The organism is Microbacterium paraoxydans (assembly GCF_020524545.1).
In the GTDB taxonomy this organism is placed as follows: domain Bacteria; phylum Actinomycetota; class Actinomycetes; order Actinomycetales; family Microbacteriaceae; genus Microbacterium; species Microbacterium paraoxydans_C.
The window spans coordinates 394586-444480 of the sequence record NZ_JAIVLG010000006.1; the positions used below are offsets into that span (position 1 = coordinate 394586).

The 49895-nt window shown below is 69.2% G+C and carries 34 protein-coding genes (1 of these 34 cut by a window edge); 27 read left to right on the forward strand and 7 right to left on the reverse strand.

Features of this window, described 5'->3' with window-relative positions:
- From lsrF to LC041_RS14515, 6 genes are all read left to right on the forward strand, one after another.
- A protein-coding gene (lsrF, locus tag LC041_RS14490) for a 3-hydroxy-5-phosphonooxypentane-2,4-dione thiolase (RefSeq protein ID WP_226533799.1) crosses the window boundary here: on the forward strand, window positions 1-107 show its 3' portion. The gene continues 784 nt to the left of window position 1, outside the view; only the last 107 of its 891 coding nucleotides appear in the window; its start codon lies beyond the left edge, outside the window; the stop codon is at window positions 105-107.
- Entirely contained in the window at window positions 104-478 is a 375-nt protein-coding gene (locus tag LC041_RS14495) for a cupin domain-containing protein (RefSeq protein WP_226533800.1), read from the forward strand. The genes lsrF and LC041_RS14495 overlap by 4 nt, the downstream gene beginning before the upstream one ends.
- A gap of 45 nt (window positions 479-523) precedes the next feature.
- Window positions 524-1846, forward strand: coding sequence for an ABC transporter substrate-binding protein (locus tag LC041_RS14500; RefSeq protein WP_226533801.1), 1323 nt, complete (start codon window positions 524-526; stop codon window positions 1844-1846).
- A 28-nt stretch (window positions 1847-1874) separates the two neighbouring features.
- A complete protein-coding gene (locus LC041_RS14505) occupies window positions 1875-2780 on the forward strand; it encodes a carbohydrate ABC transporter permease (RefSeq protein WP_226533802.1) in 906 nt (301 codons plus the stop codon).
- 2 nt (window positions 2781-2782) lie between these two features.
- Entirely contained in the window at window positions 2783-3721 is a 939-nt protein-coding gene (locus tag LC041_RS14510) for a carbohydrate ABC transporter permease (protein WP_226533803.1), read from the forward strand.
- 153 nt (window positions 3722-3874) lie between these two features.
- Window positions 3875-5023: a serine hydrolase domain-containing protein gene (locus LC041_RS14515; protein WP_226533804.1), complete on the forward strand. Its 1149-nt coding sequence runs from the start codon at window positions 3875-3877 to the stop codon at window positions 5021-5023.
- Window positions 5024-5110: 87 nt separating this feature from the next.
- On the opposite strand, the gene LC041_RS14520 is transcribed toward LC041_RS14515, so the two are convergent.
- The 4 genes from LC041_RS14520 to LC041_RS14535 form a co-directional block, all read right to left on the reverse strand.
- Window positions 5111-5929 (reverse strand): siderophore-interacting protein, encoded by an 819-nt coding sequence (locus LC041_RS14520; RefSeq protein WP_226533805.1) that lies wholly within the window; start codon window positions 5927-5929, stop codon window positions 5111-5113.
- A 9-nt stretch (window positions 5930-5938) separates the two neighbouring features.
- Window positions 5939-6724, reverse strand: a complete 786-nt coding sequence (locus tag LC041_RS14525; RefSeq protein WP_226533838.1) for an energy-coupling factor transporter transmembrane component T — start codon at window positions 6722-6724, stop codon at window positions 5939-5941.
- A 74-nt stretch (window positions 6725-6798) separates the two neighbouring features.
- Window positions 6799-8487 (reverse strand): ABC transporter ATP-binding protein, encoded by a 1689-nt coding sequence (locus LC041_RS14530; RefSeq protein WP_226533839.1) that lies wholly within the window; start codon window positions 8485-8487, stop codon window positions 6799-6801.
- Window positions 8488-8593: 106 nt separating this feature from the next.
- The gene (locus tag LC041_RS14535; protein WP_226533806.1) at window positions 8594-9139 is read right to left on the reverse strand and encodes an ECF transporter S component; all 546 of its coding nucleotides are present in this window, start codon (window positions 9137-9139) and stop codon (window positions 8594-8596) included.
- A gap of 167 nt (window positions 9140-9306) precedes the next feature.
- Between LC041_RS14535 and LC041_RS14540 the strand changes: the two genes are divergently transcribed.
- The 3 genes from LC041_RS14540 to LC041_RS14550 all read left to right on the forward strand — a co-directional run bounded on the left by LC041_RS14540 (window position 9307) and on the right by LC041_RS14550 (window position 14918).
- On the forward strand, window positions 9307-12510 hold the full coding sequence (locus LC041_RS14540) for a S8 family peptidase (RefSeq protein ID WP_226533807.1): 3204 nt from the start codon (window positions 9307-9309) through the stop codon (window positions 12508-12510).
- 177 nt (window positions 12511-12687) lie between these two features.
- Window positions 12688-13305 (forward strand): TetR/AcrR family transcriptional regulator, encoded by a 618-nt coding sequence (locus tag LC041_RS14545; protein WP_226533808.1) that lies wholly within the window; start codon window positions 12688-12690, stop codon window positions 13303-13305.
- Window positions 13302-14918, forward strand: coding sequence for an acyl-CoA dehydrogenase family protein (locus LC041_RS14550; RefSeq protein WP_226533809.1), 1617 nt, complete (start codon window positions 13302-13304; stop codon window positions 14916-14918). The genes LC041_RS14545 and LC041_RS14550 overlap by 4 nt, the downstream gene beginning before the upstream one ends.
- A gap of 16 nt (window positions 14919-14934) precedes the next feature.
- Here LC041_RS14550 and LC041_RS14555 read toward each other — a convergent pair whose 3' ends face one another.
- The gene (locus tag LC041_RS14555; RefSeq protein WP_226533810.1) at window positions 14935-15852 is read right to left on the reverse strand and encodes a pirin family protein; all 918 of its coding nucleotides are present in this window, start codon (window positions 15850-15852) and stop codon (window positions 14935-14937) included.
- Complete coding sequence (locus LC041_RS14560) at window positions 15849-16193, reverse strand: GNAT family N-acetyltransferase (protein ID WP_226533811.1); 345 nt, start codon at window positions 16191-16193, stop codon at window positions 15849-15851. The genes LC041_RS14555 and LC041_RS14560 overlap by 4 nt, the downstream gene beginning before the upstream one ends.
- 209 nt (window positions 16194-16402) lie before the next feature.
- On the opposite strand from LC041_RS14560, the gene recQ reads away from it, so the two are divergent.
- From recQ to LC041_RS14590, 6 genes are all read left to right on the forward strand, one after another.
- Window positions 16403-18448: a DNA helicase RecQ gene (gene recQ / locus LC041_RS14565; protein WP_226533812.1), complete on the forward strand. Its 2046-nt coding sequence runs from the start codon at window positions 16403-16405 to the stop codon at window positions 18446-18448.
- 86 nt (window positions 18449-18534) lie between these two features.
- Window positions 18535-18876 (forward strand): ArsR/SmtB family transcription factor, encoded by a 342-nt coding sequence (locus tag LC041_RS14570; RefSeq protein ID WP_226533813.1) that lies wholly within the window; start codon window positions 18535-18537, stop codon window positions 18874-18876.
- Window positions 18877-18879: 3 nt separating this feature from the next.
- On the forward strand, window positions 18880-19353 hold the full coding sequence (locus tag LC041_RS14575) for an SRPBCC family protein (protein WP_226533814.1): 474 nt from the start codon (window positions 18880-18882) through the stop codon (window positions 19351-19353).
- Window positions 19353-19973, forward strand: coding sequence for a dihydrofolate reductase family protein (locus tag LC041_RS14580; RefSeq protein ID WP_226533815.1), 621 nt, complete (start codon window positions 19353-19355; stop codon window positions 19971-19973). The genes LC041_RS14575 and LC041_RS14580 overlap by 1 nt, the downstream gene beginning before the upstream one ends.
- A gap of 801 nt (window positions 19974-20774) precedes the next feature.
- Window positions 20775-22838 carry an acyl-CoA dehydrogenase family protein gene (locus tag LC041_RS14585; protein ID WP_226533816.1) on the forward strand — a complete coding sequence of 688 codons (2064 nt, stop codon included), beginning with the start codon at window positions 20775-20777 and terminating at the stop codon, window positions 22836-22838.
- Between the two features lie 142 nt (window positions 22839-22980).
- Entirely contained in the window at window positions 22981-23550 is a 570-nt protein-coding gene (locus tag LC041_RS14590; RefSeq protein ID WP_226533817.1) for a DNA-3-methyladenine glycosylase I, read from the forward strand.
- Window positions 23551-23567: 17 nt separating this feature from the next.
- Here LC041_RS14590 and LC041_RS14595 read toward each other — a convergent pair whose 3' ends face one another.
- Window positions 23568-24314, reverse strand: a complete 747-nt coding sequence (locus LC041_RS14595; protein WP_226533818.1) for a GntR family transcriptional regulator — start codon at window positions 24312-24314, stop codon at window positions 23568-23570.
- 207 nt (window positions 24315-24521) lie between these two features.
- Here LC041_RS14595 and LC041_RS14600 point away from each other — a divergent pair, with 207 nt between their 5' ends.
- From LC041_RS14600 to LC041_RS14655, 12 genes are all read left to right on the forward strand, one after another.
- Window positions 24522-27311 (forward strand): metallophosphoesterase, encoded by a 2790-nt coding sequence (locus tag LC041_RS14600; RefSeq protein ID WP_226533819.1) that lies wholly within the window; start codon window positions 24522-24524, stop codon window positions 27309-27311.
- A gap of 202 nt (window positions 27312-27513) precedes the next feature.
- Complete coding sequence (locus LC041_RS14605; protein WP_226533820.1) at window positions 27514-33570, forward strand: Ig-like domain-containing protein; 6057 nt, start codon at window positions 27514-27516, stop codon at window positions 33568-33570.
- 36 nt (window positions 33571-33606) lie between these two features.
- A complete protein-coding gene (locus tag LC041_RS14610; protein WP_226533821.1) occupies window positions 33607-34578 on the forward strand; it encodes an AAA family ATPase in 972 nt (323 codons plus the stop codon).
- Window positions 34578-35840, forward strand: coding sequence for a DUF58 domain-containing protein (locus LC041_RS14615; RefSeq protein WP_226533822.1), 1263 nt, complete (start codon window positions 34578-34580; stop codon window positions 35838-35840). Before LC041_RS14610 ends, LC041_RS14615 begins: the two co-directional genes overlap by 1 nt.
- The gene (locus tag LC041_RS14620) at window positions 35837-38233 is read left to right on the forward strand and encodes a transglutaminase family protein (protein WP_226533823.1); all 2397 of its coding nucleotides are present in this window, start codon (window positions 35837-35839) and stop codon (window positions 38231-38233) included. The genes LC041_RS14615 and LC041_RS14620 overlap by 4 nt, the downstream gene beginning before the upstream one ends.
- Window positions 38230-39513 carry an RDD family protein gene (locus LC041_RS14625; RefSeq protein ID WP_226533824.1) on the forward strand — a complete coding sequence of 428 codons (1284 nt, stop codon included), beginning with the start codon at window positions 38230-38232 and terminating at the stop codon, window positions 39511-39513. Before LC041_RS14620 ends, LC041_RS14625 begins: the two co-directional genes overlap by 4 nt.
- Window positions 39510-40325, forward strand: a complete 816-nt coding sequence (locus LC041_RS14630; RefSeq protein WP_226533825.1) for a PP2C family protein-serine/threonine phosphatase — start codon at window positions 39510-39512, stop codon at window positions 40323-40325. Before LC041_RS14625 ends, LC041_RS14630 begins: the two co-directional genes overlap by 4 nt.
- On the forward strand, window positions 40325-41548 hold the full coding sequence (locus LC041_RS14635; protein WP_226533826.1) for an FHA domain-containing protein: 1224 nt from the start codon (window positions 40325-40327) through the stop codon (window positions 41546-41548). The genes LC041_RS14630 and LC041_RS14635 overlap by 1 nt, the downstream gene beginning before the upstream one ends.
- Window positions 41545-43173, forward strand: coding sequence for a serine/threonine-protein kinase (locus LC041_RS14640; protein WP_226533827.1), 1629 nt, complete (start codon window positions 41545-41547; stop codon window positions 43171-43173). The genes LC041_RS14635 and LC041_RS14640 overlap by 4 nt, the downstream gene beginning before the upstream one ends.
- Window positions 43174-43187: 14 nt before the next feature.
- A complete protein-coding gene (locus LC041_RS14645) occupies window positions 43188-43898 on the forward strand; it encodes a hypothetical protein (RefSeq protein ID WP_374197678.1) in 711 nt (236 codons plus the stop codon).
- On the forward strand, window positions 43895-45235 hold the full coding sequence (locus tag LC041_RS14650; protein ID WP_226533829.1) for an RDD family protein: 1341 nt from the start codon (window positions 43895-43897) through the stop codon (window positions 45233-45235). The genes LC041_RS14645 and LC041_RS14650 overlap by 4 nt, the downstream gene beginning before the upstream one ends.
- Window positions 45236-45278: 43 nt before the next feature.
- Entirely contained in the window at window positions 45279-49778 is a 4500-nt protein-coding gene (locus LC041_RS14655) for an FtsK/SpoIIIE domain-containing protein (protein WP_226533830.1), read from the forward strand.
- Window positions 49779-49895 lie beyond the last annotated feature (117 nt).

Sequence of the window (49895 nt, forward strand, 5' to 3'; positions counted from 1 at the left end):
CTGCGGCCATGATGCGCGCGGTCCGCGCCGTCGTGCACGACGACCTCGATCCCGCGGACGCGTACGAGCTGTTCCGCGACGCCACCGAGACCCGGGTGCTCGCATGAGCGCCGAGGTGCTGCGTGCCGGGGAGGCCGAGCTGCGCTTCGGCGACTGGGGTCCCGGATACCTGGCGCAGGGCGACGATGCGGCGTTCGGCGTCGTGGTCCTCCGTCCCGGTGACGAGTTCGCCAACCACCTCCACGAGCACCACACCGAGTCTTTCGTGGTGATCGAAGGACGCGCGGAGATCTGGCTCGACCGTGACACGCGCCGTGTCGTCGAAGCCGGCGACGTGCTGCGTGCCGAACCCCACGAGGAGCACTTCGTGCGAAACCCGTTCGACCGGACCTTCCGTGCCGTGTTCGTCAAGACCCCCTGGGTCGACGGCGACAAGGTCGACCGCCCCTGGACACCCGGCGCACAGCCGGCCGCCTGATCCCTCCATCCCCCACCCGAAGAAGAACATCGAAAGGACAGCACCATGAGTGTGCAACGACGCTCCTCATCACCCGCACGCCTCGCGCGTCGCGCCCTGCCCGTCATCGCCCTGGCATCCACGATGGGCCTCGTGCTCGCCGGGTGCGCCGGCGACTCCGGCGCTTCCGGCGACGGCGGAGACAAGACCCTCAAGGTCCTGATCGCCGCCCCGCAGGAAGGCGCGGGCAAGATCCTCGAAGCGGACTTCGAAGCAGAAACCGGCGTCGAAGTCGAGGTCGAGGTCGTGCCCTACGACCAGATCCAGACCAAGGCGATCCTCGACGCGCAGTCCGGCACCAACAACTACGACGTGATCCAGTACTGGTACACCTCGGTCGGAGCACTCGCCGACGCCGGTGCGCTCGCCGACATTACCGACTGGGTGGAATCCGACGAGGACATCGACTCCTCCGACTTCATCGAGGCGATCTTCGCTCCGTACACCCAGTTCGAGGGCGCGACGTACGGCCTGCCGATCGACGGTGACACGCACGTGCTCTTCTACAACAAGGCCATCTTCGAGCGCAACGGCGTCGAGGTGCCCACCACCTGGGACGAGTACGTCGAGGTGTCGAAGAAGATCACGGATGCCGAGAAGGCGAACGGCGTGTACGGCAACGCCCTCCTCGGCTCGAAGAGCGCGTTCAACATCGGCTCCACGTTCTTCAACCGCCTCGCGACGATGTCGCCCGATCCGATCGACCCGCAGATGCCGCAGCTCGACACGGAGTACGCGGTGGCCGCCGCGCAGTCGATGCTCGACGCGTCCGGGTCGGCGCTTCCCAGTCCCCTCGAGATCGGCTTCGAGCAGGCCCTCCCGCAGTTCCTCTCGGGATCCGTCGGCATGATCGAGTTCTGGACCGACCTCGGTGTCTTCGCACAGGACCCCGAGCAGTCGAAGATCGTCGACGGCTGGGGCGTCGCCCCCCTCCCGGTCGGGCCCGAGGGCAAGGTCTCCGGAGCGCTGAACGCCGGATGGGCCATGGGCATCAGCCCGAACGCGAGCGATGAGGATCTCGCCAAGCAGTTCGTGGCATTCGCCTCGTCGAAGGAGACCAACGAGAAGCTCATCACCACGACCGGCTCCGGCGTCGACCCGACCCGCACCTCCACCCTGGAGAGTGCGAAGTACATCGAGTTCGCGCCCGAGGTCTCGGCCGTCGCGGCGCAGGTGCTCCCCAACGCGCAGTCATGGCCGACCTCGCCGCAGGCACCGGAGATGATCCAGTCGCTGAGCGACAACCTCGCGCTCATGCTGCAGGGAAGCCTGACCGCGGAACAGGCGATGCAGCAGACCTGGGACTCCTGGCAGTCCCTGGCCGACTGATCCCGCGTCGAACCCGAAAGGACCTCTCATGTCGCAGCCCGTCGCCGATCGACGCGTCGCCCGACGTGCGCCGTGGACGGGGCGCGCCCTGCTCGCGCCCGCCGTCATCGCGATCGTGATCATCGCGATCTACCCGCTCGCGTACATCATCGCCGCCTCCTTCTCGGAGTCGTCGCTGGGTCGGCCCTTCTCGGAGTGGGTCGGGTTCGACAACTTCGCGGCCATGCTGGGGGACGGGGTCACCCTCCCGTCCCTCGGCAGGTCCCTCCTGTTCGCCGTCCCGTCCGCGGTCATCGCGCTCGTCGCGGGACTCGCGGTGGCCCTGTCCCTCGATGCGGCCGTCAAGGGCGGTCGCATCATCCGGGTGCTCCTGCTGCTCCCGCTGATGACGCCGCCCGTCATGGCCGGGGTCATCTGGAAGCTCATGCTCGCTCCCACCGGCGGGCTGCTCAACAACATCGGGCAGTCCTTCGCCCCCGGATCGGATCCGTTCCTGTTCCTCGGATCGAGCCCTGCCGCGATGATCTCCGTCATCTTCGTGGATGCATGGCAGTGGACCCCGTTCTGCGTGCTCCTGGTCTTCGCGGCATTGCAGACGCTGCCGACGGAGGTCTACGAGGCGTCGCAGGTCGACGGTGCCGGTGTGTGGCAGACCTTCTGGCGCATCACGTTCCCGCTGGTGCTGCCGAGTCTGGTCACGGTGCTGCTGCTGAAGCTCGTGGTCTCCTTCAAGGTCTTCGACCTCGTGTTCATCATGACCAGCGGCGGGCCCGGGTTCGACACGACCGTCAGCAGCTTCGAGATCTACCGCACCGGCCTGCAGACGTTCGACGTGGGGGCGGCGGCCGCGCAGACGATCGCCTTCCTCGTGCTGGTCACCATCGTGATACTGCCGCTCAACGCCGTGCGCCAGCGTCTGCAGAAGGAGAGCTGATCATGTCGCTCACACTCCGCGTCCCCGTCCGTTCCGAGGAGAGTGCGACCGAGACCCTCGTGGTCCCCGATGCGCGGCGTCGACGTCGCTCGAAAGTGCGCACCTCCAGCATCTCGCGTCCGGGACGACCTTCCGCCGTGGTCACCGCCGTGAAGTGGGCCGTGATCGTCATCGCGGTCTCCCTCGCCCTGCTCCCCGTGCTGTACATGGTCGGGATGTCGTTCAAGAGCCCGGATGACATCCTCTCCACCCGCATCCTCCCTTCGCGTCTCGCGTTCGAGAACTGGGTCTCCGCGTTCGAGAACTGGCCGATCCTCACGTACCTGCGCAACTCGTTCGGAGCCGCGATCGTCGCCGTGCTGGTGGCGCTGCTGGTGTCGATCCCCGCCAACTACGCGATGGCGCGGCTCCGCGTCGGAGGGAAACAGGCGCTCGGGCTCATCGTCTCGGCCTACGTCGCTCCGCCGGTGGTCGCGATCATCCCACTCTTCGTGCTGGTGCGCTCGGCGGGGCTGATGGACTCCGTGCTGGGCCTCGGCATCGTCGAAGGACTGCTGCTCACCCCGGTGGCCGTCTGGCTGCTCGACGGGTTCTTCCGCGCCATCCCCTTCGAGGTCGACGAGGCGGCGCAGATCGACGGGTGCGGACCGCTCCGCACGCTCTGGTCGGTCATCCTGCCCCTCACGGCACCGGGTATCGTCGCGGTGTCGATCATCGTCTTCATCCTCGCGTACAACGACTTCCTGATCCCGTTGCTGCTGACCCAGAGCATCGACTCGCAGACGCTCCCGGTCGGCATCGCCCTCATGCAGGGAGGTCGCGAGGTGATGTTCGGGCAGATGGCCGCGGCGAGCCTGTCGGGGCTCATCCCGATCTACCTGCTGGCGCTCTTCCTCCAGAAGTGGCTCGTGGGCGGCCTGACCCAGGGCAGCGTGAAGTAGCATCCCGCGGCGTCGTCCTTGCGTGTGTGCGCGCGTGCGCGTGCGTGTGCGGGATCGAAAACGCACCTGCGGAAGGCTCTTGAGGCGCGTTTTTGATCCCGGACCGCGGTCCGACCGTGGACAGGGCTGCCGTCGCCGGGTTGAATCGAGGACATGACCACCTCGCTCCAGCAGGTCCTGGACGACCACGTCGCGCGCGGCACCGCACCGGGAATCATCGGTGTGTTCGGGTCTCCCGACGGATCGACCGCGATCGTCACGGCTGGTGATCTCCCGGCGGACGCGATCGTGCGCATCCAGTCGATGACGAAGCCGATCATCGCGGTCGCGACACTGCGTCTCGTGCAGGACGGGCGCCTTCGACTCGACGATCCCGTGGAGCGCTGGCTGCCGGAGCTCGCCGACCGCCGGGTGCTGCGCACGCCGGACGCTCCGATCGATGATGTCCGTCCGGCGACGACACCCATCACGCTGCGCCATCTGCTCACCAACACCTCCGGGTACGGCGTGCAGGTCGTGCCGTCTCCGCTGGCGATGACGATGATCGGGAACAGGACGGCCGCGGGGCAGGAGCCGGTGGCGATGGGCGCTCCGGAGTGGCTCGCCGCGCTGGCCGCACTTCCGCTCGCGTTCGAACCCGGCTCCGGATGGCGCTACCACCACTCCTTCGGCATCCTCGGGGTGCTCCTCTCACGCGTGGTCGACGGGTCGTTGGAGGAGCACCTTCGGCGCGACCTCCTCGAGCCGCTGGGCATGGTCGACACTGGGTACACGGTTCCGCTCGACCAGGCGCACCGTCTGCCCGCCGCGTACCGGCACACGGAGGGCGGACTGGTCGAGATCGAGCCTGCGGGTGGGGGTTTCTCGGTCGCGCCGGCGCCCTTCGACCTCAGCCACTCCGAACTCGTCTCGACCGCTGCCGACTATGCGGCCTTCGCGCGGATGCTCGCGGTCGGGGGACGCCACGACGGGACGGTCATCGTCGCCCCCGAGCTGCTGGCGGAGATGCGGACGGACCAGGTGTCTGCGAGCGCGAAGACCAACGACAGCTTCTTCCCTGGGTTCTGGGCCGACACGGGGTGGGGGTTCGGCGTCGCGATGCAGATTTCCGGGGAGAACACAGGTCGCTACGGATGGTCAGGTGGGCAGGGGACGGACTTCTGGGTCGACCCGAACGGGTCCTTCGGCATCGTGCTGAGTCAGGTCGAGATGGGCCCGGAGGTGATGGGCCTGTTCCGTGACGTGCAGAGAGCGCTTCCTGGTGCGTGCGGGATCGAAAACGCACCTGCGGAAGGCTCTTGAGGCGCGTTTTTGATCCCGCACCCGGACCCGCACCCGGACCCGTACCCGGACCCGCACCCGGACCCGCACCCGGGATCCCGCGGCGGCTCAGCGCTTCCAGTAGCCGCAGAAGCTCACGGCGTTCTTGTCGACTCCCCGCTCGCCCACGAGGTGCTTGCGGACACCGGACGCCAGCGCCTGCTCACCGGCCGCGTACGCGTGGAACGGCGCGGACGGGAGGGTGGTGCGCCCGAGTGCGTCGAGAGCGAGGGCGCCGGGAACGACATCGTGCGGACGCACCAGCTGCACGACCTCGACGCCGGACGGATGCGGGAACGGCAGGGTATCCTCCTGCGACGGCACCTCCACGATCGCGGTGCCGACGGCGTCGTCCGGCAACGAGGCGCAGATCGATGCGATGGCGGGCATCGCCGTCTCGTCCCCGACCAGCACGACGCGATCCGTGCCGCGCTGCGGATTGAAGGTGAGTCCCTCATCGATGATCAGCACGTGCTCGCCTGGCCGGCAGGTCTCGGCCCAGCGCGACGCCGGACCCGCGGTGCCGTCTGCCACCGAACCGTGCAGGACGAAGTCCACGTCGATCTCCGCAGCGGCGTCCACGGTGGATGCACGGAATGCGCGCACACTGTAGTTGCGCATGACGGGACGCTCGCCCTCGGGGATGCGCAGGAACTTCAGGTACCCGAAGATCTTGTTCGCCTTCGCCGGTACCCGGTCCAGGCCCGCGTCGCCTCCGACCGGCAGGAACAGCCGGAACCACTGGTCGAACCCCATCGGGCGGAACTTCTCGATCTCGCCGCCACCGAGCGTCACCCGAACCCAGTGCGCGGAGAGTCGTCGCGTGCGCAGGACCGTGAGCTGGATGAGTTCTGCGGTTTCGGGCTTGACCATCTTGCTGTATGCCATCGGTGCCTTTCAGGGAAGCTGCCACGGGAAGAACGCGACGAAGAGTGCGGCGGAGACCAGCAGCATCGTCGCGGTGAAGACGGTGTCCCGGGTGCGGAACGGAACGAGGTGCCGCTCCGTGCGGGTGGGGTGGGCGCCGAACGCCCGGGAGTCCATGGCCAGGGCCACGCGTTCGGCATGGCGGATCGCTCCTGCGAGCAGCGGAACGATGTAGCCCCAGCCTCGGGCGATCCGTGCGAACGGCCCTCGTCCGCCGTGGTAGCCGCGCACGCGGTGGGCTGCGCGGATGACGGCGAGCTCATGCCCGAAGCGCGGCACGAAGCGGAAGGCTGCCAGCGCCGTGTATCCGATCCGGTACGGGACGCGCAGCTGCTGAACGGCAGCCCGGACGAGGTCGGGGCCGCTGGTCGTGAGGCCGCCGACGAGGGCGAGGGACACGATGGCGCCCAGGCGCAGGGCCGTGGCGAACCCGAGCAGCAGGGCTCCGCTGTAGAGCGTCCAGTCGCCGATCCGCACGAGAGGAGTGCTGTCGGCGACGAGCGAGGTGTCGACCCACACCGAGAAGCTGACTCCGATCAGCAGCATCCCGGCAGGGACGGCCAGCAGCAGGAGGGCGAGGAGGCGTCCGGTCAGCCGCGGGCCGAGCAGGATCAGGGCGTACGCGAGCAGGAGGAACGCGGCGGGGGTGGCGAGATCGCGGACGAACACGAGCAGCAGCATCGCCGGAGCGAACCCGGCCACCTTGGCGAGTGGATTCAGGGCATACAGGAACTGTCGCGGGGACGTCGCCGTCATCGTCGCGTAGGGGTCGAACCCCGCACCGGTGGCGGACGTGGTGCCGGGGGCGGCGCGGTCCGCGGCCTCGGCGCTCACCGGTGCACCCCGAGCCCCGCGCCAGCGAGTACGCGTTGCAGTGCGGGCAGCCGGAGTCCCGCATCGGCGAGCATCTGCTCGTCCTGGAGCAGCGCGGCCGTCGGACCGCTCGCCCGCACCCGCCCGTCCGCGAGCACGACGACGTGGGAGGCGTGCTCCGCCACGAGTTGCAGATCGTGGGTGACGATCACGATGGTGGTGCCCTCGGCGCGCAGCTCCTGCAGTAGCTCCAGGAGCTCGGCGGCCCTGGCGCGGTCCTGGCCGAACGTGGGCTCGTCCAGAGCGAGGACTCGCGGCCGGGTGATCAGTGCGGTGCCCACCGACAGCCGCCGCTTCTCGCCTCCGGAGAGCAGGAACGGATGCACCTCCGCCTTGTGCGCGAGACCGAAGCGCGTGAGCATGTCGTCGACGCGCGTGGTGATCTCGGCGGCCGGTACCTGGCGCAGTCGCAGGCCGTGGGCGAGTTCGTCGAACACCGTGTGCGCGATGAACTGGTGCTCCGGGTTCTGGAACACGAATCCGACACGGGCCGCGAGGTCGCGCGGTGAGGCGATGTCCGGGTCGATGCCGTCGACCGTGACCTGGCCTCTGGGCGGCGGCACGACGCCGGCGAGCGCTTGGATCAGCGTGGTCTTGCCCGCACCGTTCGCCCCGACGATCGCCGTGAGCGTTCCGGCCTCGAGAGCGAGGTCGATCCCGTGCAGGATCTCGGTGCGTCGTCTCTTGACGGACAGTCCGTTGGCGCGGACGATCGCCTGGTCGCTGTGCACCCGTGCATCGCGACGCTCTCGGCTCGCTGGCGGGACGGCCGCTGCCGTCGCGGGCGGGGCATCCTGGGCGAGGGCGGCAGCGAGCTCGTCCGGTGTGAGGGGGAGAGGATCGAGGCTGCGGCCCTCGCCCCGCAGCCGGAGCGCGGCGAGCGTCGCTCCCGGCAGCCAGACACCCATCGACACGAGTTCGTCGGCATGCTCGCGGATGACCTCCGCTGCCGGGCCGTCGAAGACGACCGTCCCCTCGCGGTCGAGCACGAGGGTGCGGGTGACGAAGTCCATCGCCGCATCGAGGTTGTGCTCGACGAGGAGGATCGCTCGGTCTCCGGCGGCGACGACGTCCGCCAGCGCGGCATACACGTCGTCGATGCCCTGCGGGTCGAGGTTGGCGGTCGGCTCGTCGAGCACGATCAGCGGAGACCCCATGGCGAGGGCCGAGGCGATCGCGAGTCGCTGCCTCCCTCCGCCCGAGAGGTGATCGGGGTTCTCGTCGCGGCGATCCCAGAGCCCCACGCGCCGCAGAGCGGTTTCGACCCTGCCACGGACGATGTCGACGTCGAGCAGCAGGTTCTCGGGACCGAACGCCACCTCGTCGTAGACCGTTCCCGTGACGATCTGGGTGTCCGGATCCTGGAACACCATCGCCACCCGCGTGCTGAGCGTCGCGGTCTGTGCGCTCGCCGAGTCGATGCCACCGGCCTCTACCGTGCCGACCATGGTCGCGGGCAGCGCATGCGGGATCAGGCCGTTGAGCGCGAGGGTCAGGGTCGACTTGCCGGATCCGGACGGTCCGAGCAGCAGCACCACTTCGCCGGGGTGGATGTCGAAAGAGACGTCACGGGGTGAGGGGTGCGCGGCCTCGGCGTGGGTGAGGGAGAGCTCACGCACGCGGAGCAAGGGCGCGGATGGGCGCACGGCAGGGTCCCGGGTCGTCGGATCGTAGGCTTCCAACTTAGCTGAGCCTTACCTGATTCGCCATCGAGTGACGTCGACGAGTCCAGGACCAGCGGATCGGGCGCGGTCAGCGGCGGGCGACTCCGGCCCGGCGCAGCGCAGAGCCGATGGCGAGGCCGATCGCGGTCCACACGACCGGTCCGAGCACCGAGATCGCAAGGTACAGGATCTGCGCCCACAGCGGCATGATCGCGAGGTGGGCGGCGAAGAACACCACGATGGCCACGAAGACCCCGATGATCGCCGCCGAGAGGAAGAAGCGCCACGGGCCCCAGGAACGATAGCGCGTGAGCGCGGCGACCCCCTCCTGGATCAGGCCGAACAGCAGAGCCGTGCCGATGAAGCGCAGAGCCCAGGCCGGGTTGAAGGCGCTCGCGATCAGCGCGGCGAAGACGTGCGTGATCAGGGCGACGAGGGGGAGGCGCAGCACCTCCTGCGCGATGATTCCCGGCAGCACGTGCGAACCGAGCACGAGGCCGTAGAGGAACAGCAGGGGGCTCGCCAGCAGCACGGGCGTGACCCAGCCGGCGATGCCCGCCAGGATGCCCGTCGCGACGCCGATCGCTGCGCAGACGAGCAGGACGCGGGTCGACAGGACGGAGGTGCGGGCCACGACTCCAGCTTACTGTCGACCTATCGGAAGCTCGGCCGTGCAAAATCCTGGTCTATCGGCGAAGCTGCCCTGACCGATCGACCACATCTCGTCTCCCCCGGGAAGAGCGGGGCTATGTTGGCCGCGGTGCGGCAACGCGGCTGCATCGTGATCATCGGGAGCACCACATGGGTCGAACACCCCTCCGGATGGCAGCAGCCACCACCCTGGCGACGCTGTTCATCGCATCCACGGCAACCACCGGCTACGCGGCGACCGAGGAGGTGACGCACCCCGTCCCGGTCGCGGGCACCCCAGGGCACTACATCGTGGTCATGAAAGCAGACCCCCTCGCCACCTACGAGGGTGATCTGAAGGGTCTGAAGGCGACGAAGCCCGCAGAGGGCGAGCAGCTGGAGACCCAGTCGCAGGACTCGCAGCGTTACGTCAAGCACCTCGAATCCGAGCAGACCGACCTCGTCAGCGACATCGGCGTCACCCCGGACACGACGTACCAGGTCGTGCTCAACGGGTTCAGCGCCGATCTCAGCGGCGAACAGGTCGATGCGCTTCGCGCCTCGAAGGACGTGTTGGGCGTGTACCCCGATGAGATCCGTCACCCGGATGCGCAGACGTCGACGGACTTCCTCGGGCTCGGGGATGACCGCAAGGGCCGCGGCGGAGTGTGGCAGCAGACCGGAGGGGTCGACAAGGCCGGCGAAGGCGTCGTGGTCGGTGTGATCGACACCGGCATCGCCCCGGAGCACCCCTCGTTCGACGGCAAGAAGCTCAAGAAGCAGAAGAAGCAGCACGACCGGCACAAGGGCAAGCAGCCCTACACCGACGGGAAGTACGTCTACTTCGACAAGTCCGACGGCGGGCAGTTCCAGGCCGCGATGGTCGAGGCGCAGGACTGGGACAAGCGCGACTACTCCTCCAAGCTCATCGGCGGGCAGTATTTCTACGCCGGGGCCGAAGCCGCCGGCTTCGATTTCCAGTACGACTACCTCTCGCCGCGGGATGGCGACGGTCACGGGTCGCACACCGCGAGCACCGCAGCGGGCAACTTCAAGGTCAAGGCTGCCATCGAGGACGTCGACTTCGGAACGGTCTCCGGCGTCGCGCCGGGGGCGAAGGTCGCCGCCTACAAGGCTTGCTACGTCGGTCCCGACCCGACGGTCACGAGCGATGACATCTGCGCGCTCAGCGACCTCGTCGCCGCGATCGACCAGGCCGTCGCCGACGGCGTCGACGTGATCAACTACTCGATCGGCGGCGGCGCCGCCAGCACCGTGTTGGCACCGGAGGACCTCGCGTTCTTCAACGCCGCGGCCGCAGGCGTCTTCGTCGCGACCAGTGCAGGCAACGACGGCCCGGACCCCGTGACCGCCGACCACGCCTCGCCCTGGTACACGACGGTCGCCGCATCCACCATCCCCACCTGGGAGGGCACCGTGCAGTTCGACGGGTTCGAGCAGGCCGGCGCCTCGGTGAGCGTGCCCTTCGGTGAGAGCGTCACCGGCCCGTCCATCGCAGCGATCGACGCCGGTGCGGCGGGAGCGGCGGACCCGCAGCTCTGCCTGCCCGGCACCCTCGACCCGGCGAAGGTCGCGGGACACATCGTCGTCTGCGACCGCGGCACCAACGCGCGTGCCGAGAAGTCGCAGGTCGTGAAGGACGCCGGCGGCATGGGCATGGTCCTGGTGAACGTGCCGGGCGGGGCGGACTCGCTCGACAACGACTTCCACGCAGTGCCCACCGTCCACCTCAACGCCGTGCACCGCGAGGCCGTGCTCGCGTACGTGCAGGGCGGCGTCGATCGGCCGATCACGCTGATCGGAGAGAACACGACCGGTGTGACCACCCCCACGCCGCAGATCGCAGGATTCTCGAGCCGCGGGCCGATGCTCGCCGACGGCAGCGACGTGCTGAAGCCCGACGTGGCGGCCCCCGGCGTGGCGATCCTCGCTGCGACGAACAACGCCCCCGGGGAGAAGCCGACCTTCGGCATCCTCTCCGGCACGTCGATGGCTTCGCCGCACGTCGCCGGCCTCGGAGCGCTCTACCTCGGTGAGCACCCGAAGGCGACGCCGGCGGAGATCCGTTCTGCGATGATGACCACCGCGTACGACACCGTCCTGCCCGACGGTTCGAAGAACACGAACCCGTTCGAACAGGGTGCGGGCCAGGTCGACCCGACGCGGTATCTCAACCCCGGTCTGCTCTACCTCAACGGCGTGAAGGACTGGGCGGCGTTCCTCGACGGGAAGGGCCTGTCGGACTTCCCCGGCATCGATCCCATCGACGGCAGCGACCTGAATCAGGCATCGATCTCGATCGGCTCGCTGGCCAGCGCGCAGACCGTGACCCGGTCGGTCACGTCGACCCAGAAGGGCACGTTCACCGCGAAGGCCTCCGTGCCGGGAGTGAACATCAAGGTCGCACCTCAGCAGCTGACGTTCGACAAGCCGGGGCAGACGAAGACCTTCACGGTCACCTTCGACAACACCGACGCCCCGGTGGAGCAGTGGGCGACCGGCACGCTCACCTGGACGAGCAAGAAGAACACGGTGCGCTCTCCGATCGCGGTGTTCCCCGTGACGGCGGATGCCCCGGCGGAGGTCACGGGCACCGGCGCGGACGGCAGCACTGCGGTCGAGATCACCCCCGGTCTCGACGGCGATCTGGCGCTCGACCTCTCGGGCCTGACCGCGTTCGACCTGCTCAGCGACCCGGACAACCCGGTCGAGGGGCATTCGGGCGACGAGAACTCCGGAGACGCGAACAAGGACGTGGCATGGATCGTCGATGTGCCGGAGGGGACCACCCTCTCGCGGTTCGACCTCGATTCCTCGGACGACGACGGCAGCGACCTCGACCTCACCGTGTACCGCGTGGTGAGTGCGGACGACCTGCGGTACTACGAGCGGTGGCAGTCGGCGACCGGTTCGGCGGACGAGCAGGTCACGATCCCCGCACCGACGGCCGGGACCTACCTCGTGGTCGCGAACATGTACTCGACGACGGGTCCGATGACGTGGGACATGACCTACGCCAACGTGCAGCCCGGCGGAGAGGGCGCGTTCGCCGCGACCCCGAACCCGATCGCCGCCGTCCGTGGTGAGAGGACCAGCTACGAGCTCAGCTGGACCGGTCTCGCCGCAGGCACCCGGTATCTCGGGCTGGTCCGCTACGGCGACTCGGAGGTCCGCACCGTGGTGACCGTCACCGTCCCGGCGGGTGAAGCACCCGACGCGGAGGTCCCGCCGACCGAAGCGCCCGAGATCGAGGCGCCTGAGACGGAGGCTCCCCCGACGGAAGCCCCCGAGACGGACGCCCCGCCGACGCAGGCGCCCGAGACGGAGGCTCCGCCGACGGCCAAGCCGGAGTAGCCCCCACAGCACAGCGCCCCGCGGTCTCCCTTCCGCGGGGCGCTGTGTGCGTCCGGTACCCTCCCGGCAGGAACAGGACGCGACCACATCCAGCTTGTCTCTTGCTGCGCCGACCGAATCGTGATTCGATGCGGGACTACTGAATCATGATTCAGCCGGATCCGGCAGGGAGACGACATGGGAGAGAGAAGACGCGGCCGAGTGAATGTCGACGCCGGGGATCGTCGACGCGAGCTGCGGGACGCGGCGAGCGGCATCGTGCGCGAGGAGGGCTTCGGTGCGGCCACCGTGAAGGCGATCACGGCGCGTGCGGGCATGAGCGCCGGACTGCTCTACACGTATGCGGACAGTGTCGACGATCTGCTCGCCGAGGTCTTCCGACAGTGCGCGGGGGTCGAGCTGACGGCGGTGGACGAGGCGGTGCGTGCTGCGCCCGACGACGCTCGCGCGCGCCTGATCGCGCTGATCGAGACCTTCGCGGTGCGTGCGCTTCGCGGACGGCGACTGGCCTGGGCCCTCCTCGCCGAGCCCGTCGGCCGCGCCATCGATGAGGAGCGTCTCGCCTACCGACGCGGCTATGCCGCCCTGCTCGCCGAGATCGTCCGACGGGGGATCGCTGCGGAGCGTTTCGCCCCGCAGGATCCGGAGATCACCGCGGCAGGGCTCGTCGGCGCGATCGGCGAAGCGCTCACCGGGCCGCTCTCCCCGGTCTCGGGTGTCGAAGACGCACCCGATCCGGAATCCGTGGTGGCGGCGATCACCGATCTCTGCCTGCGCGCGGTGGGGGAGAGATGAGCACGCATCACGTCACGAACCAGGCGCCGGGGCGTGTGGACGTGGATGAGTACGGCACGAACACGGCGCTCGTCGAAGGCGTCGAGCACTATGAAGCCGCCTGGGCGCACGACGGGCTTCACGAGATCGGCGTCCGCGTGGGCGGCGAGCAGTTCCAGGAGGATGCGCGACGGGCCAACCGGAACAAGCCGGTCCTGCGCACGCACGATCGCTGGGGGCATCGCATCGACGAGGTCGAGTACGACCCGTCCTACCACCGCGTGCTCGGCGCGGCGGTCGCGGCGGGGGCGCACACCGCGGCCTTCACCGACCCCCGGCCCGGCGCCAACGTCGCTCGTGCGGCCTCTTTCATGCTGTTCGCCCAGGTCGAGCCCGGGCACGCGTGCCCGGTGTCGATGACGCATTCCGTCGTCCCGGTCGTCGCCGCGCAGCCCGAACTGGCCGCGCAGTGGATGCCGCGGCTGCTGTCGACCCGATACGACGGTGCGCTCTCGCCCGGCAAACCGGGCGCGCTGTTCGGCATGGCCATGACGGAGAAGCAGGGCGGCTCGGATGTGCGCTCGAACACCACCGTCGCCGCGCCGCTCGGGGGCGGGCGGTACGCGCTCACGGGGCACAAGTGGTTCTGCTCCGCGCCGATGTCTGACGCCTTCCTCGTGCTCGCTCAGGCGCCGGGCGGCCTCTCCTGCTTCCTGCTCCCGCGCCTGCGCGAAGACGGCGCGCGCAACGAGATCCGGATCATGCGGCTGAAGGACAAGCTCGGCAACGTCTCCAACGCGTCGAGCGAGGTCGAATACGAAGGAGCCGTCGCCCACCTCGTCGGGGAAGAGGGGCGCGGTGTGCGCACGATCATCGAGATGGTCACCCGCACGCGGCTGGACTGCATCCTGGGGTCACTGGCAGGCATGCGCCAGGCGACAGCCGAAGCAGCCTGGCACGTGCGTCATCGGTCCGCGTTCGGCCGCACGCTCATCGACCAGCCGGCCATGGCCGCCGTCATCGCCGACCTGCAGCTCGAGACCGAGGGCGCGACCGCTGCGGCACTCAGACTCGCACGCGCCTATGACGCCGATGCCGACGAACAGGAGGTCGCTTTCCGTCGCCTCGGCACTGCGGTCATGAAGTACTGGGTCTGCAAGCGCGGACCCGCGCATGCGGCGGAAGCGCTCGAGTGCCTCGGCGGCAACGGCATCACCGAGGACTTCTCGCTCGCCCAGCGCTACCGCGAGCAGCCGGTGATGGCGGTGTGGGAGGGGTCGGGCAACGTCATCGCCCTCGACGTGCTGCGCGCACTGGCACGCGAGCCGCGATCCTTCGAGGCGTTCGACGCCGAGGTGGCGCGCGCCGCCGGGCAGGATCCCCGACTCGATGCGCACCTCGCCCGTACGCGGGATCTGGTGCGCAGCATCACGGGGGATCCCGCCGCCGAGGCGAGGGTGCGAATGCTGGTCGCCGATCTGGCGTTGTCGCTGGAGGCGTCGCTGCTGATCCGGACCGCGCCCTCTGCCGTCGCCGAGGGATTCCTCGCGGCGCGCCTCGGTGAGAGGGCGGGGTACCTGTTCGGCGAGCTCCCCGATGGTGTCGACTCGGAAGCCATCGCCGCCCGGGCGTGACGGCTTCCGAGTCGCGTCAGATCTTGCGGCTGCGCGGCATGAGCCGCACGGGGGGCAGCGGCGGAGCGGGGATGCGCACGTCGTGTCCCGCCACGACACCGAAGCGGTCGGATGCCGCCTCCCAGGCCTCGCGCGCGTCGGCGATCTCCTCGTGCGAGCGGCCGGCGAAGTTCCACCACATCACGATGTCGGCCTCGAACGGCTCGCCGCCGAGCAGGAACAGCAGCGCCCCTTCGTCGCTCGACACCTCCACGCTCTCGCGGGAGTCGCCGAGGTAGAGCAGGCCGTTGCGGTCGAGAGGGTGCTCGGCCACGACCGCATCGCCCTCGACCAGCATCAGCGCGTGCTCCCAGTCGGCTCGCAGGGGGAGCCGTACCCGGGTGCCGGGGGAGAGCACGATCTCGGCACCGACGATCGGGGTATGGACCGTCGCGGGCGAGCGCACGCCGTGGAACTCGCCGAGCACGACCGTCGCTTCGGCAGCCGTCCCCTCCTCCGCGGGGAGTGCGAGCGCGGGCAGCTCGGTGTGCCGTTCGAATCCGGGGGCTCCGCGGCGGGCGGACTCGGGCAGCACCACCCACAACTGCAGCGCGTCGAGCGGCACGGGGCCGTCGCCGATCGAATACTCCGAATGCGAGATGCCGTTCCCGGCCGTCATCAGGTTCAGCTGGCCGCGTCGCAGGTCCGCATCGCTGCCGAGCGAGTCGCGGTGGCGGATCTCCCCGACGAGCGGCCAGGTCACGGTCTGCAGTCCGATGTGCGGATGCGGCTCGACCCGCATCTTCGTGTCGGCAGGTCCGAACCGGTCGAGGAAGCACCAGGCGCCGATCGTCGGCAGATTCCGGTGCGGCAGGGCGCGCAGCACGTTCATCCCCCGCACGCCGCCGAGCGGAACCTCCCGCGGTTCCAGGATCAGTCGGTGCTGTCCGATCATTCCGCCCGCCCGGTCGGGTCCTCACCTGCGGATCCTGCGCGACCTGCGGGAGCCTTCGGCCAGCGGATCTCCGCACCGGGGATCTCGTGCGTCTCGAGGTACTTCGCGATGTACGGGCACAGTGGCACGATCGCCTCGCCGCGCCCGGCCGCATCCGTCAGCGCTTGGGAGGCCAGCTTCCCGGCCAATCCCTGGCCCTGGAATGCCGGGTCGATCTCGGTGTGGAGGAAACGGATGGATCCGGCGCGGAGATCGAAGGCCGCGAAGCCCGCCAGCACATCGCCCGAGTGGAGCTCGTAGCGCGATTCGCCCTCGTTGCGGGTCACGGTGATGTCGGTCATCGGCGCTCCTTCGTACGGGTTTCCTCCAACCTACGCCCGTGTGCCCGGGGTGGGGCGCGCGGGCCAAAACCCAGACGACCTGAGCCACCGACGGCGTTTCGAAGCGCGCCACGCCGTGCGGGAGACGGACGGTCTGGGTTTTCGCGCGATCATCCCTCGCCTGTGGAGGGCACGTCCCCCGCGTGGGTGGGGGTGGCTACGCTGGAGGGATGCCGCAGTCTCCCCGTGACCCGTACGCGGACCTGCCGTACGCCGACGAGCCCTATGACGACGGCTGGGAGCCGTCCGCCCCGCCGGAGCCGATGGACTGGGAGCCGCAGGGAGCCGGCTTCGAGCCGCCTCTCGACTGGGGATCCGGGCCCGTCACTCCGGTCGCGCCGGCGACCTCGACGCCCGTGTCGGTGGCACGACGCGCGACCCCGAGCCGGTTCGCGACCGCGCTCGACGCGCTGCACACCGTGTTCGGCTACGACGAGTTCCGCGGTGACCAGGCCGCGATCGTCGAGCAGGTCATCGCGGGCGGCGACGCCGTCGTGCTCATGCCGACCGGCGGGGGCAAGAGCATCACCTACCAGGTGCCGGCACTCGTGCGCGAGGGCACGGGGCTCGTGATCAGCCCGCTCATCGCGCTCATGCACGACCAGGTGGATGCGCTCCGGGCGAACGGTGTCAACGCCGCATACCTGAACTCGACGCAGGCGATCGACGAGCGCCGAGAGGTCGAGCGGGCCTATCTCGCCGGTGAGCTCGACCTCATCTACGTCGCCCCCGAGCGGCTCTCCCACGCGCAGACCACGGCACTGCTGCAACGCGGGACGCTGAGCGTGATCGCGATCGACGAGGCCCACTGCGTGTCGCAGTGGGGTCACGACTTCCGGCCCGACTATCTGGCGCTGGGCGACCTCGGCGAGCGGTTCCCCGGGGTGCCTCGCATGGCCCTCACCGCCACGGCGACCGCGGCCACGCACAAGGAGATCACCGAGCGGCTGCACCTCGACGGCGCCGACGGTCAGGCGGCCGCGAAGCACTTCGTGGCGAGCTTCGATCGTCCGAACATCCAGTACCGGATCGTTCCCAAGGTCGATCCGCGAAAGCAGCTCGTCTCCTTCATCCGGTCGCAACAGGAGGGGGCGGCCGGCATTGTCTACGCGCTCAGCCGCAAGTCGGTCGAGCAGACGGCGACCTACCTCGCTGCTCAGGGCTTCGACGCGCTCCCGTACCACGCGGGACTTCCCGCTGAGGTGCGCGCGGCCCATCAGGCCCGCTTCCTTCGAGAAGACGGCGTGGTGATGGTCGCGACCATCGCCTTCGGCATGGGGATCGACAAGCCCGATGTGCGCTTCGTCGCGCACATCGACCTGCCGAAGTCGGTCGAGGGCTACTATCAGGAGACCGGTCGAGCGGGTCGGGACGGTGAGCCGTCGGTGGCGTGGATGGCGTACGGGCTCGGCGATGTCGTCCAGCAACGCCGCCTCATCGACCAGAGCCCCGGTGATCGCACGTTCAAGATGCGGATGGGGCAGCACCTCGATGCGATGCTCGCGCTCTGCGAGACCGTGGAGTGTCGTCGGCAGAACCTGCTCGGTTACTTCGGTCAGCAGTCGCAACCCTGCGGCAACTGCGACACCTGCCTCGACGACACCGAGACGTTCGATGGACTCATTCCGGCGCAGAAGCTGCTTTCGACCATCGTCCGGCTCCAGCGCGAGCGCAACCAGGCCTTCGGCGCCGGGCACCTGATCGACATTCTGCGCGGCGCCTCGACCGAGCGCATCCGGCAGCAGGGGCACGACAAGCTCGCGACCTATGGCATCGGCCATGACCTGTCCGATCAGGATTGGCGCAGCGTGGTCCGGCAACTCCTGGCCCGCGGCATCCTCGTGGCGCAAGGCGACTACGGCACCCTGGCTCCCGGCGAGCAAGCGGCCGGGGTGTTGCGAGGGGAGACCGCCGTGCCTCTGCGCAAGGACACGATCGGTCGTCCGGTATCGTCCGGCCGTGCGCGCAAGGCGAGTGCCGCGGATGTGCTGGACGCCGGGGATCGGGAGCTCTTCGAGTCGCTGCGGGCCTGGCGTGCCGAGACCGCACGAGAGCAGGGCGTTCCCGCCTACATCGTGTTCGGGGACGCCACCTTGCGCGCTCTGGCCGAGCACCGTCCGACGTCACTCGCAGACCTCGACGGAATCACCGGGATCGGCGCGAAGAAGCGCGAAGCCTACGGCGAGAGCGTGATCGCGGTCATCGCCGCCGCCTGAGCGCAACGTCCCCGCTGAGCCTCCGGATCGCCGGACGAGAGTTCGTGCGTCTTGAACACTTGCCTATATAGGTATATGTTTTGCCTATGGCACGAGCAGCGACGAATTCGGATGTCTTCAACGCGATCGCCGAGCCGCGGCGCCGCGACATCCTGGCGCTGTTGCGCAGCGGGGAGCGGCCCGTGACCGAGCTCTCCGAAGCGCTCGGGATGACCCAGCCGGGCGCATCCAAGCACCTGCGGGTGCTCCGCGAGGTCGGGCTCGTGCAGGATCGGCGGGACGGCAAGCAGCGCGTGTACGGACTCGACGCCCGCGGACTGCGGGCGGTTCACGAATGGACCGGCGGATTCGAGCAGTTCTGGAGCGAGAGCTTCGACCGACTCGACGCGTACGCGCAGGAACTGAAACAGGAGAGGCGACAGGAATAGCACATGGACACGACGACGGATCGCGAGATCGTGATCTCGCGCATGATCGACGCGCCGCGCGAGCTGGTGTTCGAGGCGTTCACCGAGGTGCGACATCTGTCGCGGTGGTGGGGCCCTTCCGGGTTCACCACCACGACCTCCTCGTTCGACTTCCGGGTCGGCGGCGCGTGGGAGTTCGTGATGCACGGGCCGGACGGCACCGACTACCCCGAGTGGATCACATGGACCGAGATCCTCGCTCCGGAGCGGATCGCGATGCTCCACGGCGAGTACCGCGACGACCCGGACGCCTTCGAATCGGTGCTGACCTTCGGGGCAGAGGGGGAGCGGACCCGTATCGAGATGCGCACGGTGTTCCCGACGGCGGAACTGCGGAACGAAGCGGTCGAGAAGTACGGCGCGATCGAGGGAGGCCGGCAGACTCTGGCGAGCCTGGCGGCGTTCGTCGAGGAGCGGGCGAGCGAGGGAACGAGCTGATGGCCGGCGTCGTGTTCTTCAGCGTCTCGATGTCGCTCGACGGTTTCATCGCGCCCGAGTCGCCCGACGAGCTGATGGGGCAGCAGTGGATGGAACTGCAGAGGTGGGTGTTCCGGCAGCGCTTCTTCCGTGAGAACCTCCGGCTCGGCGAGGGTGGCGAGGAAGGGCGCGACAACGACATCGTGCGCGAGACGTTCGAGCGCACCGGCGCAAGCGTGATGGGCAAGCGGATGTTCGACGCGGGTGAGCATGCCTGGCCGGAGGACCCGCCGTTCCACACTCCCGTTTTCGTCCTCACCCATGAGCAGCGCGAGCCGTGGGAGCGGCAGGGCGGCACCACGTTCCACTTCGTGGACGACGGCATCCGGTCGGCACTCGACCGCGCCCGTGTCGCGGCGGGGGACCGGGACGTGCGCATCGCGGGCGGCGCGGAGACGATCGTGCAGTACCTCGACGCCGGCCTGGTCGACGAGTTCCACATCGCGCTCTCCCCGGTGCTGTTCGGCGCGGGCGTCCGTCTCTTCGGCGGAGTGGATGCCGGGCGCGTGGAGCTGGATCTGGTGTCGGCGGAGCACTCTCCGCAGACCACGCATCTTCGCTACGCCGTGCGACGGCGCTGACCGGACGGTGATCAGCGTGCGGGAAGCACGTCGCTCAGATGCGCCCGCAGCTGCTCGGCGACGTCGACCGCACTCCGATCGTAGAGCCACTGGGCATACCAGAATTCTGGAATTCAATTGCCTTTGAACGCCGCGCGGTTGGATTGCCTACCTAAGGTGGTGCCAAGTTGAGGCTACAAGGTGGGAGGACGATGATGTCCAGTAGGTTTGAGCGTGCCGCCGCACGAAGTACGCGATCGGGAGTTGGACCGTCGCTTTGGGTCGGTGCAGTGGCTGTGGCGGCAGCACTGACGTTCGGCGTCGCGGCGCCGGCATCGGCATCAGCAGTTCAAGGCGTTGAGGCAAGGTCGGTGGTGGCTGCTGCGCCATCGATACGGCCGCTGTTCGTCGACGTTGCGTGGGACTACTACAACCCGAACTGTGCGTGGAAAAAGCTCCATACCCGATACGGAGTGACGGGAATGCAATACACCGTGCACAACTACCTCGGGTCCGGGAAGTACCGAAGCAACTCCTATATTTGGCAAGCCAACGTAGGGTATCTCCAGTATTCGTCTCGGATTACGACATGCAAATGAAGGCGTCGATCGGTTCCTGACGTCTCGCCCCTCTCGAGCCGTCCTTCCGCCCGCGACCCTGTCGGAGTCGTGGGCAGGAGGGCGGCTCGACTGCTCCTGTCGCGAGGCGACAAGCGGCGAGGGGGACCCTCCCGCGACGCGTTGGAGGATGCTTACAGAGGAGTTCCTCGACGTTTGTCGCAGACCTACCATGGGAGTCTCCCTACTTTCCTGGAGGAATGCCATGGTCGACGCTGCCGTCCGTCCTTCGACGACACCTGACGAATCACACGAGATCGCGGCCCCGCCGCAGATCGACATCGCACGCGTGAACGACGCACTGATGGGCACGTGGGGTGACGTTCGCCGCCAGGCGCGCGAGATGATCAAGGACTCGGCGTTCTGGCGCAAGGACGAGCTCGGCAAGGACGAGCACCGCGAGCGCGTGCTCAGCCAGCTGCACCTGCTGGTCGAGAACAAGGCCGTGCACCGTGCGTTCCCCAAGTCGCTCGGCGGCGAGGAGAACAACGGCGCCAACATCGCCGGCTTCGAGGAGCTCGTGGTCGCCGACCCGAGTCTGCAGATCAAGTCCGGCGTGCAGTGGGGGCTCTTCGGGTCCGCGATCCTCCAGCTCGGCACGAAGGAGCACCACGAGAAGTGGCTCCCCGGTGTGATGGACCTGTCGATCCCCGGTGCCTTCGCGATGACCGAGATCGGGCACGGGTCCGACGTCGCCGCCGTCGGCACGACGGCGACCTACGACCCGGAGACCGAGGAGTTCGTCATCAACACTCCCTTCCGGGGCGCGACGAAGGAGTACCTCGGCAACGCCGCGCTGCACGGCGTCGCGGCGACCGTGTTCGCGCAGCTCATCACGAACGGCGTGAACCACGGCGTGCACTGCTTCTACGTACCGCTGCGCGGTGCGGACGGCATCGATCTCCCGGGTATCGGTCGTGAGGACGACGGGCTCAAGGGGGGACTCAACGGCATCGACAACGGACGCCTGTCGTTCGACCAGGTTCGCGTCCCGCGCACCAACCTCCTCAACCGCTACGGCGACGTCGCCGCCGATGGGACGTACTCCAGCGCGATCGACAGCCCCGGCCGCCGCTTCTTCACGATGCTCGGGACCCTCGTCCAGGGGCGCGTGTCCCTCGACGGCGCGGCCTCGTGGGCATCGGCGCTCGGTCTGCACATCGCGATCACCTACGCCACGCAGCGCCGCCAGTTCGACGGAGCGGACGGCCAGGAAGTCACCCTGTTGGACTACGGCAAGCACCAGCGCCGTCTGCTCCCGCGCCTGGCGACCACGTATGCGCAGATCTTCGCGCACGACGAGTTCTTGCAGAAGTTCGACGGCGTGTTCTCCGGCCGCACCGACACCCCGGCCGACCGCGAGGACCTCGAGACGCTCGCGGCCGCGCTCAAGCCGCTGTCGACCTGGCACGCGCTGGACACCCTGCAGGAGGCCCGCGAGGCCACCGGCGGCGCTGGTTTCATGTTCGAGAACCGCCTGGTCGGCCTGCGCCAGGACCTCGACATCTATGTCACGTTCGAGGGGGACAACAACGTCCTCCTCCAGCTGGTCGGCAAGCGCCTGCTCACCGACTACGCCAAGCAGTTCCAGGGTAAGGACGCGGCGGCGCTGGCCAAGTTCGCCGTCGGCATGACCGCGGGCAAGGTGTTCCACGGCGCCGGGCTCCGTCAGCTCGGCCAGGCCGTCTCCGACTTCGGTCAGGTGAGTCGCTCGGTCGAGCGGGGGCTGCGCGAGGAGCAGCAGCACGATCTGCTCGCGGGACGCGTGCAGCAGATGGTCGCCGACATCGCGGCTCGGCTGCGTCCGGGCGCGAAGGACAAGGTTCTCGGTGCGCGCCTCTTCAACGAGAACCAGGCGGAGCTCATCGAGGCCGCTCGTGCGCACGGAGAGCTGTTGCAGTGGGAGGCTTTCACCGACGCCGTTCATCAGATCGACGACCCCGACACGAAGAAGGTCCTCACCTGGCTGCGTGACCTCTTCGGGCTGCAGCTCATCGAGAAGCACCTCGCCTGGCACCTGATCAACGGCCGCCTGTCGACCCAGCGCGCCGCGGCCGTGTCGAGCTACATCGACCGCCTGTGCGCACGGCTGCGCCCGTATGCCCTCGACCTCGTGGATGCGTTCGGGTACGAGCCGGAGCACGTGCGTGCGCCGATCGCGAGCGGCATCGAGAAGCAGCGTCAGGACGAGGCCAGGGCGTACTACGCAGACCTCGCTGCATCCGGTCGGGCTCCGATCCAGGAGAAGGCCCTGAAGAAGAAGCGCTGATCCCCGGACCCCGCTCCGCTCCCCGTCGAGACCCCCGCTCCGCGTCGAGACCCCCTCTGAGACGCGCGAGACAGAGGGGGCGCCGACGCGGGACGGGGGCGTCGACGGAGGTGGTGTCGGTCCCCGCCGATAGCCTGAGCGGATGAGCTCTCTCCTCACCGGACCCGACGACCGCGACCGCTGCGCCTGGGTGGGCGACGACGCCGAGTACCGCCGTTACCACGACGAGGAGTGGGGCATGCCCCTGCACGGTGACCGGGCACTGTTCGAGAAGATGGCGCTCGAGGGCTTCCAGGCCGGTCTGTCGTGGATCACGATCCTGCGCAAGCGGCCGCGTTTCCGTGAAGTGTTCGCTGGTTTCGAGCCGGAGGTCGTCGCGGAGTTCGGCGACGACGACGTCGAGCGCCTGATGGGGGATGCCGGCATCATCCGGAATCGCGCCAAGATCGAGGCGACCATCGGCAATGCCCGGCTGGTGCGTTCGATGGGAACGGGGGAGCTCGACGAGCTGATGTGGTCTTTCGCGCCGCCCGCGTCCGGCGTCCGCCCGACGTCGTTCAGCGACGTCCCCGCGGTGACGCCCGAGTCGACGGCGCTGAGCAAGGAGCTGCGACGACGTGGGTTTCGATTCGTCGGCCCGACGACGATGTATGCGCTGATGCAATCGGCGGGGATGGTCGACGACCACATCGCGGGGTGCTGGCGCGCCTGACCGGCGAACCCTGATGCTCAGCGTTCGCCGGTCTCCCTGGTGAGCGCGGAGCGCGCATCGGAGGTGTTCTCGACGGCGAAGCTCGCCATCGTCGGCAGGTAGCGGTCGTCGGCGACCTCGACGAGGGAGCCGTTCTCGGTCCACGCCGCTCGCCGCACTCGCAGCAGCGGAGTCGACTCCGCCACAGCGAGAGCCGCGGCGTCGAGGTCGTCCGCGGGGACGGCATCGAAGACATGGCGTGCGTGGACCGGCGCGCATCCGTGTTCCTGCATCGTCCGGTAGATGCTCCCCGTGTCGAGGTCGGCGGCCAACAACAGCTTTCCCACCTCGAAGGGGAACACCGACCGCTCGAGCATCGCCGGTTCGTCGTCCAGCAGTCGCAGCCGAACGATCTCGACGATCGCCGTCTCCGGTTCCACGCCGAGATCCTCGGCGACGGCTTCTGACGCGGGACGCCGGGCTGCCTCGATGACGCGCTGTCCGGGGTGCCGTCCGATCGACAGCGCCCAGTCGGTGAACGACACGAACGATTGGAAGGACTGGGTCGGCACGAGTCGGCGTACTCGTGGCGGTGCACCTCGTCCGCCGTCGACGGCGCCTTCCGCGCGGAGCGTCGCGAGCGCCTGTCTGATCGGCCCTCGCGAGGTGCCGAACTCGGCGATCAGGGAGTGCTCGCTCGGTACCCGCTCGCCCTCGGGCCACTCACCGCTCCTGATGCGGTCGCGCATCTGCTCGTACAGCTGCTCGTGCAGCGGTCTGCGCATTCTCGTCCTCGCTTCTGTTGTCATGACTTCTCGCTCCTCGGCGCTGTCGAGACCTGTCCACTCTGCCGCGCCTCGGTGAACAATTCGAGAATAGTGCGGCGAAAAGTTGTCATGACTACTTTTGCTCCGCATGCTCGGAAGAGACCCGGAGATCCTCCACCCCTGCCTCGGCCGAGATGTGCGGTCGACCAACTCCAAGGAAGAGACATGAGAACCAGACGCGGAATCGGCGCCCTTGCGGTGACATGCGCCCTCGCTTTGCTCGGCGGAACTGCGACGCCCGCGCTCGCCGCGACCGCACCGCTCGCTGAGGGCTTCACCGGCACCACTCCGACGCAGCCGCCGGTGGGATGGTCGGTCGACAACACCAACATCGACGGAATGCGGACCGACTGGCAGGGCTGGTCGTTCCACACCCCGGCTGACGTCGTGTCGGCGTGGGGGAACAGTGGTGACCGCGGGTCCTTCTCCCGTGCGGAGGGGATGGTCGCGGTCGTGCACTCCGACGCCAACCGACCGTCGCAGGGGCGCTTCAGCTCGGTGCTGTGGGCGCCGGAGGTCGACCTCCAGAGCCGCGACGGGGCGGTGCGGGTGAGCTTCGACAGTCACTACAAGCAGGGCCAGGCACCGCAGACGGCTCAGCTCGTGGCTCGGTTCGACGACGAAGCGCCCGTCGTGGTCGAGTCCTTCGCGCGGAACCGGCTCGACGAGCAGGTGGATGTCTCGATCCCGGTGCCCGCGGGCGTCGACGCCGTCACGGTGGGCTGGTCGTATGCCGAGAGCAGCAACAACTGGTTCTGGATGATCGACGACGTGCAGATCAGTGAGGCGCCGCCGGCCGATTCGACACCGCGCGTCCTCTCCGCCGCCAAGCCTGTGGCGACGGCGGGGGCGACGGTACCGGTCAAGGTCGGCGGCCTCCGACCCGGCCAGCAGCTGATCGCGACGTGGGGGGACCCCGCCGTCCCGATCACGGGTATCCCCGTGGCCGATGCCGCGGGGGAGGCCTCGTTCTCCGTCACCCTGCCCGGAGACCTCGCCCCCGGGTATCTGGCGCTGACGCTCGGAGGCGCCGGCATCGTCTCGACATCGCTCGAGATCACGGTGCTCGCGGCAGGCGATCCGGATTCGGCGACCACCGAACCGCTGCTCTGGTTCGACGGCTTCGAGAAGGACACCTGGACCGCGACGGGCGCCTGGACGCTCTCGACCCTCGACAGCGTGATCGAGCACTACGGCACCGACCGCCGACACGCCTTCACCCGGGCTTCGGGACGGATCGCTGTGGCAGAAGCGACGGACGGGGCCTTCTCAGGCACCCTGACGTCCGCACCGATCACCGTGGAGCCGGGCGACGCGCTCGAGGTGCGCCTCGACAGTCACTACCGCAAGCGCGGCGGAGCCCAGCAGGGATCGGTGACGGCCGTCTTCGACGACGGGACCGAAGCCGTGCTGCGCGAGCTCTCCGATGCGGATGAGGAATCGGCGCAGCTCCGCCTGCCGGTCGCTGTGCCCGCAGGAGCATCGGCGATGAGCATCCGCTTCGGTTTCGAGGCTCCGAGCACTGCAGGGTCGTGGATGCTCGACGACGTGCAGGTGCTGCGCCCCCTCGCCCCTCTCGCCGACGGGGTCGAAGCCGATGCGGTCGTCGACATCTTCAGCGATGTGCAGGGAGCGACCACCCGGCTGAGCCAGAACGTGCTCCCCGGCTTCCGCGCGATGCGGCAGACGGCCGACGTGCTGGTGTCGAACGGCGATCTCGTGAGCACCGGGTCGACCGCCAACTACACCTCCTATCTGTCGGCGCTCGCCGCGGGCGGCGGGGAGGAGTACGACACGATCGTCTCCACGATCGGCAACCACGAGTACTACGGCGGTGAAGGATCGGCCGTGTACCAGAAGCGCTTCCTCGACTCGACCGGTATGCGGGAGATCGGCGGGCAGGGTGGCCTGTGGGGTGAGGTGCTCGTCGACGGAGAGCTTCCCCTCATCTGGATCGGGAGCGAGTTCTACGACTATGCGGCGAAGACCGGCTCCGGTCCGTTCGTCGACTTCAGCCAGGAGCAGTTCACCTGGCTCCGCGACCGGCTCGCGCACTGGCGTGCCCAGGACAAGCCGGTGCTGCTGTTCTCGCACCACCTGCTGCCCTACTCGGTCTCGGGGTCGTACGCGCGGTTCTACAAGAACGACTACGGCCAGGAAGAGGCCCGCTTCGCCGCGCTCCTCGCCCAGAACCCGAACGTCATCATGTTCAACGGCCACACCCACTGGTCGCCGACGCTGAACGACTGGAGCGCCGAGCTGCGGACGGATCCGGGCCTGACCCATGCGCCGACGGTCGTGAACACCGCCGCGGTGACGACGATGTACGGGCCGAGCGGCGACTGGGAGGAGAAGGCCGTCGGCGGTGCCGATCCGGTCGGGCTGCGCGCCGCGCTGTACGAGGACCGCGTGCGCGTCACCGCATACTCCTTCTCTTCCACCGGCGCGACCGAGATCACTCACGTCGACGTCGCCCGACCGACGACCGATCCGACCGATCCGACCGATCCTGTCGACCCCTTGCTGACGCTGAGCTCGAAGACCGCCGCGGCCGGCGACCCGGTGACGATCTCCGCCAGCGGATTCCCTGCCGACGCCCACGTCGCGATCGAGCTGCGCTCGACGCCGGTGCGCGTGGGCGCGGCGACCGCCGACGCCGACGGGGCCTTCCGCACGGTCGTCACGATCCCTTCGACGACGCCGGCGGGCGTGCACACGCTGGCGGCGATCCTGCCGGACGGGACCGAGGTGACCGCTCCGCTCACCGTCACCGCGGCGGGGGAGCGACCCGGGGGCGTCGGGCCGGGCTCGGGCGACGGTGCGCAGACGCCGTCGACCGACGGTGGACTCGCCGCCACCGGTGGCGAGCCCGGCTGGTACATCCTCGGCGGCGGTCTGCTGCTCGTGGCGCTCGGTGGATTCCTCCTCGCCCTGAGGCGCCGCGCTCGCGGCTGAGATCGTCTCTTTCACCCTCACCGCCGGGGTGGTGTCGAGATCGCCTCGATGCCACCCCGGCGATGGGTACTCCTCCCCATCGAGCGGTTCTCCGACACGCGGTTAGGATGAACGGGTGCGGCGTCGGCCAGACGGGCCCGCGCACGAGTGATCACAGAGTGTCACCCTGGGGGGGAAACCGGGAATGAAGGCGTTGTCATGGATGCGCGCGCGACCGAAGACGCTGGCGTCCGCAGCGGGTGTCACGGTCGGGGTCATCGCCCTCACCACGATGGCCTTCACGTATGAAGGCTTCCCGACCACCAAGGTCGACCTGAACGACGGCGGTGTCTGGATCACCAAGACGTCGAGCCTTCTCGTCGGGCACTTCAATCACGAGTCCACGGTCCTCGACGGCGGTCTGCGCACCACGAGCGAGAACTACGACATCCTCCAGGCCGCGGCGAACGTGCTCGTCGTCGACGAGAGCGCATCGACCGTGACGGCGATCGACCCGGCGCGGGTCTCGCTCGGCGACTCGACGATCATCCCCTCATCCGCCAAGGTGGCGATGGGAGCGAGCACGGCCGCGATCCTGGACGAGAAGTCCGGCGACCTCTGGGTCGTCCCGGTGAAGGGCATCGCGTCGTTCGAGATCGAGGCGGCCGAACCCGTCGCCGAGCTCGGCGAGAACGCCGATGTCACGGTGGCCGACGACGGCACGGTGTTCGCGCTGTCCGCCGAACGCAGCGAGGTCGTGACCGTTCCCGTCGACAACGAGGGTGCGCCACGCGACACCTCCACCGCGTCGATCGGTGACGTCGATGCGGCCGCCAAGCCGACCATCACCGCTGTGGGACGCACACCCGTGGTGCTCGACGAGGCTGCGGGCGTGGTCACGACGCCCGGCGGGTTCCGCACGGAGATCCCGGGCGCCAAGGACGCCGTGCTCCAACAGGCATCCGCCGCGAACGACGCGGTCGCGATCGCCACCCCGTCCGCACTGGTGCGCGTGCCGCTCGACGGCAGCGACCCCGAGGAGACCTCGGCGGGGAGCGCCGGCACGGCGGCCGCGCCGGTCTGGCTCCGCGGCTGCACCTACGGCGCGTGGGCGGGCTCGGCGACCTTCATCCGCGAATGCCCCGGCGATTCCGACGACGTGAACGCCCCGATCGAGGGAGCAGAGGATTCCGCGAACCTGACCTTCCGTGTGAACCGGGACGTGATCATCCTCAACGACGCCGTCGGCGGTGCCGCCTGGATGGCCAACGAGAGCCTGCAGCGCGTCGACAACTGGAACGACCTGACTCCGCCCGAGGGCGAGACGGAGAACGAGGAGGACTCGACCGAGGAGACGATCGAGACCACGCTTCCGGAGCGCAGCGAGCAGAACACCCCGCCGATCGCGGAGGACGACTCCTACGGTGTGCGGCCGGGCGCCACGACGCTGCTCCCCGTGCTCGACAACGACAACGATCCCGACGGCGACGTGCTCGTCGCGGCACTCGCCGAGGCGCAGCCCGCGATCGGCACGGTTCAGCCGATCAACAACGGCGGCTCGCTCCAGATCGCCGTCGATGAGAAGGCTTCCGGCACCGCGAGTTTCACGTACGAGGTCGACGACGGACGCGGGGGGAAGGACACCGCCGTCGTCACGCTGGCGGTGCACGACTGGAACGAGAACGGCGCGCCCACGCCCAAACGCAAGACCGCGCTCGCAGTGGAGACCGGCGGCACGATCTCCTACAACATCCTGCCCGACTGGATCGATCCCGACGGTGACGACATCTACCTGAAGGAGGTGATCGCCGCTCCCGGCGACGAGGTCGACTTCAGCAAGGACGGTCAGATCACCTACAAGGCCACCGCCAGCCTCCAGGGACGCAAGGACGTTCAGGTGACAGTGGCGGACGCCTTCGGGAAGCTGGGCACCTCGACGATCGCGCTCGACATCCGGCCGCAGGGGTCGACCAACCCGAAGACCAACGCCGATCACGTCATCACCAAGGTGGGCGAACAGGTCACCATCGCGCCGACGGCGAACGATACGAGCACCTCCCGTGAGCCGCTGCGTCTCAGCAGGGTCCTCGACACCCCGGGCGCGACGATCGTCCCGAACACCCCGAACAAGACCTTCACCTTCATGGCCGAGAAGGCCGGCGTCTACTACGTGCAGTACCAGGTCACCACCGGGCCGAAGAACGGCGAGGGACTCGTGCGCGTCGACGTGATGCCCGAATCGGAGACGGACCTCCCGCCGGTCGCCGTGCGTGACGTCGCGCTCCTGCCCACCGGCGGCGACGTGCTGCTCGGAGTGCTCAACAACGACACAGACCCCGGCGGCGGGATCCTCGTGGTCCAGTCGGTGTCGCTGGAGCCGAACAGCGGCATCTCGGTCTCGGTGCTCAACCATGAGACGCTGCGCATCACCGACCAGGGAGCGCTCGAGGAGCAGGTGCGGATCAAGTACCGGATCTCGAACGGCTCGAAGTCGGCCGAGGGCGAGGTCGTGGTGATTCCCATCCCCGCGCCCGACGAACTCCTCCAGCCGATCGCCAACCCGGACACGGCGACCGTGCGCGTGGGCGACGTGGTCACGATCCCGGTGCTCGACAACGACACGCATCCCAGCGACGACGTCATGCATCTCGAGCCGGAACTCATCGAGCCGTTCGTCGATCCGGAAGACGGCGAGGCCTTCGTCTCGCAGGACTCGGTGCGCTTCAAGGCAGGGCCCGAGGCCAAGACGGTCTACCTCACCTATGAGGTCGTCGACTCGCGCCAGCAGAAGGCCGCCGGCTACGTCACGATCCAGATCCTGCCGATCGACGAGGACAACAACGCCGCCCCGCGTCCGCAGGATCTCGTGGCGCGCACGCTCGCCGGCACCGAGGTGAACATCGCCGTCCCGCTGGACGGGATCGACACCGACGGCGACTCCGTGGAGCTGGTCGGCCTGGATTCGAGTCCCACCAAGGGGCGGGTGCTCAACGGTCCGAACTACTTCACGTACGAAGCGTTCGACGGGGCCTCCGGGGTCGACGTGTTCAAGTACCGCGTGCGCGATCGACTCGGCAAGGAGGGCGTCGCCACGATCCGCGTCGGCATCGCCCCCGCGGAGGAGATCAACCAGCCGCCGTACGCCGTGAAGGACGCCGTGGTCGTGCGACCAGGGCGGGAGATCGCGGTCCCAGTCCTCGCGAACGACTCCGATCCCGAGGGAGACAAGATCTCCCTCGTCAAGGACGGCCTGGAACTTCCGGAGGGGCTGGAGGCACGGGTCTCCGGAGACCGCGTGCTCGTTCAGGCACCGGACGCACCCACCGAGACCTCCCTGCAGTACACGGTCTCGGATTCCCGTGGGGCGACCGCGATGGCGACTCTGCAGATCACGGTGGACGAGGACGTCCCCCTGCAAGCGCCCGTCGCGCGCGACGACCGATTGCAGCCCGCTGATCTGAAGGACGGCGGACTGACCGCTGACCTCGACATCCTGGCCAACGACGAAGACCCGGACGGCACGACCGACCGGCTCACCGTCGATGTCGGCGAAGGCGGAACGCGGCTCGAGAACGGAAAGGTACGCGTCACCGTCACCGAAGAGCTGCAGTTGATCCGCTACACCCTCACGGACCGCGACGATCTGCAGGCGTCGGCGTTCATCTTCGTCCCCTCGCGGGCGGACCTGCGCCCGACGCTCACGTCGACCAAGCCGCTCGAAGTGGTCAGCGGTGAGACCGAGATCCTCCCGCTGTCGGAGTACGTGACCGTGGCGGGCGGCGGCGACGTCGTCATTACCGAGAAGGCGAAGATCAGCGCAAGTCACGCCGACGGCGCAGATCTGCTCCAGGACGAGAAGACGCTGATCTACACGTCCGCCGCCGGCTACTTCGGGCCGGACGCGCTCACGTTCGAGGTCACGGACGGCGACGGGCCGGACGACCCGGAGGGACGCAAGGCCACGCTCAGCATCCCCATCAATGTGCTGCCTCCGGAGAACCAGCAGCCGACCTTCGTCCAGGGGCAGGTCAACGTGGCCCCCGGCGAGTCCGCGGTCGCGCTCGACCTCGCGGCGCTGACCGACGACCCCGATCCCGAGGATGCCGGGAAGCACGACTACTCCTTGGTCGGCGGCGAGGGCAAGGGCGTGTCCGCGCGGGTCGACGGCGACGAGCTCCTGGTCGAAGCGTCGTCGAACGCCAAGAAGGGCACGACGGTCACGCTGCGACTGCGGGTCTCCGACGGCACGACCGAGCCCGTCGAGGGAATCGTCACCGTCCTCGTCACGGCATCGACCCGTCCCATGCCCGCGGCGAACACCGACACCATCTCCGAAGCGGATGCGGGCGAGACCATCACGGTCCCCGCTCTCGCCAACGACTTCAACCCGTTCCCCGAGACCCCGCTGAAGATCGTGTCCGCGGTGACGGAGTCGGGCGGAGGCGAGGTCGGCTTCACCGATGACCAGGTGACCATCACTCCGTCGAAGTCGTTCGTGGGCACGCTCGTCGTCCGCTATCGCATCCAGGATGCGACCGAGGACCCCGACCGGGAGGTCAACGGACAGATCGTCGTGACGGTGCAGGACGTTCCGGACGCACCCGGCGTGCCGGTCATCGCGAGCGTGCAGGATCGTACCGTCGTGGTGTCGTTCTCCGCACCGTCGAACAACGGAGCAGAGATCACGAAGTACACCGTGAGGTCGGTGGGCGGGAACCCGTACACCAAGGAGTGCCAGTCCACGACGTGCACGCTCGACGGGCTCACCAACAACGTCGAGTACACGTTCCAGGTGACCGCGACCAACCGCGTGGGCGAGTCGCAGCCCTCCGCGACCTCCGCCCCTGCGCGACCCGATGCGCGTCCCGACACACCGAACCCGCCCACCCTGGAATTCGGGGACAAGTCCCTCAAGGTGGCCTGGAAGACGCCGAGCACCCCGGGTTCACCGGTCGAGCGGTACACGCTCGAGATCTCGCCCGCGCCGCCGTCCGGCGTCACGCAGAAGGAGGTCACGGGCAACTCCACCACGTGGGAGGGGCTCGAGAACGGGTCGGATTACCAGGTGCGGGTCCAGGCGCACAACAGGGCCCCCGATCCCTCCAGCTGGAGCGGCTGGTCCGCCTCCGAGATCCCGGCCGGCCCGCCGAAGGCGCCCGCGGCGCCCACGACGACCGAGCTCGCCCCGGTCGGAGACCAGGCGCAGATGCAGGTGAGCTGGGTAGCACCCGACAACAACGGTGACGCCATCCGCGGGTACCGTCTCGAGGTCCTGCAGGGCGGCCAGGTCGTGAACACGCTGACCCCCGGGCCTGAGGCGCGGAGCCAGGCCATCCAGGTCCAGCCCTCCCAGACCCCGTACACCTACCGCATCCAGGCCTACAACAAGGCCGACTGGGGCGAGATGAGTGCGCCGTCTGCCCCTCGTCGCGGCGTCATCCCGCCGGGAGCGCCGACGGGCCTGAAAGTCACCGAAGGGGACCGCAGTCTGACCCTCGCCTTCAACGCCGGTTCCAGCGGCGGGGCGGCGAGCAGCGAGATCAGCTACCAGTACCGTCTGAACGGCGGTGGCGGGTGGTCGGCCCTTCCCGGAAACCAGAAGATCGGCGGCCTGACCAACGGGACGAACTACTCCGTCGAGGTGCGCGCGGTCGCCAACGTCAGCGGCTCCACCTATGCCGGAGCGGCGTCGAAGTCGGCGAGCGGCAAGCCGTATGGAAAGCCGCATGCTCCGACGGTGAGCGCGGATCCGCTCTCGACCCAGGTACGTCTGAAGTGGAACGCGAACGGTTCGGACAACGGACGACCGATCGAGACCGTGCAGATCAGCATCGACGGCGGAGGCTGGCAGAACGTCAGCAAGACCGGCTCGACCGACGTCGGGAACGGGCACAGCCAGAAGCACTCGATCCGTGCCCGCGCGCAGGACTCGACGGGCGCGTGGTCCGATCCCAGCGGGACCGCCTCCGCGACCTCCTCGCCGCCGCCGCAGCCCCGTGCCTGGGTGACGAGAGGAACGGCCGGGAACTGGCCCGGTCAGTGCACCGACGGCACGTGCGCGAAGTTCGTGATCAACACCTCGAACTTCCCCGCAGGGCGCTACGAGGTGTGGTGCAACAGCAACGCGCCGCTCGCCGGACCGCGGTTCGCGGGTGGCTCGAGCTGGAACATCCCCGCCAACGGCTCCATCGAGATCGGCTGCTTCCACGGCGCGGGTGGCCGCGGCTACGAGGTGTGGGTCACGATCGGCGGCACCGACTACGAACGCCGCGCCTGGTAGCGGCGCCCCTTCCATCCGAGAGGAAGCAGTACTCCCATGACAATGACTCCTGAGCAGGCCGCCTGGTTCCAGGGCACCTTCCAGCGCCTCGTCGCGAACGTCGACAAGGCCGTGCAGGGCAAGCAGGAGATCGTCGGCCTCGTGCTGGCGTCGATGCTGGCCGAGGGGCATGTGCTCCTCGAAGACGCGCCCGGCACCGGAAAGACCAGCCTCGCGAAAGCCCTCGCCGCGACCGTGCAGGGCACCAGCACGCGCATCCAGTTCACGCCGGACCTGCTGCCCTCCGACGTCACGGGTGTGACGATCTACGACCAGCAATCGCATCGGTTCGAGTTCCACAAGGGCCCGATCTTCGCGTCGATCGTGCTGGCCGACGAGATCAACCGCGCCTCGCCGAAGACCCAGTCGGCGCTCCTCGAGGTCATGGAGGAGTCGCGCGTCACGGTCGACGGCGTCACGCACGAGACGGGGCGACCGTTCCTCGTGATCGCCACGCAGAACCCCATCGAGCAGGCGGGAACCTACAAGCTTCCCGAAGCACAGCTCGACCGCTTCCTGATCAAGACCTCGATCGGCTACCCCGACCTCTCGGTGACCGAGAGCATCCTCGCAGGAGCCTCCGACCGCAACCCCTCTGCCGGCCTCTCCGCGATCATCACGACCAGCGCCGTCGCCGACATGGCCGACCTCGCCGCCACCGTGCACGTGGAGCCCGCCGTGCTCCGCTATGTGGCCGAGCTCGCGGAGGCGACTCGTGAGGACGACGCGATCCGGCTCGGGGTCTCGGTGCGCGGCGCGATCGCGATGGTGCGCATCGCCAAGGTGTGGGCCGCGGCCCAGGGCCGTCACTTCGTGCTCCCCGACGACATCAAGGCGCTCGCGCGGCCCGTGTGGCAGCACCGTCTGCTGCTGGATGCCGAGGCGGAGTTCGCCGGCACGAGCAGTGACACCGTGATCGCCCGCGTGCTCGACGGCGTCGCCGCTCCCCAAGCACGAGCGGCGGCCTGATGACCGCGGAGGCCCTTCAGGCGTCGACGCCGCAGACGGAACGCGACGCCGGATGGCGTGACATCGCGGCCGTCCTCGGTGCGCGCGCATTGACGCGCCTCCGGAAAGTCACCGCTGCGATCCGGCCGCTCGCCTGGGTCCTGATGGCCCTCGCCGTCGTGTTCTGGGTACTCGGACAGATCGCCGGCTGGGCGGAGTTCACCGTCGCAGCCGTCGTGATCGCGATCGCCGTGACGCTGTGTGCGATGTTCCTCATCGGCCGCACCGCCTACGACGTCTCGCTCGACCTCGCCCGCACCCGCGTGGTGGTGGGGGAGCGCGCGGTCGGTGCCCTCACCCTGGCCAACCGCGGCAGCAGGGCGATCCTCCCGTCGCGCGTGGTGCTCCCGGTGGGAGCCGGACGTGGTGAGTTCGGGATCCAGCGCCTCGCCCCCGGGGAGGAGGCGGAGGAGCTCTTCGCCATCCCGACCCAGAAGCGCGGTGTCGTCAAGGTCGGCCCCGTGAGCGTCGTGCGCGGAGATCCGCTCGGTCTCTTCGAACGAGCGCACCGCCGGGACGACCCGGTGGACCTGTTCGTGCACCCGCGCACTGTGCTGTTCGACGGCCAGTCCCTCGGCTACCTGCGCGACCTGGAAGGACTCCCGGCCACGGATCTCTCGCGCGACGACGTCTCATTCCACGCGCTGCTGGAGTATCAGCCGGGCGACGATCTGCGTCATGTGCACTGGCGGTCGACCGCCCGCACCGGCACGATGATGGTCCGTCAGTACGAGGAGACCCGGCGTTCGCACTTCGTGATCGGTCTCTCGCGCTCGCTGGGCGACTACGCCACCGCCGAGGACTTCGAACTCGGCATCTCGGCGGCGGGCTCGATCGGCCTCCGCGCGCTCCGCGACTCGCAGCGTGTCGACGTGCGCGTGCAGGGGCGCGAGCTGCCCGCAGGCACCGGCAAGCAGCTCCTGGACTCCCTCTCAGCCGTCGAGAGCAGCAAGCCGCGGGAAGGTGGCATCGCCGATCTCGCCGGAATCGTGTCGGTCACGATGCCGTTGGCCAGCGTGGTGGTGCTCGTGTGCGGGTCGCGGGTGCGCTCCGACGATCTGCGCCTCGCGTGCTCGCGGCTGCCTTTCGGCGCGAAGGTGCTGGCCGTCGTCGCGGACACCAGTGTGACGGCCCCGGCGCTTCGACGGATCGGCGACGCCGACGTGGTCACCGTCGGCGCGCTCGAACAGATTCCGATCGCTCTGCAGAAGGTGCTCGCATGACCGTGCCCGACACCGGCCCCGGCGGTCTCGCCGTGCGCCGCTGGATCCTCGACCTGGGCGCGACCGCGCTCCTCGTGGTGACCGCGCTGATCGGTTTCTGGCCGACCTTCGCCGGTCCGTCTTTCCTCCCGGCCGCCGTCGGGGGCATCCTGATCGGCCTCGCGATCGCGGCGGTCGCGACCTGGCGGCGCTGGGGCATCCTGATCACGGCCGGACTCACGGTCGCCGCCTACTTCGTCTTCGGCGGGGCCCTCGCGCTGCCGCAGACCTCCATCCTCGGATTCATCCCGACGATCGAGACGCTGCAGAAGCTCGCGGTGGGAACAGTGACCGCCTGGAAGCAGATGCTCACCACCGTCGCTCCGGTGGCTGCGGTCGACGGACACCTCGTGGTCCCGTTCCTGCTGGCGCTCGTCGTCACCACGCTGACCGCGTCTCTCGCGCTCCGATTGCCGCAGGTCGCCTGGGCGTTGCTCCCCGCCGGTGTGCTGCTCATGCTCGTCATCGCGCTCGGCACCCCGGAGCCTGCCTTCCCCCTGGTGCAGGGACTCGTGTTCGCCGTGGTGAGCATGTCGTGGCTCGCGCTCCGGCAGTTGTGGGCACCGCAGAACATGGCCGTCTCGGTCAGCGAGGTCGACCCTTCGCGTGCGACGCAGATGCGCACCCGACGGCTACTGGCGGGAGTCGCCGTGCTGGCCATCGCCGCAGGCACCGGCGTCGCCGTGAGCGCCGTCGCGACCCCCGCGCAGCCGCGGCAGGTGTTCCGCGACGTGATCATCCCTCCGTTCGACATCCGCGACTACCCGAGCCCGCTTCAGGCGTTCCGCAAGAACGTGCGCGACGAAGCCTCGGACACCCTCTTCACGGTGCAGGGGCTCCCCAAGGGCGCACGCGTCCGCACGGCCGTCATGGATCAGTTCGACGGCATGGTCTACAACGTCACGGACGGCGGCCCCACGTCGTCGAGCGCGTTCGCGCCGCTGCGCTCGAACATGACCCCCGATGCCGAGGGCGTCCCGGTCACGCTGAAGTTCGCGATCGACGGCTATCGCGGCGTCTGGATGCCTACCGCAGGCGAACTGTCCGAGATCCGGTTCGAGGGCGCGCGCGCCGAAGACCTGCGTCGCGGCACCTATGTCAACACCGTGACCGGTACCGCGGTGGCGACCCCGAAGCTCGCTGAGGGCGATGAGTACATCGTCGATGCGGTCCTGCCCGCCGCCCCCGACGACGAACAGCTCGCCGAAGTGCCGTTCGGCAAAGTGGCGCTGCCGACGCCGAGCAACGTTCCGGAAGAGCTCACCTCCCTTGCCGCGGAGACCGTCTCGGGTGCGGAGACACCGATCGAACAGGTGCGGGCGCTGGAGAACTTCCTCGCCGAAGGCGGCTTCTTCAGCCACGGGCTCGAGGGAGAAGTGCTGTCCCGCGCGGGCCACACGGCCGAGCGCATCTCGACGCTGGTCGGTGCCGACCAGATGATCGGCGACGACGAGCAGTACGCCGTGGCGATGGCGTTGCTCGCCGGCCAGCTGGACATCCCGGCGCGCGTCGTCATGGGGTACTACCCCGAGGACGAGCAGGCAGGAGAGGCGGTCTTCGCCGCCACGGGCGACAACGTGCACGCATGGGTCGAGGTGAACTTCGAGGGTGTCGGGTGGGTGACCTTCAACCCGACGCCACCCGAGGACCAGGTGCCGAACGACCAGAACACCAAGCCGCGCGTCGACCCGAAGCCGCAGGTTCTGCAGCCGCCGCCCCCGCCACAGGAGCCCGTCGATCTGCCGCCGACGCTTCCCGACGACCGCGAGTCCGAGGATGAGAGCCTGAACCTCGCGGGCATCATCGGTGCGATCCTCGTGATCGGCGGCATCTCGCTGGCGGTGATCGCGCTGCTCGCGTCGCCCTTCATCGTGATCGGCGCCTGGAAGGCGGCGAAGCGTCGTGCCCGTCGCGCCGCGGCTCGCACCGCCGACCGCATCAGCGGCGGGTGGGACGAGCTGACCGATCGCGCGATCGACTACGGCGCGCGGCTGACTCCCGGCGGAACCCGGACCGAAGAGGCCGAGGCGGTCGCCGCCGCATTGACGGTGCCGCGGGTCACCGCGCTGGCCGAGCGCGCCGACGCCGAGGTGTTCGGGCCCACCGAGCCGAGCCCCCAGGATGTGGAGGCCTTCTGGCACGAGGTCGACGGCATCGTCGGTGGGCTCGGGAAGGACGCCGGCTTCTGGAAGCGGGTGAAGGCGCGCCTGAGCGTTCGCTCGCTGGTCGGCGGCACCGCGATCTCGAACGGCCTGCAGAACCTCAAGGAAGCCGCGACCGCGCGCGTGCGCCGCGAACCTGGCACCATCAAGAGCAGCACGACGCCCCCGTCCTCCGAGAGTGAGACCCCATGACGCAGCCTGCGCTCGATCAGATCGCGCCCCTCTCCCGTCGCGCGGTCGCCTATGTCATCGATGCCCTGATCGCGGGGGGACTCGCGATCGTGCTCGGCGGGGGACTCCTGGTCGCCGCGTCGCTCACCGGAAGCGTCGAAGGGATGCTCGGTGTCCTCCTCGTCGGCGGTCCGGTGGTGGGCCTCGTGCTGCTCGGCTGGTTCGTGGTCTACACGGTGATGCAGGCGGGAGCCGGCTCGATCGGCATGCGCGCCCAGGGGGTGCGGCTCGTCGCGGCGGCGAACGCAGGCCCGCTCGGCTTCGGGCGCGCGCTGCTTCGCAACATCGTGTTCGGTCTCACCGCCGCGATCGTGGTGGGGTACTTCACTCCGCTCTTCGACGGATCGGGGCGGTTCCAGGGGTGGCACGACAAGGTCGCAGGCTCCCTGATCCTGGATGCCCGAACGGCAGGGGGCCTGGGGCCCGCGCCCGAGGCAGCCTCCGCATCGTCCGCTCCCGCGCCGGGCCTCGCGACGCCGATGACCCCTCCCGCGATCCCCGGGCTCCCTCAGGCCGTTCCGGCTCCGACTGCTCCGACGGCTCCGACTGCTCCGACGGCTCCGACCGCCTCCGATCCGGTGTCTGCGCCGGCGTCCTCGTCCCTCCCCCCGCGCCCGGCTGCGCCCGCTGCGCCGGCGGTCGAGAGCGGATCCCTCATCGCCTTCGTCCCGGGTATCACCCAGGATGCGCCGTCGAGGTCGGAGCCCCTCGCCCAGCCCGAACCCCAGCCGGGGCCCGAACTCGACGAGACCGTCCAGCCGCACCCTGCGGCTCCCGCGGCGCCGCCCGCCCCGCCTGTCCCTCCTGCGCCGGTCGCCGCGCCGCCCGCCCCGCCGCTTCCGGTGGACGCTTCCCCGGTGGCGCCGGAGGTGGCCGAGCAGGACGATGATCTGGAGGAGACGCGGATCAGCGTCCCCGGCCATCGTCTGGTCTTCACCTGGGATGACGGCACACGGGTCTCCGTGTCGCGGCGCACCATCTTCGGCCGCAACCCCGCGCCCGAGGAGGGGGCGACACTCGTGCCCGTGCGTGACGAGACGCTGTCGCTCTCCAAGACGCATTTCGAGGCCGCCGCCGAGACGTCCGGCGGGTGGGTGCGTGACCGGCACTCGACCAACGGAATGACCATCGTCCGCGACGGCCAGCGCATCGCGTGCCCGGCCGGACAGCGGGTACCGGTGCGCCTGGGTGACGCGATCGAGATCGGTGACCGCATCGTGACCATCGGCGGATACGCATGAGGCCGGGACTGATCGTCTCCACCGGCTCGGCGACGCACCCGGGGCTCCGGCGCGCGCTGAACGAAGACGCGCATCTGGCTTCGGCCCCGGTGTTCCTGGTCGCCGACGGGATGGGCGGGCATGAGGCCGGTGAGCGCGCGAGCGCCGCCGTCATCGCCGAGTTCGCTCGCTACATCGGCCGTCCCGCGCTCGCGCTCGATGACGTCCGGCACGCCCTCTCCGTCTCGCGGACGAGCGTGGAGGATCTGTCGACCTCGGGCAACGGTCGCGCCGGGACGACCCTCAGCGGTGTCGTCATCGCCTCGGTCGACGGTATGGGCTACTGGCTCGCGGTGAACATCGGCGACTCCCGGACCTATCGTCTCGCCGACGGCGAGCTGGAGCAGATCAGCGTCGATCACTCGGTGGTGCAGGAGCTGATCGAGTCCGGTGAGCTCTCCGTCGAGGACGCCCTCTCCGACCGCCGACGGAACATCATCACCAGGGCGATCGGTGCCAGCAGCACGGGCGACGCCGACTATTGGATGTTCCCCGCAGAGCTCGGCGATCGCATGCTCGTGTGCTCGGACGGTCTGACCTCCGAGGTGCCCGACAGCCGCATCCGTGAGGTACTGGCCTCGGAATCCGATCCGCAGAAGGCGGCCGACACGTTGACGGCCGATGCCGTGAGCGCCGGGGGCAGAGACAACATCACCGTCATCGTCGTGGATGCGGTCTCGGTGGCTTCGCGGCCGGGAACGCTGACGGCCACCGACGACGACCTCGACGCAGACACACGTCCACGAGAAGCCACAGCAGGAGGGGTTCGCTGATGCAGACCATCTACCGACCGGGACAGTGGTACCTGATCGTCATCCCCGGCGCGCTCGTCGCGCTTCCGCCCGATGTCCCCGGCGATGTCGTCGCCCGGCTCTGGGAGCGGCTGCCGGAGGCGAAGACGCTCGCGACGGTCGTCGATCTCCTGACGACCCAGGCAGGTACGTCCTTCACCTCGTTGCCGTCATTCGTCGCCGCGGTCGCCGAGCACGGAGACGTGCGCATCGCCCTCCGTGGTGAGGTCTCGGCGCACGTGACCACTGCGACCGAATCACTGGAACTCTCCGGCGCGGAGGTCACCACCTGGAACGAGCGCTTCCTCGGCGGCGCGACGAAGGTCGACATCACGGTCGAGACGACGACCGAGGCCGACGGACTCCCCGTGCAGAGCGGGATCGTGCGGGCGGCTGCGGTGAGCGCCGAACTCGAGCCGAGCGATGCCGATCCGCTCACCGCCGCGCTCGGACCGGCCCCCGTGCTGGCCGGGACCGCTGCGGCCGTACAGGCGGAGGTGCCGGTGGCCGCAGCTCCCGAACCCGTCGAGCCCGAACCCGAACCCGTCGAGCCCGAGCCCGTCGAATCCGTGCCCGAACCCGAGCCCGCGCCGGCTCCTGCACCGGTCATCCAGGACGCGTTCCTGCCGCCGACCGAGGTGACGCTCGCGCCGCCCGTCGACGACGACTTCGATCAGCTCTGGGGAGCGACCGTGCATTCGGTCGGTGGGGCCGCCGCGGCGCCGGCCCCTGCCCCCGTCGAAGGCGACCACGACGGGGCGACCGTGTCCGCGGCCGACCTGCGTGCGCTCCGCCAGCAACCTCCGGTCGCCGATGACGTCGCGACGGCCGTGCTCGAGGTGGCCCCGGAGCCGTCCACCGCTTCGGCGGGTCGTGTGCGTCTCTCCACGGGGCAGGTGGCCGCTCTCGACCGCACGATCATCATCGGGCGACGCCCCCGATCGACCCGTGCGAGCGGTGCGAACCTCCCGCATCTGATCGCCGTCGAGAGCCCGCAGCAGGACATCTCGCGCAGTCACCTCGAAGTGCGGCCGGAAGGCGACACCGTCGTGGTCATCGACCTGCACACCACGAACGGATCCACGTTGCTCCGTCCCGGCGCCGACCCGGTGCGTCTGCACCCCGGGGAGCAGACGCTCGTGCTGTCCGGCGATGTCGTGGACCTCGGTGACGGCGTGACCGTCGCGTTCGAGGAGCTGCCGTGACGCGTCGCCCCTCACCACCGCCCGATCTGCCCGGCTTCACCTATGTGGAGCCGCTGGGCACCGGCGGTTTCGCCGACGTCTTCCTGTACGAGCAGGAGATGCCGCGTCGCCGTGTCGCGGTGAAGGTGCTCGTCGCGGATCGCATCTCCAGCGGCGCGGCACAGGAGTTCGCCGACGAGGCCAACGTGATGGCGATGCTGTCGACGCATCCGGCCATCGTCACGATCTACCAGGCGGGTGTCGCCGGCGACGGGCGCCCCTACCTGGTGATGGAGTACTGCCCACGGCCGAATCTCCAGATTCGCTCCCGCAAAGAGCCGTTCTCGGTCGCCGAGGCGCTGCGCGTCGGCATCCAGGTGGCCGGAGCCGTCGAGACCGCTCACCGGGCGGGCGTGCTGCACCGCGACATCAAGCCGGCCAACATCCTCGTCACCGAGTACAACAGGCCCGCCCTCACAGACTTCGGCATCGCGTCGACGACAGGAGCCACGGGCGAGGCCTCCGGTATGTCGATTCCCTGGTCTCCGCCGGAGTCGTTCGCGGAGCCTCCGCAGAGTGGTCCGCGCACCGACGTCTGGGCGCTCGGGGCCACGCTCTACACGCTGCTGGCGGGCCGCTCACCGTTCGAGCGGACCGGGGAACGCAACTCCAGCGCCGATCTGATCGAGCGCATCGAACGCGCCGCGCTCCCGTCGCTGCGGAGGCCTGACTCGCCGGAGAGCTTGCAGAGGCTCCTCGAGCGGTCGATGGCGAAGAACCCCGCCGACCGGTTCCCGAGCGCGGTGGCTTTCGCCCGGGCGCTGCAGAAGGTGCAGATCGAGCTCTCCCACTCGGTGACCCCGATCGACATCGTCGATGACCACCCGCCGGCGGAAGACCTCGAGGACGACGGCGACGGCCTGACCCGGGTGCGCGAGATCGTCAGCATCGACCCCGAACTGGCGTCGTTCACGCGCCCGTCGGCACAGACGCAGCGGAAGGAGCCGCCGGCTCCCTTGTCGGGCGTCCCGAGGTTCGACGCACCAGCGCCCGACGATTCTCTCGTCGAGCAGACCCAGCTGCGCTCACCGGTCCCGACGCCTGCGACTCCGCTCGCCCCCTCCGCCGACGACCGCACCATCGCTCGAGCACCGATGGTGGTCGCCCCGGAGGAAGCGCCGCAGCCTCCGACCGTGACGGCTGCTCCTGCTGCGGCTCCGGAACAGCCCCCGGCTCGACGAAGCCGCAAGGGCCTGTGGATCGTGCTCGCCGCCGTCGCCGTCGTGCTGGTGGCCGGTGCGATCGTAGGGATGAACCTCCTGGTGGCGGGCATCACCCCCGAGGCGCAGGAGACCGAGCAGGCTGTCGAGCCGAAGGACGTCGGCACGGACGTCGTGCCGAAGGTCACGGAGATCGCCGGCACGCGCGAGGGTGATCGGATCGTGTTCACCTGGACCAATCCGAGTCCGCTCGAGGGCGACTCGTTCATCTGGACGCCCGTCGCCGTGTCGGGAGAAGTGGACCCGCACCAGACGCCGGAGGCGACCGCGACGGTCCCCGCGGCTGCGGGCACCGTCTGCATCGACGTGATGCTGCGGCGCGATGACGGTCGCGCGTCCGAAACCGTACGGGGGTGTGTGGAGTGACGAGTGCGGGTGGGGTGACCGTCGAGTTCGCGGGGGAGTACTTCCGCGTGCGGCGCGGTGGTCGATTCATCGTGGGGCGCGAAGGCGACCTCGAGCTCGACGACAATCTGTTCCTGCACCGGCACTTCCTGGAGATCACCGACTCCGACGGGCTGTGGTGGCTGTCGAACGTCGGCACCCGGCTCACAGCGACGGTGACCGACTCGGCGGGTGGCGTGCAGGCCTGGCTCGCGCCGGGGGCGCGGCTCCCGCTCGTCTTCGAGAAGACGACGATCGTCTTCAGCGCGGGGCCGACCACCTACGAGCTCACCTTGCACGCCGCGGAGCCGACGTTTCGCGCGACCAGGCGGGAGCACGATGACGGCGGTGCCTCCACGATCGGCGACGTGCCGCTGACGCTCAGCCAGAAGCTGCTCATCCTGGCGCTCGCCGAACCTCAGCTGCGCAGGGACGGCACGGGGATGAGCGAGATCCCGACCTCGGCGAAGGCGGCGGAGCGGCTCGGATGGACGGTCACCCGGTTCAACCGCAAGCTCGACAACGTCTGCGACAAGTTCGACCGCATCGGCGTCCCCGGCATGCGCGGAGGGCAGCGCAGCTTCGCGACCAATCGACGCGCACGCCTGGTCGAGCACGTGATCGCCTCGCGCCTGGTGGGCAAGAGCGACCTGCCGTTGCTCGACACGGAGCATTCCATCGACGACGTCGAGGGAGAGCAGGAGTGATCTGGGAGATCGACGACCGCGCGCCCGAGGTCGAAGGACTCGATGCGCACGGCCGCCCGGACCCCGCGTACGCCGAGTCTCTCGGACTGCGCCCCGCCGGACGAGGTGCGCGTGTGCTCGCGGCCCTGATCGAGTGGAGCGTGGCGGTCGTCATCGCGCTGCCGGCCGTGCTGGCGCTGACCCCCGTGCTCGCACAGGCGGTGTCGGGACGGTTCGACGCCGAGGAGTTCTTCGCGCGGGGAGACTTGGTGTGGCTCATCGTGGCCGCTGCGGTGTCCCAGGGGCTCATGATCGCCTACGTCGTCGTGCAGCTCGTCCTGCACGGGCGCAAGGGCGTGACGCTCGGCAAGGCGATCTGCGGCATCCGCTCCGTGAACGTCCGCACTCTCGAGCGTCCCGGCTTCTGGCGTGGCGCGGTCGTGCGCTACCTCGTCGCGTGCGCCTCGTTCCTCGTTCCGCTCATCGGGCCGGTGCTGGTGATCATGCTCTCCCCGCTCTTCGACATCGAGCGGCGAGGACGCGGATGGCTCGACCTCGCTGCCGCGACCTGGTTCGTGGATGTGCGCGGCGGCCTGAATCCCTATGACCAGAAGCGGATGCGCATCGCACGCAAGCGTGTGAAGACGCCCGAGCATCAGGAGAAGGCGCCCCTCCCGTCTCTCGCCACCCCGGTGCACCGCGATGCACCGGCCGAGTACGTCCCGAGCGCGCGTCTCTCCGGCGGCGTCATCGGTGCGCACCGGTCTGCCGCGGGGCCTGCTCCTGAGCGACCGGACGCTCCGGCCCCTGGTTCGCTCGTCTCGTCGACACCGCCCTCCCTGGCCACCGGCACGCCGCCCCCGCCGTCGTTCGCGCCGCCCGCAGTACCCGCCCTCGCGGCGTCATCTGCACCCGCGGTGTCACCTGCGCCGTCCGCTCCTGCCCCCGCAGCACCGTCCGCTCCTGCCCCCGCAGCGCCGTCCGAGCCGCCGGCACCCGTTCCCACCGACGCTCCGGCCGTTCCCGCCGGGGTGCGGGCGATCCTCGTGGTCGACAACGGTGAGCGGGTCGAGGTGCGCGGCACGACCCTGTTCGGGAGGTCGCCGAGTGCGGCAGCAGGCGAGGGCGAAGCGCTTCTGGTCCCGGTCGTCGACGACACGCGTTCGGTGTCGAAGACGCACATCGCGGTGATGCCGGCGCGGCGGGGCGTGTTCATCGTCGATCGCGCGTCCACCAACGGCAGCGCGATCGTCCGAGGCGGCGCCGAGACCGCGCTGGTCGCCGGGCACCCGGCCGAGCTGCGGACGGGGGACACGGTGCGCTTCGGCGATCGGTCCCTGCGGGTGGAGTGGGTATGACCCGGAGAAGTGAGATGCGCCCACGGCGCGGTGAGGACGAGCGATGAGAGTCAAGCTGACCCTGCGTCGACCCGCAGCACCCCTGACCGACGTCGTCGTGATGGCGGATTCGACGGCGACCATCGCCGACGTCGCGCGCCAGATCGCCACGACCGACCCGGCGCGCAGCATCGTCGCGACCCCGACCGACGTGCTCACGCTCTCGGTCGCCCCGCCGACCAGCGAACAGCTCACGATGCTCAATCCCGACCTGCTCGTCGGCGATGCCCCGATCGGCTCCGGCTTCCTCGCCGAGGTGGTCAACGTCGGTCCCAACCGCGCTGCCGCAGGGACCGTGGGCGCGCGTCCGGCGGCCGTGCTCCGCGTGGTCTCCGGCCCGGCGATCGGGCAGGAGTTCCCGCTGCCGATCGGTCACTTCCTGATCGGGCGCGACGCCGCGAACGATGTCACGATCGCCGATCCGCTCGTCTCGAAGCGGCACGCCAGGATCGAGGTCGCCGCCACGTTCGTCGAGCTGGTCGACCTGAACTCGGCGAACGGCATCCTCGTCGACGGCGGGCTCGTGCAGCGCCTCCGGGTGATCCCGGGGCAGAGCTTCGTGCTCGGAGACTGCGAGTTCGTCGTGCACCTGGTGAGCGACTTCGACGGGTCCGCCACGGGCGACCCGGTGCTCGAGCGCGGGGGAGCGCTCATGTTCAACCGCAGCCCCCGCGTCGAGGAGCGGTACACGGGGCAGGAGCTCGATGAGCCCCGGTATCCGCGCGATCAGCCGTCGCGGCTGTTCCCCTGGCCCATGCTCGTCGCGCCGATCCTGCTGGCCGTGACGATGTTCAGCATCACGCAGCGGCCGGCATCGCTGCTCATCGCGGCGGCATCGCCGATGATGATGTTCGGCAACTTCATTTCGCAGAAGACCAACATCGGTCAGCGGCTGCGCAAGGAGGCGGAGTCGTTCGAGGAGCAGTTCGAGCGGCTGGAGGAGACGCTGTACCACTCGCGTCCGAAGGAGCGCGAGGTGCGGCAGAGCGAGGTTCCCGCTGTCGCCGTCGTGTTCGACGAGGCCATGCGTCTCGGGCCGTTGCTGTGGACCAGGCGACCGGAGCACTGGAACTTCCTCGCGATGCGTCTCGGAGTGTGCGAGACCGAGGCACGCACGCGCATCAAGCGCACCGAGACCCCGGAGGCGCTCGTCGAGTACGTGGAACGCGTCGATCGTCTCGAGGAGCGGTACCGGATGATCGACGACGTCCCCATCCTGGAATCGCTCCAGAGCGTCGGCTCCATCGGCGTCGCGGGTCCGACGTCCCTGGCCAGCGATGCGCTGCGCGGGATCGCGGTCCAGCTCTTCGGCACGCATTCGCCGAACGAGCTGGTCACGGTCGCGCTGACCGAGCCCGGCTGGGCCAACGAGCTCGACTGGCTCAAATGGCTGCCGCATACCTCCAGCGAGCGGAATCCGTTCAAGGAGATGCCGCTCGCGGATTCCGCCTCGACCGGCACAGCGCTGCTCAGCGGTCTCGAGGAGATCGTGCTGCGGCGCTCGCGGGAGTCGAAGTCGGCGCGGCCCCCGTACGGAGCCGACTGGGATCCGATGCGCTACGGCACTGACGTCAAGCGCGCATCCGAGGAGGCCACGTTCCCTGGCCAGACAGCGATCCTGGTGATCATCACGAACGACGCCCCCGTCGATCGGGCCCGCCTGACCCAGATCCTGGAACGCGGCGCCGACGTCGGTGTCTACGCCCTGTTCGTCGCCCCGGTCGTCGAGGCGCTGCCCGCTGCGTGCCGCACGTTCGTCGATGTGAGCGCGGGGCTCTCCGATGGCGTGGTCGGCACCGTCCGCAGCGGCGTCGACTATCGCGGCGTGCAGGTCGAGGGCGTCTCGCACGCCTACATGACCATGTTCGCCAAGCGCCTCGCTCCGGTCGTCGACTCCAGCACCGTGATCGAGGACTCATCCGACATCCCGAACTCGGTCAGCTTCCTGTCGCTCGTGGGCACCGAGGTCGCAGAGGATGCCAGCGCGGTGATCGATCGCTGGCGGCAGAACAACACCATCATCGACCGTTCCGGCGCTCCGCAGTCGCGGCTCAAGAAGGCGGGGAACCTGCGCGCCATCATCGGGCAGTCCCAGACGGATGCGATGACCCTCGACCTGCGGTCCCAGGGTCCGCACGCGCTGGTCGGCGGGACGACCGGTGCGGGCAAGAGCGAGTTCCTGCAGGCGTGGGTGCTCGGGATGGCCGCGGCCCACAGCCCCGACCGGGTCACCTTCCTGTTCGTCGACTACAAGGGCGGCTCCGCGTTCGCGGACTGCGTCGACCTTCCGCACACCGTCGGCCTGGTCACCGACCTGAGCCCGCACCTCGTGCGCCGCGCACTCACGAGCCTGCGGGCCGAGCTGCACCATCGTGAGCACCTCTTCAACCGCAAGAAGGCGAAAGACCTCCTCGAGCTCGAGAAGCGACGCGACCCCGAGACCCCGCCCGCGCTGGTGCTCGTGATCGACGAGTTCGCGGCGCTCGCCGGAGAGGTGCCGGAGTTCGTCGACGGCGTGGTCGACATCGCCCAGCGCGGACGCTCCCTCGGCATCCACCTCATCATGGCGACGCAGCGTCCGGCCGGTGTCATCAAAGACAACCTGCGGGCGAACACGAACCTGCGCGTCGCGCTGCGCATGGCCGACGAATCCGACTCGAAGGACGTCGTCGACGACCCGGTGGCGGCGACCTTCCCGCCCTCGTTGCCGGGACGCGGCATCGCGAAGACCGGTCCGGGTCGGTTGGTGCCCTTCCAGTCGGCGTACGCCGGGGGGTGGACCACGGACGAGGCCCAGGTCGCCGAGGTCAAGGTCGCCGAGCTCCGCTTCGGGTCGATCCAGACCTGGGAGGCCGAACAGGCGCCGGAGTCCGACTCGCACGACGAGGATCTCGGCCCCAACGACCAGAAACGCATCGTGGCGACGCTCGTGAGTGCGGCGCGCGAGGCCCGTATCCCCGCGCCCCGACGCCCCTGGCTCGACGATCTCGAGGGGGCCGTCGACCTGCGCGACCTTCCCGTGCTCGGCGACGGGCAGGTGCTCCTCGGCAAGATGGACGTCCCGGAACGGCAGCTCCAGGAGCCGGCGTACTTCCACCCCGACAAGGACGGCTCGCTGCTCGTCTATGGGACGAGCGGCTCGGGCAAGTCGACGGTGCTGCGCACGATCGCGATCTCCGCGGGCTTCGATCCCGCCCACTCGAACGTCGAGGTGTACGGGCTCGACTTCGGCTCCGGTTCGCTCAAGAGCCTGGAGATGCTGCCGCACGTCGGTTCGATCATCGCGGGCGACGACTCCGAGCGCGTGCAGCGCGTTCTGCGCTCGCTGGCGGCGGTGCTCGACGATCGCGGCAAGCGTTTCAGCGCCGCCAACGCCTCCAGCCTCACGGAGTACCGGGAACTCACCGGCAAGGACGAGGCGCGCATCGTCTTGCTCATCGACGGCTTCCCGCAGTTCCGAGGGGAGTGGGAGTCGACCACCGCGCGGATGCCGTTCTATCAGATCTTCATGCGCATCCTGGGTGAGGGGCGCCCGCTCGGGGTGCACGTCGTCGCGAGCGCCGATCGTTCGGGCTCTGTTCCGACAGCGGTCAGCGCGAACGTGTCGCGGCGTGTGGTCCTTCGCCTCGCAGACGAGTCCGGATACGCGATGCTCAACGCACCCAAGGACGTGCTGGATGAGCGGTCGGCCCCGGGGCGCGCCATCATCGACGGCAGGGAGACGCAGATCGCGACGCTCGGCGGAACTCCGAACGTGGCCGAGCAGACCAAACTCCTCGAAGGCCTCGCGGAAAGACTGCGTGCCGCCGGGGCACGCGAGGTGCCCGAGATCGGTGCACTGCCCACGAGCCTGTCGGTGCGCGACCTGCCCGATCGCCTGGGCGAGTTCCCGGCGCTCGGCATCGCGGAGGACACCCTGGCCGCGCGCGACTTCGACCCGGTCGGCACGTTCGTCGTGGCGGGCCCGCCGTCGTCGGGCAAGACCAACGCCCTCAAGTCGCTCATCACCTCGATGCGGCGGTTCGACCCGGCGACCGTGCTGTTCCACTTCGGTGGCCGTCGTGCTCAGCTCAAGGAGTACGCGAGCTGGACGCGCAGTGCCGTGACGCCGGAGGACGCGAAGGAGCTCGCCAAGGAGATCGCCGAGCTGATCGCCGACGACTCGCTTCCGACGCGGGTGCTCATCGTGGTCGAAGACGTGCCCCAGTTCGCCGACAGCCCCGCCGAACGCGAGATGAAGGCGCTCTTCCAGGCGATCAACCGCAGCGACCACCTGCTCATCGGCGATGCTGATGTCACCCAGGTCACGAGCGGCTTCGGGTTCATCGGCGACTTCAAGGCCGGGCGCAAGGGCATCATCCTCAAGCCCGATTCCTTCGACGGCGACGCGGTTTTCAAGGTGCCGTTCCCGAAGGTCAAGCGCACCGACTTCCCCGAAGGGCGAGGCATCTTCGTGCAGGCGGGGCGACAGGTGACGGTGCAGATGCCGTTGGTCGAGGAGTAGGCGGTGGATGGGGAGTTGTGCCCATCGACGGTGTTGGTGGTGGGCCCGTAGGGTGGTGGTGTTCGGGCCGGAGGGGTCCGGTTCTTTGATTTGCGGAGGTGTGGGCGATGGCCGATT

Excerpts from the sequence above, each read along its gene's own strand:
- LC041_RS14605 (WP_226533820.1), top strand. The coding sequence starts at position 27,514 with ATGCGCGCGCGACCGAAGACGCTGGCGTCCGCAGCGGGTGTCACGGTC.
- LC041_RS14495 (WP_226533800.1), top strand. The coding sequence starts at position 104 with ATGAGCGCCGAGGTGCTGCGTGCCGGGGAGGCCGAGCTGCGCTTCGGC.
- LC041_RS14610 (WP_226533821.1), top strand. The coding sequence starts at position 33,607 with ATGACAATGACTCCTGAGCAGGCCGCCTGGTTCCAGGGCACCTTCCAG.
- LC041_RS14520 (WP_226533805.1), bottom strand. The coding sequence starts at position 5,929 with ATGGCATACAGCAAGATGGTCAAGCCCGAAACCGCAGAACTCATCCAG.
- LC041_RS14545 (WP_226533808.1), top strand. The coding sequence starts at position 12,688 with ATGGGAGAGAGAAGACGCGGCCGAGTGAATGTCGACGCCGGGGATCGT.
- LC041_RS14555 (WP_226533810.1), bottom strand. The coding sequence starts at position 15,852 with ATGATCGGACAGCACCGACTGATCCTGGAACCGCGGGAGGTTCCGCTC.
- LC041_RS14510 (WP_226533803.1), top strand. The coding sequence starts at position 2,783 with ATGTCGCTCACACTCCGCGTCCCCGTCCGTTCCGAGGAGAGTGCGACC.
- LC041_RS14590 (WP_226533817.1), top strand. The coding sequence starts at position 22,981 with ATGAGCTCTCTCCTCACCGGACCCGACGACCGCGACCGCTGCGCCTGG.
- LC041_RS14500 (WP_226533801.1), top strand. The coding sequence starts at position 524 with ATGAGTGTGCAACGACGCTCCTCATCACCCGCACGCCTCGCGCGTCGC.
- LC041_RS14620 (WP_226533823.1), top strand. The coding sequence starts at position 35,837 with ATGACCGTGCCCGACACCGGCCCCGGCGGTCTCGCCGTGCGCCGCTGG.
- LC041_RS14600 (WP_226533819.1), top strand. The coding sequence starts at position 24,522 with ATGAGAACCAGACGCGGAATCGGCGCCCTTGCGGTGACATGCGCCCTC.
- LC041_RS14570 (WP_226533813.1), top strand. The coding sequence starts at position 18,535 with ATGGCACGAGCAGCGACGAATTCGGATGTCTTCAACGCGATCGCCGAG.
- LC041_RS14515 (WP_226533804.1), top strand. The coding sequence starts at position 3,875 with ATGACCACCTCGCTCCAGCAGGTCCTGGACGACCACGTCGCGCGCGGC.
- LC041_RS14655 (WP_226533830.1), top strand. The coding sequence starts at position 45,279 with ATGAGAGTCAAGCTGACCCTGCGTCGACCCGCAGCACCCCTGACCGAC.
- LC041_RS14615 (WP_226533822.1), top strand. The coding sequence starts at position 34,578 with ATGACCGCGGAGGCCCTTCAGGCGTCGACGCCGCAGACGGAACGCGAC.
- LC041_RS14635 (WP_226533826.1), top strand. The coding sequence starts at position 40,325 with ATGCAGACCATCTACCGACCGGGACAGTGGTACCTGATCGTCATCCCC.
- LC041_RS14540 (WP_226533807.1), top strand. The coding sequence starts at position 9,307 with ATGGGTCGAACACCCCTCCGGATGGCAGCAGCCACCACCCTGGCGACG.
- LC041_RS14560 (WP_226533811.1), bottom strand. The coding sequence starts at position 16,193 with ATGACCGACATCACCGTGACCCGCAACGAGGGCGAATCGCGCTACGAG.
- LC041_RS14585 (WP_226533816.1), top strand. The coding sequence starts at position 20,775 with ATGGTCGACGCTGCCGTCCGTCCTTCGACGACACCTGACGAATCACAC.
- LC041_RS14625 (WP_226533824.1), top strand. The coding sequence starts at position 38,230 with ATGACGCAGCCTGCGCTCGATCAGATCGCGCCCCTCTCCCGTCGCGCG.
- LC041_RS14595 (WP_226533818.1), bottom strand. The coding sequence starts at position 24,314 with ATGCGCAGACCGCTGCACGAGCAGCTGTACGAGCAGATGCGCGACCGC.
- LC041_RS14580 (WP_226533815.1), top strand. The coding sequence starts at position 19,353 with ATGGCCGGCGTCGTGTTCTTCAGCGTCTCGATGTCGCTCGACGGTTTC.
- recQ (WP_226533812.1), top strand. The coding sequence starts at position 16,403 with ATGCCGCAGTCTCCCCGTGACCCGTACGCGGACCTGCCGTACGCCGAC.
- LC041_RS14575 (WP_226533814.1), top strand. The coding sequence starts at position 18,880 with ATGGACACGACGACGGATCGCGAGATCGTGATCTCGCGCATGATCGAC.
- LC041_RS14550 (WP_226533809.1), top strand. The coding sequence starts at position 13,302 with ATGAGCACGCATCACGTCACGAACCAGGCGCCGGGGCGTGTGGACGTG.
- LC041_RS14525 (WP_226533838.1), bottom strand. The coding sequence starts at position 6,724 with ATGACGGCGACGTCCCCGCGACAGTTCCTGTATGCCCTGAATCCACTC.
- LC041_RS14630 (WP_226533825.1), top strand. The coding sequence starts at position 39,510 with ATGAGGCCGGGACTGATCGTCTCCACCGGCTCGGCGACGCACCCGGGG.
- LC041_RS14505 (WP_226533802.1), top strand. The coding sequence starts at position 1,875 with ATGTCGCAGCCCGTCGCCGATCGACGCGTCGCCCGACGTGCGCCGTGG.